Below are 57671 nucleotides of genomic sequence, written 5' to 3' on the forward strand. Positions count from 1 at the left end.
AGGGTGTGGGTCGGTTGTTGGTGGTGTTGCATCACCTGGTGGTGGACGGGGTGTCCTGGCGGGTTCTGGTGCCGGATCTGGCGGCGGCCTGGCAGCAGGTGCGGGCGGGCCGGCCGGTGGTGCTGGAGGGGGTGGGGACCTCGGTGCGCCGCTGGACCCATGCCCTGGCCGAGCAGGCCCGGAGCGCGGTGACGCAGGCCCAACTGCCGTTGTGGCGGGGGGTCCTGGAGGGGGGTGATCCGGTGCTCGGTGCCCGCGCGCTGGACCCGGTGGTGGATGTGGCGTCCACGGTGGGCAGTGTGCGGGTCGAGGTGGCGCCGGAGGTCACGCGGGCGTTGCTGACCACGGTCCCGGCCGCCTTCCACGGCGGGGTGGACGACGGGCTGCTGGCCGGGCTGGGCCTGGCGGTCGCGCACTGGCGGCGGGCCCGTGGAGGCACCGAGTCGTCGGTGCTGGTGCGTCTGGAGGGGCATGGGCGGGAGCAGGAGGTGGTGCCGGGGGCGGATCTGTCGCGCACGGTGGGCTGGTTCACCTCGATGTTCCCGGTGCGCCTGGATGTGTCCGGGGTGGACGTGGCCGAGGCGCTGGCGGGTGGTGCGGCGGCCGGGCGGGCGGTGAAGCAGGTCAAGGAGCAGCTGCGGGCCATCCCGGACAAGGGCCTGGGCTACGGCCTGCTGCGCTATCTCAACCCCGACACCGCCGGGGAACTGTCCGGTTTCCCGGTGCCGCAGATCGGCTTCAACTACCTGGGCCACCTCTCGGCCGCGGACATGCCCGAACACCTGCGCGGCCTGGGCTTCACCCCGGCCGACGGTGCGCGGGAGCTGGTCGCCGCTCCGGACGCGGACATGCCGGTGCTGTCGGCGCTGGAGATCAATGCCTTGGTCACCGACACCGAAGCGGGCCCCCAGCTGTCCGCGGTGCTGTCCTTCCCGGCCGGGGTGCTGACCGCCGGCGAGGTGCGGGCCCTGGCGGACGCCTGGATCACGGCCCTGGAGGGCATCGCCGCGCACACCGGGCAGCCGGGCGCGGGCGGGCTCACGCCCTCCGACCTGCCCCTGGTCACCGTCACACAGGCCGACCTGGACACCTGGGAGCAGCAGTATCCGGGTCTGGCGGACGTCTGGCCGTTGACCACCGTGCAGTCCGGGCTGCTCTTCCACGCGATGCTCGCCGACGCCGAGTTCGACGTGTACCACATGCAGATGGTGTTCCACCTGGCCGGACAGGTGGACCCGGAGCGGCTGCGCACCGCCGGGCAGGCCCTGCTGGACCGGCACGCCAACCTGCGGGTGGCGTTCGTCCCGGACACCACCGGCACCCTGAACCAACTGGTACCTGCCCAAGTGGAGTTGCCCTGGCAGCTCCTGGACCTGCGAAACCATGCGGACCAGGACCGGCATGAGGCACTGGAGGCGTTCCTGCTCCAGGACCGGGCCGCGCACTTCGACCCGGCCGCCCCGCCCCTGCTGCGCATGGCGCTGGTCCTGCTGGAGGAGGACCGCTGCGAGCTGGTCCTGACCGCGCACCACGTCCTGTTCGACGGCTGGTCGCTGCCCCACCTCATGCAGGACCTGCTCCGCCTCTACGCCACCCACGGCGACACGTCGGCCCTGCCCCGCGTGCGCTCCTACCGCGACTACCTCACCTGGCTGGCCGGGCGCGACCGGGAACAGACCGCCGCCGCCTGGACCGCCGAGCTCGAAGGCGTCGAGGAGCCCACGCTGCTCCTGCAGGCCGATGAGCACGCCGTTGCCACCGGCCTGGGCAACATCGACGTCCCGGTCCCCGATGCCCGAGCTCTCTCCCGGCGCGCCGCTGAACTCGGCGTCACGCTCAACACCCTGGTCCAGGGTGCCTGGGCGCTGCTCCTGTCCGGGCTGACCGGGCAGCAGGACGTCGTCTTCGGAGCCACCGTCTCCGGCCGTCCCGCCGACCTGACCGGCGTCGACGACATGGTCGGCATGTTCATCAACACCCTGCCCGTCCGTGTCCGCACCACCCCGACACAGACCCTCAGCGACCTGATCACCACGCTCCAACAACACCAGACCGCACTCCTGGACCACCACCACTACGCGTTGGCCGAGATCCAGCAGGACGCAGGCATGACCGCGTTCTTCGACACCCTTGTGCTGTTCGAGTCGTATCCGGTGGACCGGGCAGGCCTCTCGCAGGCCACCTCCACAGCGGAGATCCAGGTCACCGGCATCCGGCCGTACGCCGGTTCGCACTACCCGCTGACCCTGACCGCATCGGCAGAGCCACACCTGCGCCTGTCCCTCCAGTACCAGCAGGGCATCATCGACCGGGCCGCCGCGGAGGACATCGCCACCCGTTGCACACGCATCCTGCGGCAGCTCACCGAAGACCCCGACCAGCACATCGCCGCCATCGAGCTCCTCACACCGCAGGAGCGTGCGGAGCTGACCGTCGCGGTCAACGACACGGCCGAGCTCGTACCGGACGAGACGGTCACGGAACTGTTCGAGCGGTGGGTCGCCGAGACGCCGGACGCGGTGGCCGTCGCGGCAGGCGAAGAGACGTACACCTACGCGGAGTTGGACGTGCGGGCGAACCGCCTCGCGCACCATCTGGTCGAGCGCGGCGTGGGCCTGGAATCGAGGGTCGCCGTGACGCTGCCCCGCTCCGCGGACCTGCTCGTGGCGCTCCTCGCCGTGCTGAAGGCCGGAGGCACGTACATACCGATCGACCCGGACCACCCGGCGAGCCGTATCGAGTACGTCCTCGACGACGCCGAGCCGCTCCTGACCCTCGACCCGGACGCGCTCGCCGTGGACCTCGACCGCTACCCGGGCACCCGCCCGCGGGCGGCCCGAGTGGCGGCGGCGAACGCCGCGTACGCGATCTACACCTCGGGTTCCACCGGTCGGCCCAAGGGCGTGGTGGTCTCCCACGAGGCCCTCGGCAACCTGCTGGCGTCGATGGGCGGGAAGTTCCCGCTGCGGCCCGATGACCGGCTGCTCGCGGTGACCACGATCGCCTTCGACATCGCGGCTCTCGAGATGTTCCTGCCGCTGGTGTCCGGCGCCCGCGTGGTGATCGCGCCCAAGGAGATCGGCGCAGACCCGTCCGCCGTGGTGGAGTTGATGGAGCGTCATGGGATCACCGCCATGCAGGCGACCCCGACGCTCTGGCAGATGCTCGTCGCGCACAAGCCGGACGGGCTGAGCGCCCTGCGCATCCTGGTCGGTGGTGAGGCGCTCCCGGCCGCGCTCGCGGCCACCCTGAGCGAGCATGCCCGCGACGTCACCAACGTGTACGGGCCGACCGAGACCACCATCTGGTCCACCACGTCACCGGTGACCGCTGACAGCGGCAGCCCCTCCATCGGCCGACCGCTCGGCAACACGCAGGTGTTCGTGCTGGATGGGATGTTGCGTCCGGTGGCGCCGGGTGTGGTGGGTGAGTTGTATCTGGCGGGTGTGGGGCTGGCTCGCGGCTATATGGGGCGGCCGGGGTTGTCGGGGGAGAGGTTTGTGGCCTGTCCGTTCGGTGTGGGTGTGCGTATGTACCGGACGGGTGATCTGGTGAAGTGGCGGGTCGATGGCGTTCTGGAGTATGTGGGGCGGGTCGATTTCCAGGTGAAGGTGCGGGGTTTCCGCATTGAGCTGGGGGAGATCGAGTCGGTGCTGGCTGCGTATCCGGGTGTGGGGCAGGCGGTGGTGGTGGCGCGGGAGGACCGGCCCGGTGATCGGCGCCTGGTCGCGTACGTCGTCCCGGACACCGGCGACTCCGACGGCGGCGCCTCGGGGGCGCAGGTCGAGGAGTGGCGACAGGTCTACGAGCAGGCCTACGAGGAGTCGCGGGACGCCGCGTGGGGTGAGGACTTCGCCCTGTGGAAGTCGTCGTACACCGGTGAACCGATCCCGCTGCCCGAGATGCGCGAGTGGCGCGATGCCGCGGTGGCCCAGGTGCTGCGCGGCGCCCCTCGCAGGGTCCTCGAACTCGGCGTCGGCTCCGGCCTGTTGATGTCCCGGATCGCTGCCGAGGTCGACGAGTACTGGGGCACCGATCTGTCCGCCGCCGTCATCGAGCGGCTGCGTGCCCAGGCGGAGCGCGCGGGCGTCGCCGAGCGGACACGGCTGAGCTGCCGACCCGCCGACGACGTCACCGAGCTGCCGCAGGAGTACTTCGACGCGGTGGTCCTCAACTCGGTGGTGCAGTACTTCCCCGACACCGGCTACCTCGACCGGGTGCTGCGGCAGGCCATGGCGCTGCTCGCGCCCGGCGGCCGCCTGATCGTCGGCGACGTACGGCACTTCGGCTCGCTGCGCGCCCTGCAGGCCGCGGTGCAGAAGGCCGCGCACCCCGACGCGGAGCCGGCCCGGCTGCGCGATGCCGTCGAGCAGGCCGAGAGCCGGGAGCGCGAACTCGTCGTCGACCCCGAGTGGTTCACGGGCTGGGCGGGCGAGCACGGCGTGAGCGGTGTCGACATCCGCCTGAAGACCGGAGCCGCACACAACGAAATGACGCGGCACCGCTACGAAGTGGTGCTGCACAAGGCGCCCGGCGACACGCTCGACCTGGCCGACGCGGAGACCGTGGAGTGGGGCCGGGACGTCGACGACCTGGAGGGCCTGGCCGAGCTGTGCCAGGAGGCCGACGGGCCGCTGCGGGTCGAGGGAATCCCGAACGCACGGCTGGAACAGGACGTCGCGGCCGCCGTCACGCTTGCGCTGCTCGCCCCGTCCGGCGGCGCCGGGCCCGCGCTCGACCCGCACACCCTCGCCGACTGGGCGGAGCAGCGCGGCATCGGCCTGGTGACGACGCTGTCCGCGGGCGCGGTCGAGTGCTTCGACGCGGTGCTGCTGCCCGAAGGGCCGGTACGGGGGCGGGCGCTCTCCGGGGTGTTCGTGCCGTCGCACCGCTCCGGCCGGCCGCTGGCCAACGACCCGACGGGGACCCGCGACACCGGGGCCCTGGTGGCGGCGGTGCGCGGTCACGCACAGGAGCGGCTGCCGGAGTACATGGTGCCGAGCACGGTGCTCGCGGTGGCGGAGCTGCCGGTCACCCCCAACGGCAAGCTGGACCGGCGCGCCCTGCCCGCACCCGACTACGGTCCCCGGGCGGCGACCGGCCGGGGGCCGCGCGACCGGCGCGAAGAGGTCCTCTGTGCGCTGTTCGCCGAGGTGCTCGGGCTGTCCGAGGTCGGCATCGACGACGACTTCTTCGACCTGGGCGGGCACTCGCTGCTGGCCACCCGGCTGGTGGGGCGCATCCGCGCGGAACTCGGAATCGACGTGCCCATCCGCGTCCTCTTCGAGACCCCCACCGTGGCCGATCTGTCCGGTCTGACCGAAAAGATGGCCGCCACCAGTCGGCCCCGTCTGCGCAAGATGACCGAGGAGTAGAGCGAAATGATCCCGTTGTCGTTCGCACAGCGCCGGATGTGGTTCATCCACCGGCTCGAGGGCCCGTCCGCGACCTACAACATGCTGACCGTGCTGCGGCTCACCGGCGAGCTCGACGTCCCGGCCCTGACCGCGGCGGTCCGCGACGTCGTCGACCGGCACCGGACTCTGCGCACGGTCATGGCCGAGGACAAGGAGGGTGTGCCGCACCAGAGGATCGTGCCGATGGCCGAGGTCTCCCTCGACATCCCGGTCGTCGACGTGGCGCCCGAGGACGTGGAAAGCACCGTGCATCAGGCGATCACGTACAAGTTCGACCTGGGTGCGGAGATCCCGGTCCGTGGCCGACTGCTGCGCGTCGACCGGGACGAGCACGTCCTCGTCCTGGTCGCCCACCACATCGCCTGCGACGGCGAGTCCACCGCGCCGCTCTCCCGCGACCTGGTCGCCGCGTACACCGCGCGCCACGCGGGCCGGGCGCCGCAGTGGGAGCCGCTGCCCGTGCAGTACAGCGACTACACGCTGTGGCAGCGGGAGTTGCTCGGCGACGAGTCCGACCCGAACAGCCTGCTGTCCGGGCAGGTGCGGTACTGGGAGAACGAACTGGCGGGCGTGCCACAGCCGTTGAGGCTTCCGCTCGACCGGCCGCGGCCGGCGACAGCGAGTCACCGGGGCGACGTCGTCGAGTTCAGGCTCCCCGCGGAGCTCGTCGCCCGCCTCGAAAAGCTCGCGAGCGACCGCGGCGCGACCGTGTCGATGGTGCTGCAGGCCGGGCTCGCGGTGCTCTTCCACCAACTCGGCGGCGGTGACGACATCACGCTCGGCTCGCCGATCGCGGGCCGCACCGAGGAAGCGCTCACCGAGCTGGTCGGCTTCTTCGTCAACACCTGGGTGCTGCGCGTGGACCTGTCGGGCAACCCGCGCTTCGGCGAGCTGCTCGACCGGGTGCGCGCCAAGGCCCTCGGCGCCTACGAGAACCAGGACGTACCGTTCGAACGGCTCGTGGAGCTGCTCAATCCCGACCGCTCCACCGCCTACCAGCCGCTGTTCCAGGTGATGTTCGCCTGGCAGAACACCTCGCAGCCCGACTTCCGTCTCCCCGGGCTCGAGGTGAGCCTGCAGTCCGCCTTCACCGGGGCGGCGAAGTTCGACCTGTTCGTCAACATGGCGGGGTTCCCCGACCCGGCGGACGGCGCCTGGGGCAGCATCGAGTACGCGACGGACCTGTTCGACCGGGAGACCGTCGAGGTCTTCGCGGACCGTTTCACCCAGGTCCTGGAGCAGCTCGCCGCCGACCCGACGGTCCGTGTGGGCGCCGTCGGCGCGCTGCGCCCCGGCGAGCGGGAGCGTGTCGTCAGCGAGTGGAACACCACCGCGCACCCGGTGCCGGAGGGAACCCTCGGCGCGGCCTTCGAGGCCCAGGTGGAGCGCACCCCCGAGCAGACCGCCCTGGTCTTCGAGGGCGAGGAGCTCAGTTATGCCGCGTTCAACGAACGTGCCAACCGGCTCGCCCACTGGCTGATCGAGCGCGGCGCCGGCCCGGAGAAGATCGTCGCGATCCGGCTGCCCCGCTCCTTCGACCTGCTCGTCGCCCTCTACGCGGTCGTCAAGTCCGGTGCCGCGTACCTGCCGATCGAGATCGACGCGCCCGCGGAACGGGTCGAGCAGATCCGGCGCGACGCCGAACCGGTCGTCCTCCTCGACGAACTGCCCGACGCGGCCGGCCACCCGGCAGGGAACCCCCTGGTGCGCGTGCGGCCGGACCACGCCGCGTATGTGATCTACACGTCCGGTTCGACCGGCGGCCCCAAGGGCGTGGTCGTATCGCACCGTTCGATCATGAACCGTATTGCCTGGGGCCATGCCGAGTACGGGCTCCGCGACAGCGACCGCATGCTCCTGAACACGTCCGTCAGCTTCGACGTGTCCGTGCCGGAGCTGTTCTGGCCGCTCCAGGTCGGTTCGACCCTGGTGATCCCGCGTTCCGGCGCACAGCGGGACCCGGAGTACCTCGCTCGCCTCATCCAGGAGCAGCACGTCACCGAGGTCAACATGGTCCCGTCCCTGCTGGGGGCGTTCCTCGCGACGGCGTCCGTGGGCGGATGCACCGGCCTGCGGCGGGTGGAGGCCGCGGGCGAGGCGCTGCCCGTGGAGCTCGCGGACCGGTTCGCCACCGTGCTCCCCTCCACCGAGCTGCACAACCTGTACGGCCCCACCGAGGCGGCGGTCGAAGTCACCGCGTGGCAGCACCGGCCCGAGCGGGGAGCCACCGCCGTGCCGATCGGCGCGCCGATCTGGAACACGCAGGTGTTCGTGCTGGACGGGATGTTGCGTCCGGTGGCGCCGGGTGTGGTGGGTGAGTTGTATCTGGCGGGTGTGGGGCTGGCTCGCGGCTATATGGGGCGGCCGGGGTTGTCGGGGGAGAGGTTTGTGGCCTGTCCGTTCGGTGTGGGTGTGCGTATGTACCGGACGGGTGACTTGGTGAAGTGGCGGGTCGATGGCGTCCTGGAGTACGTGGGGCGGGTCGATTTCCAGGTGAAGGTGCGGGGTTTCCGCATCGAACTGGGGGAGATCGAGTCGGTGCTGGCCGCGTATCCGGGTGTGGGGCAGGCGGTGGTGGTGGCGCGGGAGGACCGGCCCGGTGATCGGCGCCTGGTCGCGTACGTCGTCCCGGATGCCGCCCATGGAGAGGCGGGCCCCGCCCTGGGGGACAGGGACGCGTTGGAGCCGGCCCTGAAGGCATACGTGGGCGAGCAGTTGCCGGAGTACATGGTGCCCGCCGCCGTCGTGCCCCTCGAAGCCATCCCCACCAATGCCAGCGGCAAGCTCGACCGGCGCGCTCTGCCCGCACCCGACTACGCCGACGCGTCCACCCGTCGCGCACCGCGCAACCGGCGCGAAGAGATCCTCTGCGCGCTGTTCGCCGAGGTGCTCGGGCTGTCCGAGGTCGGGATCGACGACGACTTCTTCGACCTGGGCGGGCACTCGCTGCTCACCGCGGGGCTCATCGGGCGCATCCGCGCGGAACTCGGCGTGGAACTGCCGATGCGTACGATCTTCCGGGCGCCGACCGTCGCTGAGCTGGCCCTGCGAGTCGACCCCGGTGCCGTGCCCGACGGCATCGAGGATCCGCTCGCGGTGGTCCTGCCGCTGCAGACCGAGGGAGACGAGGCGCCGCTCTGGTGCATCCACCCGGGCGGTGGTCTCTCCTGGGCGTATCTCGGCTTCGTCCAGCACTTCCCGGACCGGCCGGTCTACGCGATCCAGGCGCGTGGCTACACCGACGGGGACGAACTCTCCGCGTCCGTGGAGGAGATGGTCACCGACTACGTGGGGCAACTGCTCGCGGTCCAGGCCGAGGGGCCCTACTACCTGCTCGGTTGGTCCTACGGCGGCACCGTGGCACACGCCATGGCCGCCGAGTTGGAGCGGCTGGGGCACGAGGTGGAGCTCCTGGCTCTCCTGGACTGCGTGCCCAGCAGCCACTTCGCCGGCCAGGACGACGTGGTCGAGGAGGACACGCGGGCCGCACTCGAGGAATACGTCGGCCGCTTCGCGGACCCGGCCGAACACGCGCATCTGCTGGATTCCGCGAGCGCCGTGGTGGCGAACAACATGGCGATCATGAAGGAATTCGCATCGCCTGTCTACGGCGGCGATGTCCTGTTCTTCCATGCCGCGCTCGATGACAGGGAGTCGTATGCCGCCCTGTGGAAGCAGCATGTTCGCGGCGTTGTCGATGAATACTCGGTGCAGAGCGTTCACCTCAGTATGAGCTTGCCCGATCCGGTGGCCGAGATATGCGCTGTGATCAGCGATGAGATCGACAGCCTCTAAGTGCCTGATGTCAATTTTCCGGGGAGATTCCGATGGGGAACGGTGACGTGAGTACGTACGATCTCGTAGGCATAGGTTTCGGTCCTTCGAACCTGTCCTTGGCCATTGCGCTCGAAGAGCACGGGGGCCGGGCGCTGAACGCGGCCTTCTTTGAGCAGAAACCCGCGCTGGCCTGGCACAGGGGCATGCTGCTGCCGGACGCGAAAATGCAGATCTCCTTCCTCAAGGACCTGGTCTCGTTCCGCAATCCGCAGTCGCGCTTCAGCTTCGTCTCGTATCTTCATGAAATGGGGCGGCTACCGCAGTTCGTGAACAACCAGGACTTCTTTCCCACGCGGGAGGAGTTCCATGGATACCTGGAGTGGGCGGAGTCCAACCTGGCCGATCCGGTCGCCTACAACTCCGAGGTCGTGTCGGTCCGGCTGCCTCGGGAAGCCGGCGGGAAGGGACCCGCCGGGCAGGTGCAGGTCGAGGTGCGGGACACCGCGGGCGGCGGGTCCCGCCTCGTCAACGCCCGCAACATCGCGGTCTCGACGGGCCTGGTTCCCCGGATGCCGGTCGGCGTGCAGCGCGACGAACGGGTCTGGCACAGTTCGGAGTTCCTCGACCGGTTCCGCGCGTGGGACCCCAAGGACATGGGGCGGGTCGCCGTCGTCGGCGCGGGCCAGAGCGCCGCCGAGATCGTCAGGTTCCTCCACGACGCCCTTCCCGACGCGTCCGTCACGGCGGTGCTCTCGTCCTATGGGTACGCCATCGCGGACAACACCCCGTTCGCGAACCAGGTGTTCGACCCGATTGCCGTCGACGACTACTACCGCGGCTCCGAGGAGTCCAAGGAATCGATCTGGCAGCACCACAAGAACACCAACTATTCCGTCGTCGACGACGAAGTGATCAAGGACCTCTATCGGCGCGCCTACGACGACGAAGTGCGCAACAGGAAGCGGATCGACTTCATCAACCTCGCCCGGGTCGACGGGGTCAAACGCGTCGAGGACGAGACTCGTGTCGCGATACGCATGCTCGCGACCGATGAAATCATTGACCTGGACGTCGATGTCCTGATATGCGCCACCGGGTACAACCCGATGGAGCCGTCCCGGGTCCTGGGCGAGCTCGACAAATATTGCCTTCGGGATGAGCGGGGGCGTTATCGTGTGGAGCGCGACTACCGCTTGGTGACGAGCCCGGAGCTGCCCTGTGGCATCTATATCCAGGGCGGCACCGAACACACCCACGGATTGTCGTCGTCCCTGCTTTCCAATCTGGCCGTACGCAGCGGGGAGATCGTTGAGTCCCTTGCGGTGAGGTGTAATTAGTCGAGTTCCCGAAAAGGGAAAGCCCGAATCGCCCGGAAAGAATCCGGGCGCACTCTTGAGACGAGGGGAAGCCAACCATGAGCACCAACCCGTTCGACGACGCCGACGGCCGCTTCTATGTCCTGGTCAACGACGAGGAGCAGCACTCCCTGTGGCCCGCGTTCGCCGAAGTGCCCGCCGGCTGGCGCACGGTCTTCGGCGAGACCGACCGTGAGTCCGCGATGGAGTACATCGAGGGCAACTGGACGGACATCCGGCCGAAGAGCCTGCGCGATGCCATGAACGCCGAGCGGGCGGCCGCCGGCCAGGGGGCCTGACGATCCCATGCCGTCCATCCCGCTGATATGCATACCGTTCGCCGGCGCCGGGGCGTCGTTCTTCCACCCTTGGAGCGCGCTGGCCGGGGAGAGCCTGAAGATCGTGGCACTGCAGCCGCCCGGCCGGGAGTGGAAGCTGCTGGACGAGCCGTACCGCGACGCGGCGGAGGCTGCCGCCGGACTGCTGCCCGAAGCCCTCGAACAGATCGAGCGGTTCCGCGAGGCCGGCGAGATCGGTGACAGCGGTGAGGTGGCGCTCTTCGGCCACAGCCTCGGCGCGGTCCTCGCCTACGAACTGGGTCAACTCCTCGCGGCCCGTGACGACGTCGAGCTCGTCCGGATCTTCGTGAGCGGTTCTCCGGGGCCCTGGACCGGACGCAGTGACCGGGCCACCGGTCTGGACGACGAGGAATTCCTGCTGCGCGTCCAGGAGTTCGCGGGATACAGCCACGAGGCGCTGGCCAACGCGGAGATGCGGGAGCTGATCCTGCCGATCCTGCGGGCCGACGTCGAGCTGCACGAGAGCTATGTGCCGAGCACCGATGACCCGTTGCCCGTGCCGATCACCTCCCTGCGCGGCCGCACCGACGAGCTCGTCACCACCGAGCAGGCGGGGGAGTGGAGCAAGGCCACCAGCGGCGAGTTCTCGCTGATCGAGGTGGACGGCGGGCACATGTATCTCACCGAGGACACCGGGGGGCTGCTGCGGCTGTTGGAGGACCAGCTCAGCGGCCGGCCCGCCCGCCGCTGAACCGCCGCACCGCCCGCGGCCGAGCCGCGCCGAACTGTCACACGCTGTCGACGAGGGGGAGCCATGCGCCTTGCCGGAAGAACCGCTGTCATCACGGGTGCCGCACGAGGTATCGGACGGTCCTGCGCCCTCGTGTTCGCCGAGCAGGGAGCCGACCTCGTCCTCCTCGACATCGGGGACGACGTGCCCGGTGTGCCCTACCCGCTGGGCTCCGTCAGCCAGCTCGCGCACACGGCCGAACTGTGTGGTGCGCAGGGGGCCTCCGTGCTCACCCGGCAGGTCGACGTACGTGACCTCGGCGCACTGCAGGGCGCCGTCGACGAAGCGCATGAGCGGTTCGGCCGCATCGACGTTCTGGTGAACAACGCGGGGATCGCCGCTCCTTCCGGCAAGACCGCGCACGAGATCACCGAGGACGAATGGCAGCTCATGATCGACATCGATCTCTCCGGGGCATGGCGGGCCACCAAGGCGGTCGGCCGGATCATGACCGATCAGCGCACCGGGAGCATCATCAACATCGCCTCGACCGCCGGGCAGGTCGGTTATCGCCACTTCGCCGGTTACGTCGCGGCCAAGCACGGGGTCATCGGGCTCACCAAGGCGACCGCGCTCGACTACGCGCCGATGAAGGTCCGGGTCAACGCGCTCTGCCCGGGATCGGTCCGCGACGACGCACTGATGGAGGGGCGCATGCTGTCGGAGATAGCCAGGTCCCTGGACGTGCCGGTCGCCGAGCACGAGGAGACCTTCCTGCAGTCGCAGCCCATGAACGCGTTGATCGAGCCGGAGGACGTCGCATCGGCCGCCCTCTGGCTGGCTTCCGACGAATCCCGACACGTCACGGGATCCGTCGTCACCGTCGATGGCGGATTCACCGCACGCTGAGCGCGGGGTCCGCCTGACCGCAGGGAGAGATCGTGCTCACGCTCAGGACACATGACCAAGGGGAACAGGGGCGCGAGGGCGAGGCCCGGCACTGTCACGCGCTGCGTGTGCGCCTGGCCGCCGCCGACACCGTCGACGCCGGTTCGTTCGCGCCGGCCGCCGGTCGGCCGCGGCTCTGGCGGCAAAGGGTGCCGGCCGCATCCACCGAGCCGGAGGCGGTGCGCCGCCTGGAACTCGAAATGGCACGGCCGGTGACCGCCGCCCGCGGTGTGCGCGCGGTCCTGGTCGACTACGCCGACGGCGCGGCCGACCTCGTACTCGTCGCGCACCGCGGAGCGTACGGCCGCCGGGCTCTGCACGAGCTGGCGCAGGCCCTGCTCCGAGGCACGGGGCCGGGAAGCCTCCCCGAGCGGGGCGGCCGCACCGGCGAGAGCCGGAGCGCCGTGTTCGCACCCGCGCCCGCCTGGGGCCTCGGCGAGCCGGAGCGCGGCCCCCGCGCGCCGGGGAACTCGGGCCCCGCGGAGCAGTGGGCCCAGAACTGGATCGCACTGCCCGCGGGCGTGAACGGCGATTCGGCCGGTTGGCTCGCGGCTCTCGCGGTGGTGCTCGGGCGGTATGCCCCGGAGGAAGAACCGGTCGTCGCCGCGCTCGGGGCCGGCGACGACGAGGACGTCGCGCTGCTGCCCGTGGACCTCATGGGCTCGAAGACCCTCGGCGATGTCACCGACGCACTGCGGGACCTTCTCCGGACCGCGCCCACGTCCGCGACACCACCTGTCACGGCCGGCCTCGTCCTCGCCCTGGACGAAGCGGGGAGCCGGGCGGTCGAGGAACCACAGGGCGGCGGCCCGGGCGGAACCGAGGGCGAGTACGTCCCGTTCCTCGCGCCCCCCTTCCCGCTGACGCTCACCCTGGTCCGCGAGGCCGACGGCGGTTTCGCCCTGCGCTGTCACTACCGTCCGCGCGCCGTGTGCGCGACCGTCGCGTCCCAGTTCGTACGGCACCTGGTCGAGGTGCACCGTCAGGTCACGGCCACGCCCTGGCTGCCGGTCGCGGATGCCGAGCTCTACGACAAGCCCGAGCGCGACCGGATCGTCCAGCTCGGCCGCCCGGGGCAGTCCGCAGGGCAGCCCGCCGGGCAGCACGTCCGGCACGCGCCGCACCGCATCGACGAGGTCTTCCAGGAGCGTGTCGCTCAGCGGCCCGAGGCCCTCGCCCTGTCGGACGGGGACACCCGGTTCACGTACCGGGAGCTCGACCTGTGGTCCAACCGGCTCGCGCACGGCCTGCGAGAAGTCGGTGTGCGCGACGGCGACTTGGTCGGAGTCTGCCTGGAACGCTCGGCGGAGCTGGTGGCCCTGCTGCTCGCCGTCCTCAAGGCCGGCGCGGTCTACGTACCGCTGGATCCCGCCTACCCGGCCGAGCGGCTCGCGTACACCGTCGAGAACTCCGGCCTCGGCGTCCTGATCACTGCGCTCGCCGAGATACCGGGCCGGCAGGAGCTGCGCGTGGTCACGCCCGCTCGCCTCGCCGAACTCGGCGCGGACCGTGCGGACGTGCCGCCGAGCAAGGCCACCGCCATGGACCCGGCCTACGTGATCTACACCTCCGGCTCCACCGGCCGACCCAAAGGCGTGCTCGTGCCGCACGCCAACGTTCTGCGTCTTCTGGACGCCACCCGTGCCGACTTCGGGCTCGGTCCCGAGGACGTGTGGACGTTCTTCCACTCGGTCGCCTTCGACTTCTCCGTCTGGGAGATCTGGGGGTGCCTGCTGACCGGGGGGCACCTCGTGGTCGTGCCGTACTGGGCGTCCCGTTCCCCCGAGCAGTTCCGTGAGCTGCTCCGCGCCAGGGGCGTCACCGTCCTGAACCAGACCCCTTCGGGCTTCGCGCAACTGGTGGAGGCGGAGCGGACACAGGCGCCGGACCTCGCCGTACGCCTGGTCGTCTTCGGCGGCGAGCCGCTCGACGGCCGGCGTCTGCTGCCGTGGCTGGACCGGTACCCGGAATCCCGCTGCCGTCTGGTGAACATGTTCGGCATCACCGAGACCACGGTGCACGTCACCGCGGAGACCTTCACCAGAGCCATGGCCCTGGCCGGGTCCCGTTCCGTGGGGACCGCCCTGCCCGGCTGGTATCTGTACGTCCTCGACGGTGCCCGGCGGCCTCAGCCGCCCGGGGTCGCGGGGGAGATCTACGTCGGCGGGGCCGGGGTGGCACTGGGATACCTGCGGCGCCCGGAGCTGACCGCCGAACGCTTCGTGCCCGACCCGTTCACCGGCGGACGCATGTACCGCACCGGCGACCGCGGTCGGCTGCGGCCGGACGGCAGGCTCGAGCACCTCGGCCGCATCGACAACCAGGTCAAGCTGCGGGGGTTCCGTATCGAGCTGGGCGAGATCCGGTCCGTGCTCGCCGAATGCCCGGGAGTCGACACGGCTGTGGTGGTGCTGCACCAGGACGACCCCGAGGACTCGGCCACGGCCCGCCTCGACGCGTACGTCGTCCTCTCCGAGGGTTCTGTCACCGGGCTGCGGGAACGACTGGCCCGCAGGCTTCCCGAGTACATGCTGCCGGCCACGATCACGGCGCTCCCCGAGCTCCCCGTGACCGCGAACGGCAAGGTGGACCTCGCCGGCCTGCCCGCGCCCGTCCGGATCCCCGGCCCGCGGCGGGCGGAGAGCTCCGGGCAGGGACCGGACAGCTCCCAGGAGGGACCGGGACAGGACAGCTCCGAGGAGGGACCGGAGAGCGACATCCGCACGGAACTCATCGACGTATGGAGCGAGGTCTTCGGACTCCCGGTGAGCGCGTCCGACAACTTCTTCGAGCTGGGAGGGAACTCGCTGCTCGCGGTGCGGATGGCCGCGGTGATGCGGGAGCGGGGACTGCCCTCGCTGCACCCGCGCACCCTGTACCTCCACTCGACGGTGCAGGCGCTCGCCGCCGAGCTGCGGCCGTCGGGCTGAAAGGGGCCCTACGCAGATGGCCCGCGAACGCGTCGCGTTCGCGGGCCATCTGCGTCCTGCCGTCGGTCAGTTCCTCACAAGCGGACCGGCAGCGCGGAGAGCAGCTGAAGTCCGAGACTGACGTCGGTGTACGTCAGCTCGTCGCGGCTCACGGTGATCTCCAAGCTGTCGCGCCGGAGCAGCAGGTGATCGAGAGCCACCTCCCCTTCGAGGCGGGCGAGCGCCGCACCGATGCAGTAGTGCGGGCCCGCGCCGAAACTGAGGTGGCTCTCCCCGCGCTTCATCACCCGTTCCACATCGCACCGTTCGGGCTCGCGGAAGACCCGCGGATCGTAGTTGGCGGACTGGAAGGAGCCGGTCAGGGCCTCGCCCTTGCAGATCGGCACCCCGGCGAACTCCAAGTCCTCGGTCGCGTACCGCGGGGTGGCGGTCGGGACGGGGTTCGCGACCCGCATCAACTCGTCCATGGCGTGCGGCAGAGCATCCGGCCTGGCGCGCAACAGGGCCAGCTGCTCCGGGCTGTCGAAGAGCGTGAGGACCGCGTTCGGGATGAAGTGGGCGGTGGAGTGGTGCCCGGCGTTCACCAGCAGGAGCACCAGCGCGATCATCTCGGCTTCGCTGAGCCGGTCGCCGTCCTCGTCGCTCGTCTGCACCAAGGTGGAGATCATGTCGTCGGCGGGCTCGGCGCGGCGCCGCTCGATGAGCTTCTTGGTGTACTCGACCATGCCCCGGGCGCTCGTCGCGTGGTCGCCGCCCGCGTAGTCGTTCATCCACTTCCGCATCTGCGGCTGATCGGCCTCGTCGATGCCGATGAGTTCGCAGATGACGGTGCCGGTCAGCGGCGAGGAGTACTCCTCGATCAGGTCGCCCGATCCCTTCCGGGCCAGGGCGTCCAGGAGCTGCGCGGAAATCTCTTCCATGCGTGGCCGCAGGGCCTTGATGCGCCGCACGCTGAACGCGGGCGTCACCAGCCGACGCAGCCGGCTGTGGTCCTTGCCGTCCTGGAACATCATGTTGGCCGCGCCGTAGTCCCGGAACTCGTCCGGCAGGTCGAAGGCCTCGACCATCTGGTCCACCACGCTGAGCCCTTGATGGCCCGGCACGTTGCTGTAGTCCACCACGAGGCGCGGGTCGCTCAACGCCGCCTTGACGTCCTCGCATCGCGTGATCAGCCAGACCGGCGGCCCTCCGGGGTGCCCGATGCGGACGAGCGGGGCCTGTTCCCGCAGGCGCGCGTAGGCACCGACGGGGTCGTCCGCGAACTCGGGGTTCATCAGGCTGACGATCGGCTCAGCCATAGTCGTCTCCTTAACGTCCTTGTCAACGTCCTTGCCGAGCGGTTGGCGTGCTCAGCCGGATTCCTTGGTACGCAGCTCCAGAACGCAGCACTTCGAGGCCCCGCCGGCCTTGAGGAGCTCCGACATGTCGGCGCCGATGGGCTCGTATCCGCGCTCCCGCAGCTGCGCCATCAGCCCGACGGCCTCCTGCGGCAGAATCACGTTCCGGCCGTCGGAGACCGCGTTCAGACCGAAGACGGCCGCGTCGGCCTCCGCGGCGAGAATCGCGTCGGGGTAGCGCTCTTCGAGCACCTCGAGGCTTTCGGGCGAGAACGCCCGGGGGTTGTACATGATGTCGTCGTCACCGAGGACTGCGAGTGCCGTGTCGAGGTGGTAGAAGTGCGGGTCGACCAGGGTCAGGCCCACCACCGTCCGGCCGAAGAACTCGGCGGCCTCGGCGTGCGCCCGCACGTCGGTACGGAAGCCGCTGCCCGCGAGGATGACGTCGCCCACGAGCAGGAAGTCGCCTTCCCCCTCACCGGTGTACTCGGCCTGGCGTGCCTCCGGGTAGCCGTGCTCCTGGAGCCACTTGAGGTAGTACGTGGCCTCGTCGGCCCGCTGGCCGTACCGGAAACGGGCCACCAGCGCCCTGCCGTCCACGACCGTTGCCCCGTTGGCGGCGAACACCATGTCGGGAAGGCCGGGTTCGGGGTCGATGAGCTCGACCTCGTGGCCGAGGCCGACCAGGGTGTCGTGCAGCCTCTGCCACTGGGAAACCGCGAGACCGGCCGACGTGGGTTTGTCGGGATTCATCCAAGGGTTGATCGAGTAGTTCACGTCGTAATAGGTGGGCTTGCACATCAGGTAATTTCGGCGGTGTGCCGTGCGTGCGCTTCCTGATGCTTGACTTTTCGCCTCGGCCTGCACTCTGAAACTCCTTCGGTCATCGCTTTTCTCTGAAATCAATGGCGGGTGGCGTTGGCGCGATGACGTGTTTGTTCGGTGTGGACGCCGATGAACAGAATGGGTGGGGAGAAGCGCCGACCACAAGAAGGTCCGTGCCGCCCGTCCCGCCGGCGGGACGGGCGGCGTCCACCGTGGGAGCGCGCCGTCCCTGCGACCGGTCTTGCCCTACGTGTATGTATGCGTATACTCATACGCAGACGTTGACCGATGCGGCGGAGGTGAGACGCGAGTGCCGAGCAAGACGATCTACGTGTCCGAAGGTGATGCAGAGCTCTTCAAGCGAGCCCAGGCCTTGGCCGGAGACAACTTGTCGGCGGCGATCGCGACTGCCTTGCGTCGGTACGTGGAGCTGGAAGAGGCTCGTGAGGACGGCTACGAAGAGATCATCGTGAGCATCGGCCGTGCCACGCGCCGCAAGGTCCGCTTCATCGGTGCGCTCGTCGGTGAATGGGGGCAGCAGTCCGCCGCCGGCCGTGTCGAGGTGCTCCGGGTGTACCAGACCCGCGCCGGTCGCTACGCCGTGTACGCGGACCGCTCGTCGGAGGACACCTGGAAGGCGGGTCCGACGGGAGCGTCTTCCGGCGACGGTTCGTCCGGTGGCTGGCGGAACTATCTCGGCTATCTGGGCCTGGGTGAGCAGCATTGGAGCTTCGTTCAGGGTGAAGCGACCCTCGAAGTCTTCGATTCTCTTGAGGAGCTACGCGGCAAACTCCCCGCGGATTTCTACGAAAGCATCGCCAATGCCGACGGAGAGCCCGCCGTAGAAGATCTTGATATCTAGTCACGAGATGAGGAGTAATGATCGACGCGCAATTCGAACCGGCGATCTCGGCGGCCGGGCTGAAAAAGTCTTATGGCGAGAAGGTGGTGCTCGATGGAATAGATCTGAACGTTGCCGAGGGCACCATCTTCTCGCTGCTCGGACCCAATGGTGCCGGTAAGACCACCGCTGTTCAGATCCTGTCCACGCTCATCCCCGCCGACGCCGGAACCGCCCGGATCTCGGGCCACGACCTGGCTCGGGACGCCGAAGGCGTACGCCGCTCGATCGGCGTCACCGGCCAGTTCTCCGCCGTGGACAACCTGCTGACCGCCGAGGAGAACCTGATCCTCATGGCGGACCTGCAGCATCTGGGCCGAGACGAGGGCCGCAGGCGTGCCGCCGAACTCCTGGCGCGCTTCGACCTCACCGAGGCGTCCAAGAAGCCGGTCTCGACCTTCTCGGGCGGCATGAGGCGCAAGCTCGACCTGGCGATGACGCTGGTCAGCCGTCCCCGCGTCATCTTTCTCGACGAGCCGACCACCGGTCTCGACCCGCGCAGTCGCCGCACGATGTGGGACCTGATTCGTGATCTGGTCGCCGACGGCGTCACCATCTTCCTCACCACGCAGTACCTGGAAGAGGCGGATCAGCTCGCTGACCGGATCGCCGTTCTGGACCAGGGGAAGCTGGTCGCCGAGGGCACCGCGGAGGAGCTGAAGCGCCGCATCCCCGGCGGCCACATCCGGGTGCGGTTCAAGAGTGCCGAGGAACTGGAGGCGGCGGCCCACCTGTTCGGCTCCGTGGCGTCCAGCGACGAAGACCTCACGCTGCAGATCCCCAGCGACGGCAGCTTCCCGGCCCTGCGGGCCGTGATGGACACCTTGGAGTCCGCTTCCGTCGACGCGGAAGCCCTCACCGTGCACACCCCCGACCTTGACGACGTCTTCTTCGCCCTCACCGGCCGTCCCAAGGCAGAGGCCACCTCGGAGCTGGAAGGCGTGTCATGAGCAGTGCGTCCTATGCCCTGACCGATTCGATGACGATGCTGCGCCGCAATCTGCGGCACCTGTCGCGGTATCCCATCATGATCATCGCGTACGTGGGGCAGCCCGTCTTCATCCTGTTGGTGATGGTCGGCATCTTCGGCAACACGCTGGGGGACGGCCTCGCGGCATCCGCGGGTTCCGATCGGTACGTCGACTTCGTCGCCCCGGCGATGATCCTGATCACTGTGAACTACGGGTGCACCACAACGGCGATGAATGTCAGCAATGACATGACCGCCGGCATCATGGACCGCTTCCGCACCATGGCCATCGCCCGTTCCTCGATCCTGATCGGGCACGTTCTCGAAGCTGTCATGCGCACGATGATGAGCATCGCTCTCGTCCTCGGCGTGGCGTTGGCCCTCAAGTTCCGGCCCAATGCCAACTTCGCCGAGTGGGTCGCCACCGTCGGCATGATCGGGCTGATCACCCTTGCGTTCACCTGGCTGGTGATCGCGTTCGCCCTCGCCACGAAGAGCCTCGAAGGGGCCAACAGCCTCACGCTGCCCCTGCAGTTCCTGCCCTTCCTCAGCAGCGCGTTCGTGCCCGCCTCGTCCATGCCCGCCGGGGTCTCCTGGGTCGCCGACAACCAGCCCCTCACGCCCATGGTCAACACTCTGCGCGGGCTTCTGATGGGCACGGAGATCGGTAACGACGGCATCATCGCCGTCGCCTGGTGTGTCGGCATCGTCCTGGTCGGCTACTTCTGGTCGAAGCGCTCCTTCAGCCGCAACTCCACGGCCCCCGTCGCGGCCATCGCGACCAAGTAGCGCCCGCCGTCTCCCGAGTGGCGTGCCCCCCGCCGCCACTCGGGGCAAGGCGTCCCCCTTGTCTCTCCTCCCTTTCCTGCCCATCTCGACGGGAGCCCTTTCGCCGTGGCTACGTTCCTCTACAAACTCGGACGCTTCGCCTTCCGCAGGCGGGGCTTGACAACTCTCCTGTGGGTGCTGGTCCTGGGCGGAGTGGGCTTCGCCGCCACGTCGGCCCCGACTCCCCCCGCCGACACCTTCTCGATGCCGGGCACGGAATCGCAGAAGGCGTACGACCTGCTGGAGAAGAAGTTCCCGGGCGCGAGCGCCGACGGCGCCAGCGCGCGCGTGGTGATGCGCGCTCCGGACGGCCGGAAGATCACCGACCCGGCCGAGAAGAAGAAGGTCGACGCCCTCCTGGCCGATCTGCGGAAGGCCCCCCAAGTCGCGGCCGTCGCCGATCCGTTCAAGGTCAAGAGCGTCAGCAAGGACGGCACCACCGCCTACGCCATCGCGACGTACGAAGTCGCCGCCACCAAGGTGAGCGACAAGGCGCACGACGCGCTCACCGAAGCCACCGAGCAGGCGCGCGAGTCCGGCCTGACCGTCGAGGCCGGCGGTGACGCCGTCAAGGTGGAGGCCACGGCGAGTGGTTCCGCCGAGAGCATCGGCATCGTCGTCTCCGCCATCGTCCTGCTCATCACCTTCGGCTCGCTCGTCGCCGCGGGCATGCCCCTGCTCACCGCGATCATCGGCGTCGGTATCGGCGTCTCGGCCGTCATCGCCCTGGGCAGCACACTCGGACTGTCGACGACGACGTCGACCCTGGCCATGATGATCGGCCTGGCGGTGGGGATCGACTACGCCCTGTTTGTCGTCTCCCGCTACCGCGCCGAGATGGCCGAGGGCCGGGAGCGCCAGGAGGCCGCCGGACGCGCGGTCGGCACCGCGGGCTCCGCCGTCGTCTTCGCCGGACTCACCGTCATCGTGGCCCTCGCGGGCCTGGCCGTGGTGAACATTCCGATGCTCACCAAGATGGGCCTGGCCGCCGCCGGCACGGTGGCCATCGCCGTCCTCATCGCCGTCAGCCTCATTCCCGCACTGCTCGGCTTCGCCCCGGTCAAGGTGCTGCGCCGCAGGGACCGCAAGCAGCACTACGGCAAACCGCTCTCGGAACGCCAGCAGCGCAAGGCCGACAAGCTGGCCGCACGGCAGAAGCCGAATCTCGGCACCCGCTGGGCCGGACACGTGCTGCGTCACCCCATCGCCGTCCTGCTGGTCGGCGTGGTCGGTCTCGGTGCCGTCGCCGTCCCCGCCGCCAGCCTGGAACTCGGGCTGCCCGGTGAGGGCACCATGGCGAAGGACACCACGCAGCGCAAGGCGTACGACATGCTGACGGAGTCCTTCGGAGACGGCTTCAACGGGCCTTTGACCGTCACCATCGAGGACAAGGACGCCGCCAAGGCCGCGGAGGACGTGCGCGGTCGCATCACCAAGGAGCCCGGCGTCACCTCGGTGGGCCCTGCCACCGTCAACAAGGCGGGCGACACCGCCATCGTCAACGTCGTTCCCACCACGGGACCGAACGAGGAGAAGACCGAGAAGCTCGTCAAGTCGCTGCGGCACATGGCCGACGGCGTCCAGGCCAACGGTGGGCCGGAGATCCTGCTGACCGGCCAGACCGCCTTGTTCATCGACTTCTCCCAGACTCTGGACGACGCACTGCTGCCCTACCTCGGGCTGGTGGTCGGCCTCGCGTTCCTCCTGCTGATGCTCGTGTTCCGCTCGATCCTGGTCCCGCTCAAGGCGGCGCTCGGCTTCCTGCTCTCGGTGTCCGCCGCTCTCGGCGCTGTCGTCGCGGTCTTCCAGTGGGGCTGGCTGGCCGACGTCCTCGGCATCGACCAGCCGGGCCCGGTGATGAGCACGATGCCGATCTTCATGATCGGTGTGGTCTTCGGCCTCGCCATGGACTACGAGGTCTTTCTGGTGACGCGGATGCGGGAGGCGTACAGCCACGGAGCGGACACGCAGGAGGCGGTCGTGACCGGCTTCCGGCACGGTGGGCGCGTGGTCGCGGCCGCCGCGATCATCATGGCGAGCGTCTTCTCCGGCTTCATCATGGACCAGAACGACTTCGTGAAGATGATCGGCTTCGGTCTTGCCGTCGCCGTGCTCTTCGACGCGTTCATCGTGCGCATGATGATCGTCCCCGCCCTGTTCGCCCTGCTCGGCAAGGCGGCGTGGTGGTTGCCGCGATGGCTCGACCGGCTCCTCCCCGACATGGACGTCGAGGGCGCGAAGCTGTCCCGGTACCAGCAGTCCGCGTCCGTGACGGAGCCGCCGCACCAGCGCGAGCGTGATCCCTACTTCTCGAAGTAGGACATCGACCATTCCCCTACGGACGGGCCGACCTGGTTCCCCCGGCCAGGCGGCCCGGCCCCGGCGGGCCGGTCCGGCAGCTCTCCCGGCTGTCGGCCCGGCCCGTTCACCTTTGGAGCGGGCCGGTGTCGCCCCCCGCCCAGGCCCTACTCTGCGTACGTGTACACATTTGATGCCGGACGCAGGTGCGTGAGCCCGCGCCGTGCAGAGAACATGCAGGTCGGAGTGAGTGTGGAGCAGGTTGCATGCGGTTGACGGTCTTCTGGCAGCGGATGGCGGACCACTTCGGAGCGGGGTACGCCGACTCCTTCGCGCGCGACCACGTGATGGCGCAGCTGGGCGGGCGGACGGTCCACGAGGCGCTCGACGCGGGCTGGGAGGCCAAGGACGTCTGGCGCGCGGTGTGCGCGGCGATGGACGTACCGGCCGAAAAGCAATGACTGCGGACGGCTTGATGCCGCCGGAGGGCTCCACGCGCGCGTAGCAGGCAGGGCTCCACGCGCGCGTAGCAGGCAGGGCTCCACGCGCGCGTAGACCGTCCCAAGATGCGGGGGTGGCGGCCGAATGCCGGCGGCGTGGGCGAGACTGGCTCCGTGGCACCGACAGACGAGACCGCGCAGGTCACTCAGGACACCGCTCCACTCGGCACGACGCCGCCCGCACAGCCCCCCACCGGGGCCGAGGCGGGGCGTGGCGCCCGCATGCCGCGCTGGCTGCCGCGTGCCATGGTGCTCGCCCTGGCGCTCATCGCCTGTTTCCAGCTGGGCAGTTGGGCCTTCCACCAGCTGACCGGACTCTTGATCAACATCCTGATCGCGTTCTTCCTGGCGCTCGCGGTCGAGCCCGCGGTGAGCTGGATGGCGGCGCGCGGGCTGCGCAGGGGCTTCGCCACCTTCCTGGTCTTCATGAGCGTCGTGATCGTGGGCGCGGGCTTCGTGACACTGATGGGCTCGATGCTCGCCGGCCAGATCGTGGACATGGTCGAGGACTTCCCCGACACCCTCGACAAGGTCATCAGCTGGATCAACCAGACGTTCCACACGGACCTGTCCCGCGTCGAGGTGCAGGACAGCCTGGTCCACTCCGACTGGCTGCAGAAGTACGTGCAGAACAGCGCCAGCGGCGTCCTGGACGTCTCCGCGCAGGTCCTCGGCGGCCTCTTCCAGCTCCTGACCATCCTGCTGTTCTCGTTCTACTTCGCGGCCGACGGGCCGCGGCTGCGACGGGCCCTGTGCTCGGTGCTGCCGCCCGCCAAGCAGGCCGAGGTGCTGCGCGCCTGGGAGATCGCGGTCGACAAGACCGGCGGCTACCTCTACTCGCGCGGACTGATGGCGCTGATCTCCGGGATCGCGCACTACATCCTGCTCGAGGCCCTGGACGTCCCCTACGCACCCGTGCTCGCCGTGTGGGTGGGCCTCGTCTCCCAGTTCATCCCCACCATCGGCACGTATCTGGCGGGTGCCTTGCCGATGCTGATCGCCTTCACGGTCGATCCCTGGTACGCGCTCTGGGTGCTGATCTTCGTGGTCATCTACCAGCAGTTTGAGAACTACGTCCTGCAGCCCAAGCTCACCGCCAAGAGCGTCGACATCCACCCCGCGGTCGCCTTCGGTTCGGTCATCGCGGGCACGGCGCTCCTCGGCGCTGTCGGCGCACTGATCGCCATCCCCGCCGTCGCGACACTGCAGGCCTTCCTCGGGGCGTACGTGAAGAGGTACGACGTCACGGACGACCCCCGGGTGCACGGCCACCGGCGCCGCGGCGGAGCAACCCTCCTCGCGCGCGTGCGGGGCGCGCTGCGGGGGCCGAACGAGCCGGGGGCGGCGGCGCAGGCCGACGCCGACGCGGAGCCGAGGCGGGACGACCGCTCGTAGGAGACGGGCCCGGGTGCCCGGCCCGGGGCCCGGCTCGGGGGCGACCGACGGTGCCGCTGGCGCCCCTCCGCGTGACCCCGATCCACGGCGTGCCGCGCTTGACACCAAAATCGAACATCCATTCTTATGGGGTGGCTGGCGGCTCGAGTTATCCACAGGCTGGACGGGCGTCGGGGCGGATTGTCAGTGGCAGGCGTTAGCGTCTTTGACGTGAAGCGATCGACTCAAGCAAATCGGGTGGAACCCATGGCAGGAACCGACCGCGAGAAGGCGCTCGACGCCGCGCTCGCACAGATTGAACGGCAATTCGGCAAGGGCGCAGTGATGCGCATGGGCGAGCGGCCGAACGAGCCCATCGAGGTCATCCCCACCGGGTCGACCGCGCTCGACGTCGCGCTCGGCGTCGGCGGCATCCCGCGCGGCCGTGTGGTGGAGGTGTACGGCCCGGAGTCCTCCGGTAAGACGACCCTCACGCTGCACGCCGTGGCCAACGCCCAGCGCGCCGGCGGCGCGGTCGCCTTCGTGGACGCCGAGCACGCCCTCGACCCCGAGTACGCGAAGAAGCTCGGCGTCGACATCGACAACCTCATCCTGTCCCAGCCGGACAACGGCGAGCAGGCCCTCGAGATCGTCGACATGCTGGTCCGCTCCGGCGCCCTCGACCTGATCGTCATCGACTCCGTCGCCGCGCTCGTGCCGCGCGCGGAGATCGAGGGCGAGATGGGCGACTCGCACGTGGGTCTGCAGGCCCGCCTGATGAGCCAGGCGCTCCGGAAGATCACCAGTGCGCTCAACCAGTCCAAGACCACTGCGATCTTCATCAACCAGCTCCGCGAGAAGATCGGCGTCATGTTCGGCTCCCCGGAGACCACGACCGGTGGCCGGGCCCTGAAGTTCTACGCCTCGGTGCGCATGGACATCCGCCGCATCGAGACCCTCAAGGACGGCACGGACGCGGTCGGCAACCGCACCCGCGTCAAGGTCGTCAAGAACAAGGTCGCGCCGCCCTTCAAGCAGGCCGAGTTCGACATCCTCTACGGCCAGGGCATCAGCCGCGAGGGCGGCCTGATCGACATGGGCGTCGAGCACGGCTTCGTCCGCAAGGCCGGCGCCTGGTACACGTACGAGGGCGACCAGCTCGGCCAGGGCAAGGAGAACGCCCGCAACTTCCTGAAGGACAACCCCGACCTCGCCAACGAGATCGAGAAGAAGATCAAGGAGAAGCTGGGCGTCGGTGTGAAGCCCGAGGCTCCGGCCGAGCCGGGTGCGGAAGCGGCGGGCGCGACCCCGGCCGACGACGCCAAGACGGTGCCCGCGCCGGCGGCCAAGGCCACCAAGTCCAAGGCCGCGGCGGCCAAGAGCTAGTCCGTGACGCGACGAACGGACTGGGCGGAGTACACCGCCCCCGAGAGCCGCACCGGCCCTGCCGGGTGGGGCCATGGGGACGGTGCGGATCAGGACGGCACCGGCCGGGACGAGCACCGCGGCGGAAGCTTCGGGGACGGCGAAGGCAGCGGGTCCCGGGAGGGCGGATCCCGGGACGGCGGCCGCGGCCGTGGGCGCCGGCGGCGGCGCGGCGGCTTCGACGGCCACCAGGACAGCGACTCCCCCTCCTCGTCGAGGGCCGAGACGGGGGAGTCGCCGACGGGGGATCCGGCTGAGCGGGCGCGGGCGATCTGTCTGCGCCTGCTCACCGGTACCCCGCGCACGCGCAAACAGCTCGCGGACGCGCTGCGCAAGCGGGAGATCCCCGATGACGTGGCGGAGGAAGTGCTCTCCCGCTTCGAAGAGGTCGGCCTGATCAACGACAGCGCCTTCGCGGACGCCTGGGTGGAGTCGCGGCACCACGGCCGCGGTCTGGCCCGGCGCGCCCTCGCGCGGGAGCTGCGTACCAAGGGTGTGGAATCCACCCTGATCGACGAGGCCGTCGGGCAGCTCGACTCGGAGCAGGAGGAGGCGACCGCGCGCGAGCTCGTCGCCCGCAAGCTCCGCTCCACGCGCGGCCTCGACCGCGACAAGCGCCTGCGCCGTCTCGCGGGCATGCTCGCCCGCAAGGGCTACGGGGAAGGCATGGCGCTCCGAGTGGTCCGCCAGGCCCTCGAGGAAGAGGGCGAGGAGACCGACGACTTGGGGTACGAGGGTTTCTGAGCAGGCCGCTCCCACGGGGGTGGGGCGGCAGCCGGAGCGACTCACGTACCCCAACCAGCGCTCCGCGGGGTGGGGTTAACCCCCCTGCGGAGACGCCGGGCCGCCGCAGTGCACAGACATCTGTGCACAGGCGACTGTGTACGCATGGCACAGGAACCCGGCACCTCTGACACGAAGCGGCCCGAGAACCCGGCCCCGCGAGAGCTGACCGACCTCCGCGTTCTCAAAGCCCTCGCGCAGCCGCGGCGGCAGCAGATGCTGCAGCACCTCACTGTGCATGGTCCCGCCACCTCGGCGACGCTCGCCAGGGCCCTTGGGCTCAACACCGGGGCCACCAGCTACCACCTGCGTGAGCTCGCCCGCTACGGCTTCGTCGAGGAGACGCACGGCTCGGGGCACGGGCGCGAGCGGTGGTGGCGGGCTGTTCCCGGGGACCGGCGCTTTGTGCCGCGCAGCAGGCAGAGCCCCGAGATGCGGCTCGTCATGGACGAGCTCAACCACCTCTCGTACGCCGCCGATCTGGAGCTCTTCGAGCAGCTGCAGCGGCAGAGCGGCCCCGAACTCGGCGAATGGGCCGACGCGTTCCCCTTCTCGCGCGGCACGATCCGGCTGACCCTCCCCGAACTCCGTGAGTTCTTCGAGGAGTACATCGCGCTGCTCAACCGCTACAAGCGGCCCGACGTCGATACTCCCGCCGACGCCCGCACCGTCCTCACTCGGTTCCTGGCCTTCCCCGCGCCCGCATCATCCCGGGCCTCCGACAACAGAAGAGAGACCGAGCCCTCATGATGCTGCGCTACGCACTGCAGACGGTCAGGGACCGCAAGGGCGGATTTCTGGGCGCGTTCCTCGCGCTGATGTGCGCCGCGGCCCTCGTCACGGCCTGCGGCACGCTCCTGGAGACCGGCCTGCGCGGCACGATCAAGACCGAGCGCTACGCCGCCGCCCCCGTGATCGTCTCCGCCGACCAGAACGTCCACCGGACCACGGTCGAGCACAAGAAGGGCAAGACGAAGGTCAAGCACAAGGCGAAACCGATCGCCGAACGGGCCTGGCTGCCGGCCGAGGACATCGAGAACAGGCTCGAGAAAGTCCCCGGTGTCCGTGTGGTGGTTCCCGAACTCACCTTCCTCGCCGAGCCGTTGACGCCCGCTGTCGCGCGGGACGACGCCAAGCCCTCGTACGGCCATGCCTGGACGTCCGCCGCACTCACCCCCTTCCGCCTCGTCGACGGCAGGGCCCCGCGCGCGGCCGACGACCTCGTCATCGACCGTGACCTCGCCGACCGCGCGGGGCTGAAGCCCGGCGACCGCCTCACCGTCCAGTCGACGCAGAGCCCGCGCGGCTACCGCATCTCCGGTGTCGCCGCCCCCGAGAACGGCTCCCTCGCCCACCAGACCTCGCTGTTCTTCTCCACCGAGGAGGCCGAGCGGCTCGCGGCGCATCCCGGAAAGGTCACCGCCTTCGGCGTCGTACCGGACGGGGGCACCGCCGTCACCGCCCTCGAGAAGGCGGTGGAGCACGCCGTCGACGGCACCCGGGCGCAGGTCAGTGCCGGAGAGGACCGCGGCCCCGTGGAGTTCCTCGACGCCGCGGGCGCGCGCGTCAAGCTCGTCAGCATGGGCGGAGCCATGGGCGGCACGTCCCTCCTCGTCGCCGTCCTCGTGGTCGTCGGCACCTTCGCGCTCTCCGTCCAGCAGCGCCACCGCGAACTCGCCCTGCTCCGCGCCGTCGCCGCGACCCCGAAGCAGATCCGCAGGCTTCTCGGCCGCGAGGCGCTGATCGTCGGCGCCGCGGCGGGCGTCGCCGGATCGCTCGCCGGCCTCCCGCTCGGGGGCCTGCTGCACGACCGGTTCGTGGCGACGGGAGCCGTGCCCGCCACCCTCGAACGTGCCGTCAGTGTCTTTCCGCCCCTGGCCGCCGTCGCCGCGACCCTGCTCGGCGCCTGGGCCGCCGCCCGCATCGCGGGGCGCCGCGTCGTCCGGATCCGCCCGGCACAGGCCCTCGCAGAGGCGCGGGTCGAACGGCCCCGCCCCGCCTGGAGCCGCATCGTCGCGGGCCTCGTGCTGCTCGCCGCGGCCGTCGTCCTGATCGCGGTCCTGAGCATGCTGCGCACCGAGGCGGCGTCGACTCCCGTCACGTTCCTGGCCGTTGTGGTCTTCGCCGGTGCTGTCGCGCTCCTCGGGCCGCTCGTCGTCCGCGCGGCCGCCGCACTGTTGCGCGGCCCTCTCCGGCTGACGGGGCCCGGTGGCAGGCTCGCCCACGCCAACCTGCGAGGCAACGCGGCCCGGATGGCCGCCGCCGTCACCCCGCTCGCCCTCCTCACCGGCATGACCTGCACCGTCCTCTTCGTCCAGCCCACCCTCGGCGACGCCGCCCGCGCCCAGGCCCGTGACGGCATCCGCGCGGACTGGGTGCTCGCCGCACAGGGGCCCGGCGTCCCGGCGGAGGCCGCGCGGAAGCTGCGTACGACCGAAGGCGTCGAGGCCGCCACCGAGGTCGTCCGCACCACCGTGCGCGTCGGGCTCGACAAGTACCCGGCGCAGGGCGTCACTCCGGAGGGCCTCACCCGGACCTGGGACCCGGATGTCACCGCCGGATCGCTCAAGGGCTTCGACGAGGACGACGTCGCCGTCAGCGAACTCGCCGCGGACCAGCTCGGCCTGAAGCCGGGCAGCACGCTGAAGTTCACCCTGGGGGACGGCACGAAGGCCGAACTCACCGTCCGCGCCGTGTACGCACGTGGACTCGGGTTCGGTGATCTGACCATGGCCCACGCGCTGGTCGCCCGCCACGTCGACAACCCGCTCGCCGCCACGGTCCTCGTCAAGAGCGACCGTACGCAGGAACAACTCGCGGCAGGCATCGAGAAGTTCCCGGGTGTACGCGTGCTCACCCCGGCCGCCGTCGATGGTCTCCAGGCCGAGCGGCAGCAGGCCAACGCCGAGGTGAACCTCCTCGCGATGGGCCTCGTCCTGGCGTTCACCGCCATCGCCGTCGTCAACACGCTCGCGATGTCCGTGTCCGAGCGCATCCGTGAGTTCGCGATGCTGCGCCTCGCGGGGGCCACGCGCCGCCAGGTCCTGCGGATGCTGCGCACCGAGGCGCTGTCGGTCCTGCTCATCGGCACCGCGCTCGGCAGCGGCGTGGCGCTGGCCGTCCTGACCGCGTTCAGCGTGGGGATGACGGGCAGCGCGGCACCGTCGGTCGTCCCCTTGGTGTACGTCTCCGTGGTCGCCGTCGCCGGACTGCTCGCCCTGGTGGCGACGGCGCTACCGGGCCGCGCTGCCCTGAGGCCGCTTCCCGTCACGGTGGCAACGGCCAAGGAGTAAGGGGCAGTACGCAATGGTGGGTGCCCCTTACCGAGTCGTGCCGCAGGCCGGTGAGGGGCACCACGCGCGCGTGCTCACCCCTCGGCGGCCACCACCGGAAGCCCCGCTGCCCGCCACGCCTGGAACCCGCCGACGAGATCGGTCGCGTGGCGCAGCCCCAACTGCCGCAGGGAGAGGGCCGCGAGACTGGACGCGTACCCCTCGTTGCAGACCACGACGACACGCAGGTCGTGGCCCGTGGCCTCCGCGGCGCGGTGGCTGCCTTGGGGGTCGAGGCGCCACTCCAGTTCGTTGCGCTCGACGACCAGGGCGCCGGGGATCAGCCCGTCGCGCTCCCGCAGCGCCGCGTACCGGATGTCGACCAATAGACCTCCGGTACGCGTGGCGTCGTACGCTTCCTGGGGAGTGAGCCGGTGAAGGTCGAGCCGTACGCGTTCGAGCAACTCATCGATGCCGACGGGCCGTTCACTCACTGCCAGTCCTCCGGGCGCTCCACGGACTCCAGGCGCAGCACCTCGCCGGTGCGGCTGTAGCGGCGGATCCGCGGCAGGGGCGGGTAGTAGGCGTGTACGGAGACGGCGTGCTCGGTGGTGGACTCGTTCAGCACCTCGTGCACGTGGTTGCGACCGAAGGCGCGGCCCTCGCCGACCGCCAACTCCCGTTCGCGGTCGACGTCTTCGGAGAGCTCCAGGGTCTTCCAGCCGTCGGTGGGCAGGCGTACCGCGAGCGAGTTCTCCTTGAGGGTGCCCTGCGCGGTGAGAAAGGCGCCGATCGACTCCGCGTGGTCGTGCCAGCCGGTGCCGGTGCCGGGCGGCCAGCCGATCAGCCAGGCCTCGCTGCCCCCGGGACCCTCCAGGCGCACCCAGGTGCGGCCCTCGGGGTCGAGCGGCAGGGAGGCGATGAGCCCGGGGTCGGCCGCGCTGCGGCGGACGAAGTCGAGGAGTTCGGCGGCGGTGGGCGCCGCAGTGCGCGCGGACGCGGGGGAGGAGGGGGCGGAAGCAGACACGGTGACCGTCCTGAGGGTTCGCGGAAGGGCGCGCGAGACGTCCGGGAACCGGTGCTCCGCGCGCGGGGTGAGAAGAGCGAATTCAGCAGGACGGGTGACACACGCAGCCCGCGTAGCGGACGAGGTCCATATGGACCCTCCGCCACAGGCGCACATCGGTGTCGGTCACGATCCGGAGTAGACCATGGAGGGGGAGGTCGGTCAACTCCGGCTCGATGTGCGGTTGGACGGTCCGGCCCCGCGGATGACCGCTCTCCGCCCTGCTTCGCCTCCGCTCTCCGCCCTGCTTCGCCTCCGGTCCCCGCCCTACTTCGCTTCCGCCGGGCTCTCCTGCGCGCCCGCCAGGTCCCGCTCCGCGCCGTCCTCGCGCTCCGTCCGCGCCGGGCCGCCCAGGGCCGCCTCGGCGGCCGCGTACAGCTCGGCGGGGCGCACTCCGGACAGCGCGGTCACCAGGTGGCCGTCGGGGCGTACGAGCAGGACGGAGTGGGCGGCTGCCCCGGGGTAGCTCTCCGCGACGAGCAGTTCGGCGGGGTGCGGCAGCGCGGTGACGGCGGCGGCGAGCCGCGGCATGATCCCGGCCGTCACCCAGTGCCGCCGCTCCCACACCACGGTGCCGGGCGCGACGAGGACGACGAGCAGCTGCCCGAGCCCGAGCCGGTCCCGCAGCTGGACGAAGGACCCGTCGGGCGCTGTCACCTGCACATCGGCGACCGGCGCACCGGGCTGCGTGCCGACCGCCACCTCGGACTCGGACGGAGCAGCCGCCAGCGGCGAGTCGGCGTACGACGAGGGAGCGCCGAGCGGCCCGCGCCCCACATGACCGTCCGTGAGGAGCGTGTCGTGGCCGCGCGCGGCCCCCGGCACGTACGAGCGCAGGCCTTTGCCGCCGCGCAGTACGGGCAGCGACTGGTCCGCGGCGCGCAGGCGCGCGGCCACGCTTGCGCGCCGCTCGGCCTGGTAGCTGTCGAGCAGCGATTCGCGCGCGCCGTGGTGCCAGGCGAGCGCCAGCTTCCACGCGAGGTTGTCGGCGTCCCGCAGCCCCTCGTCGAGCCCCTGTGTGCCGAGCGCGCCGAGCAGATGCGCGGAGTCCCCGGCGAGGAAGGCGCGGCCGACCCGCCACCGCCTGGCGAGACGGTGGTGGACGGTGTGCACGCCCGTGTCGAGCAGTTCGTACGGCGGCGTGGCACCCTCGCACCAGCCCGCGAGGGTCTCCCGGATGCGGACGACGAGCGCGTCGGGCGTGACCAGCTCGCCGCGCGGCGGAAGCAGCCAGTCGAGCCGCCACACCCCGCCGGCGAGCGGACGGCCCGTCACTTCGGCGCCTCCGCCGCGCCACGGAGGCATCCGATGCAACAACGCTTCGCCCTGCCACGGAAGTTCCGTGCGCAGCGCGGCCACGGCGTGTCGCTCGACGGCCGTGCGCCCGGGGAAGCGGACGTCGAGCAGTTTGCGCACGGTCGAGCGCGGCCCGTCGCAGCCGACCAGATAACTGCCTCGCCACCACGTGTCCTTGGGGCCGCGCGTGTGCGCCGTCAGGCCGGAGGCGTCCTGTTCCAGGGAGTCGAGTTTGCTCTCGACCGCGACCTTCACGAGGCGCTCGTCGGCGATGGCGTCGCGCAGCGCGCCGGTCAGCACGTGCTGGGGCAGATGGAGCGGGGCGGGGGCCCCGTCACCGAAGGTGAGCTCCCGCATCAGCTGCTTGCGGCGCAAGGAGCGCCAGCTGTTCCAGCGTGCGCCCGACTCCGAGTCCCCGAACGAGTGACCCGCGAGCCGCTCGACGAATGCCGCGGTGTCCTCACGGAGTACCACGGTCCGCGCGGGCCGCTGTTCGTCCTTGCCGGGTCCTTCGTCGAGGACCACGGTGGGCACCGAGTGGCGGGCGAGCGCGAGGGCGAGCGCGAGGCCGACGGGGCCCGCGCCGACGACGATCACCGGGTCCACGGCGCACACCCTCCGCCCTGGCGGGCTCCGGGGGTCCGGACTGCCCGGAAGCGCTGGACGTACGTACAGGAACTGGCAGTTGGAGCCCGGTGCACGATCACAGAACGTATGCAACCCATTGCCGGTGCTTGCGTCAAGTGACGATGGCAGTGGCGTTCACCGGAAAAGGCGTGTGGGGGACAGCGCCGCGGCCGTCCCCCACATCAGCTCAGGATGTCAATCAGTTGGACTTTCCAACCTGACCGTCGGAGTCTCCCTTGTCCCCCTTGGGGCCGTCGGAGTCGCCCGCGGGGCGGTCGGTGTCGCCGTCGGACGGGTCGGGGGCCTCGGCCGGAGTGCCGGGGGCGCCCCCGGTGGCCTCCGGGCCGGGCTCCGCGGCGACCGTCGGGCCGAGCGGTGTGCCCGCGTCGAGCACGCCAGGGGCCTCGGCGGGCTCGGCGGCCGCGGCCACCACGATGCCGGTCTTGGCGCGGCGGCCGCGCTTCTCGATCCAGGTGGCGAGCGAGGAGAGCGCGAGGCAGAGCCCGATGTAGATGACACCGAAGACGGTGACCGTCTGGACGAACGGGTACGTGCCGTTCACCGGGGTGTTGTTGGCGATCAGCCGTGCCGAGTACAGGAGCTCGGGGTAGAGGATCATGAAGCCGAGCGAGGTGTCCTTGAGGGTCACCACGAGCTGGCTGATGATCGTCGGCAGCATCGACCGGATGGCCTGCGGGAAGAGGATGCTGGTCATGACCTGGGTCTTGCTCAGACCCAGGGCGTAGGCCGCTTCCCGCTGCCCCTTGGGCACGGCATTGATGCCCGCGCGCAGCACCTCGGCCTGGACGCAGCCGTTGTAGATGGTCAGACCCAGGACCAGCGCCCACAGCGGGGTCATGTCACCGAGGATGCCGACCCACAGGGCGAAGATCGTGATCAGCAGCGGGATCGACCGGAAGAGGTCGATGAAGGCGACCGAGACCCAGCGGATGGGCCGGTGGTCGGAGAGCCTGCCGACGCACAGGACGACCGCGAAGATCAGCGAGAAGACACCGGCGAGGGCGAAGGCCTTCAGCGTCGCGATGAGCGCGTCGAAGATGTTCTGGCGGATGCCCGAGTAGTTGAAGATGTCCCACAGGGCGCCGTCGAACTCGCCCTTCTCGTTGAGCCGCAGCACGACCCAGACGAGCAGGCCGAGCAGCGCCGCGGAGCCGATGACCGAGTAGATGACATTGCGGACCTTGGCCTTGGGGCCGGGTGCGTCGAAGAGAACGCTGGCGCTCATCGGGCGACCTCCATGCGGTGCTCGAGCAGCCGGAAGAGGCCGTTGATGGCGTACGTGATGATCAGGTAGGCGACCGTGATCCACACGAAGATCATCACGATGTCGTAGCCCTCGTTGCTGAGCGTCTTGGTGATGTTGAACAGCTCGACGTTGTCGAAGCCGCCCGCGATCGCCGAGTTCTTGGTCAGCGCGATGAAGATCGAGCCCATCGGGGCGATGACCGCGCGGGTGGCCTGCGGGAGCACCACGATCCGCATGACCTGCGTGAAGCTCATGCCGATGGCGCGCGCCGCCTCGGCCTGGCCCATCGGCACGGTGTTGATGCCCGAGCGGAGGGCCTCGGCTATGAAGGACGACGTGTAGAAGCCCAGCGCCGTGACGGCGAGCACGAAGGAGTCCATGTCCGGGAACAGGATCTTCGGCAGGATGAAGAAGGCCACCAGGAACAGCAGGGTGAGCGGGGTGTTCCGGAGGATGTTCACCCACAGGGTGCCGAAGATGCGGAGCGGCGGCACCGGGGAGACCCGGAAGGCGGCGATGATCACGCCGAGCACCATGGCGATGATCCCGCTGACCACGGTCAGCTCCACGGTGCCGATGAACCCCTCGCGGAACAGCGACAGGTTGTCGGTCAGTACGTTCATGAATTCTCCGCGAGAGGGCGGTCGGGCGGCGATGTGCTCACAAGACGCCCCGCCCCGCACGGACGTTCAGGCCGTACGAAGCGGGGCGCGGGGTGTCACTTGGGGTCGGTGAAGGCCGGCGGCTCCTGGTAGTCCGAGCCGGACTTGCCGATGGTGGCGTCGAACGCCTTCTTGTAGTCGCCGTTCTCCTGGTGCGCCTTGATGGCGTCCGCGACGGCCTTCTGCAGTGCGGAGTCACCCTTCTTGAGGCCGACGCCGTAGGGCTCGTCCGAGAAGGGCTTGCCGACGACCTTGAGCTTCTTCGGGTTCTGCGCCGCGTAACCCATCAGGATGGCGTCGTCGGTGGTGACGGCGTCGACCTGGTTGTTGAGCATCTGGGCCACGCACTCCGAGTACTTGGAGAGCTCGGTCACCTTGGCGCCGTACTTCGGCTTCTTGATGTTCTGCAGCGGCGTCGAGCCGACGATGGAACAGACCTTCTTGCCGCGGACGGTCTCCGGGCCCTTGATGTCCTTCTCGTCCATGCGGACCAGGAGGGAGGCACCGGCGTGGTAGTACGGGCCGGCGAAGTCGATCTGCTTCTTGCGCTCGTCGTTGATCGTGTACGTGCCGATCATCAGGTCGACGTCGCCCTTGGAGACCGCGGTCTCGCGCGCGCCGGAGTCGACCGTCTTCCACTCGATCTGCTTCGCCGAGAAGCCGAGGTCCGCCGCGATCATCTTGGCGATCTCGATGTCGAAGCCGGAGTACTCCTTGGTCGACTGGTCCTGGAAGCCCAGGTACGGCTGGTCGGCCTTGGCGCCGATGACCAGCTTGCCGCGCTTCTTGGCGTCCTTGAAGACCGAGGAGTCGACCGAGACGTCCTTCTTGACCGTGTAGCTGAGGGCCTTGGTGTCCTTGTCGTCAGGACCCTCCGGCTTGTCACCGGCCGAGCCCTCCTTGCCGCCACAGGCGGTGGCGACCAGGGACAGCGCGGCGACGGCCGCTGCGGCGGCAACGGACTTGCGGAGCTTCATGGTGAACATCCTTTGTTTCGACTGGTGTTGAGACGGCGTGGGAGCCTCAGTGTTTAAGGATCTTCGACAGGAAGTCCTTGGCCCGGTCGCTGCGCGGGTTGTTGAAGAACTGGTCCGGCACGGCCTCTTCGACGATGCGGCCGTCGGCCATGAACACGACGCGGTTGGCCGCGGAGCGGGCGAAGCCCATCTCGTGCGTGACCACGACCATCGTCATGCCGTCCCGGGCGAGCTGCTGCATCACCTCGAGGACCTCGTTGATCATCTCCGGGTCGAGCGCCGACGTGGGCTCGTCGAAGAGCATCACCTTCGGGTCCATCGCCAACGCCCGTGCGATCGCGACGCGTTGCTGCTGACCGCCCGAGAGCTGTGCGGGGTACTTGTCGGCCTGCGAGGCGACGCCCACGCGGTCCAGCAGACCGCGTGCCTTCTGCTCGGCCTCGTCCTTGCCGATCTTGCGCACCTTGGTCTGGCCCAGCGTCACGTTCTCGAGCACGGTCTTGTGCGCGAAAAGGTTGAAGGACTGGAAGACCATGCCCACGTCCGCGCGGAGACGGGCGAGTTCCTTGCCCTCCTGGGGCAGCGGCTTGCCGTCGATCGAGATGTCTCCCGAATCGATCGTCTCCAGGCGGTTGATGGCGCGGCACAGGGTCGACTTACCGGACCCGGAGGGGCCGATCACGACGACGACCTCGCCACGGGCGATGGTCAGGTCGATGTCCTGGAGGACGTGCAGAGCGCCGAAGTGCTTGTTGACGTTCTTCAGCACGACCAGGTCGTCCGCCCCGGGCGGTATGGCGTCCTTGGTCACCGATACTTCGGTCACGGCTTGTTGCTCCATCCTCCTCGGTTGGGAGGACAGTAATAACCCAGTGCGACCAGCGTCATTACATCTGAGGGGAAATTGAGCATAACGATCCGGCCGCAACCGGACACTCCGTGTGAAGAGGGTCCAGGGAGCGCGTACCGGGTGGGTAACGGAACGTGCTTGCGCCCCGAACCCTCTTGACGCGGTCCTTATCCATCGGAGTGGATGCCTTGGTGCGCACGCGCGACTACCGGCCACAACGGAACGACGGATGAACTGGAGGGGGCCCGTATGAGACTGCTTCTCGTCGAGGACGACGATCATGTGGCCGCCGCCCTGTCCGCGGTCCTGGCCCGGCACGGCTTCGACGTCGTGCACGCACGCAGCGGCGAAGAGGCGCTGCAGGCCCTGCTGCCCGCGGAAACGCCCCCCTTCGGAGTGGTGCTCCTCGACCTGGGTCTGCCCGACCAGGACGGCTACGAGGTCTGCGGCAAGATCCGCAAGCGCGGCTCGATCCCGGTGATCATGGTGACGGCCCGCTCGGACGTGCGCTCCCGCATCCACGGCCTCAACCTCGGCGCCGATGACTACGTAGTGAAGCCGTACGACACCGGAGAACTCATCGCCCGTATCCACGCGGTCATCCGGCGCCCCACCCCCGGCGGGGCCGTCGCGCCCGGCGACAGCGAGCTGCGGCTCGGCCCCGTGCACATCGAACTGCCCACCCGGCAGGTCAGCGTGGACGGTTCGGTTGTCCAACTGACCCGCAAGGAGTTCGATTTGCTCGCGCTCCTCGCCCAGCGCCCCGGAGTGGTGTTCCGCAGGGAACAGATCATCAGCGAGGTGTGGCGCACCAGTTGGGAAGGCACCGGCCGCACCCTTGAAGTGCACGTGGCGTCCCTGCGCTCGAAGCTGCACATGCCGGCCCTGATCGAGACCGTGCGGGGCGTCGGCTACCGACTCGTCGCCCCGGCCGCATAGCCACAGCGAGGACAGGTGCGCTCTCGCCTCCTCCCGCTGCTGATCGTCCTCATGGCGGGCGTGCTGCTCGCGCTCGGCTTCCCGCTCGCCGTCAGCGTCGCGGCGGCACAGCAGCAGAAGGTGGTCGTCGACCGGATCGACGACACGGCACGCTTCGCGTCGCTCGCGCAGTTCGTCACGGAACGTCCCGCCGGAGCACGGGGGATGGGGGACACGGACGAACGCCGCGACACGCTCCAGAAGGAACTCGACGACTACTACGACGTCTACGGCATCAGGGCGGGCGTCTTCTACCGCGACGACGGTCCCATGGCCCACGCCCCGGCCAATTGGCTCCTGCCCAAGGCCGGGGACATGCGGGGCGCCTTCGAAGAGGCCCTCCGCTCCCGGGGCAGCCACGATCCCGAACAGGTATGGCCGTGGCAGCGGGGGCGGCTGGCCGTCGCCTCGCCGGTGATCAGGGACGGTGACGTCATCGCCGTCGTCGTCACCGACTCACCGACCGGGCGCATGCGTTCGAAGACGCTGCAGGGCTGGCTGCTCATCGTCGCGGGCGAATCGGCGGCCATGCTCCTGGCGGTCGGCGCGGCCCTGCGGCTCACCGGCTGGGTGCTGCGCCCCGTACGTGTCCTGGACGCGACCACGCACGACATAGCGACCGGACGCCTCAAGTCCCGTGTCGCGGCCGCCGGCGGACCGCCGGAACTGAGGCGCCTCGCCCGGTCGTTCAACGAGATGGCCGACCACGTCCAGGACGTCCTCGAACAGCAGCGCGCCTTCGTCGCGGACGCCTCGCACCAGCTGCGCAATCCCCTCTCCGCCCTGCTGCTGCGCATCGAGCTCCTCGCCCTCGAACTGCCCGAGGGCAACGAGGAGATCGCCTCGGTCCGCACCGAGGGCAAGCGCCTGGCCCAGGTCCTCGACGACCTGCTCGACCTGGCGCTCGCCGAGCACACGGCCGCGGACCTGAGCCTCACCGACATCGGCGAGCTGGCCGCGGAACGCGTCGCCGCCTGGCGCCCGCTCGCCGACGAGCGGGGCGTGCGGCTGACGGCCGAGTGCCCGGCGACCACCGGCTGGGCCGACCCGGTCGCCCTCTCCAGCGCGCTGGACGCGGTGATCGACAACGCCCTGAAGTTCACACCCGGGGGAGAGCGGGTCCAGGTGCGGGTCTCCTCCGTCGACGCGACGACGACCGTCGTGGTCACCGACGGCGGCCCCGGGCTCACCGAGGACGAGCTGGCCCGCGTCGGCGACCGCTTCTGGCGCAGCAACCGCCACCAGAACGTGAAGGGGTCGGGCCTCGGCCTGTCCATCTCGCGGGCCCTGCTCGCGGCGGGCGGCGCCTCCATCGCGTACGCCCCTCACGAACCGCACGGACTGAAGGTGACGGTCAGTGTGCCCCGCAGCGAGCCCGGCGCCGCGTCCTGACGGGAACGGCGGCAGGGATCAGGGCCCGAAGTGGTACGGATCAGGGCTTGAAGTGATACGGATCAGGGCCCGAAGTGGCACGGATCAGGGCTTGACCGAGCGGTAGTAACTGCGGGCGCCCGCGTGCAGCTGGAGCGGGTCGGTGTAGAGGGCGGTGCGCAGATCCACCAGCTGCGCCGCGTGCACCTGATCTCCTATGTGGTCGCGGCTGTCGATGACGGCGCGCGTCAACCCCGTGGTCAGCTCGGGGTCGGCCCGGTCGGTGGTCACCAGGAGATTGGCCACCGCGAGAGTCCGGACCGCGGAGCCTCGCTGGGCCGCGGGATAGGCGTCGGCGGGCATCGTCGCGGCCCGGTAGTAGCGCGAGGCGCCGCCCTGCTTGTGCAGCGGCTCGACGAGGTCGCCGAGATCCACGAGCTCGACGTCCATCCGCTCGGAGAGCTCGCGCACGGAGGTGGTCGGCAGCCCGCCCGACCAGAAGAAGGCGTCGATGTCACGCTTCTCCAGCAGGCTCGGCATGGTGTCGATCCCGGCGGACACCGGCTCGATGCTCGTGGCCGGGTCGAGGCCGGCGGCGTCGAGGACCCGGTCCGCTATCAGCCGCACGCCCGAGCGCTCCTGCCCCACCGCGACGCGCTTGCCCCGCAGGTCCTCGACGGAGTCGACGCCGGAGCCCCGGGGCACCACGAGCTGTACGTAGTCGTCGTACAGCCGCGCGCAGCCCTGCAGGTTCTCCCAGCCGGGCGCGCCGTCCAGGCGGTACTTCTCGACGGCGTCGGCGGCCGCGATGGTGAAGTCGGACTTGCCTGTGGCCACCCGCGCGACGTTCTGCTGCGACCCCTGGCTGTTCTGGAGCTCCACGTCCACCTGGGGCATGTCCTGCGAGATCGCCGTCCGCAGGAGCTTGCCGTACCGCTCGTACACACCGTTCTTCACGCCCGTGCTGAACCTCATCGAGCCGCTCGGACTGCTTTCGCCCACGGGAAGCAGCCACCACAGCAACAGCCCGAACACCACGAGCGCCGCGGCGGAGCCCTGCAGGGCATGGCGCCTGCTGATGCGGGGGAGAGCCTGGAGCATGCGCGCGATCCTGCCAGGCCACTCACCGTGCTGACCAGGGGTGAGGTCGCACTGTGCGGTTCCGGTGGCCGGGGTTCCGGTGCCCCGGTCCGAATCCGCGGGCACGCGCGCGTGGCGACCCCGTACCCTGGTGGGCGAGATGAGCGCGAAGACTTACGAGGTGCGCACCTACGGGTGCCAGATGAACGTCCATGACTCCGAGCGGCTCTCCGGGCTGCTGGAGGACGCCGGTTACGTGCGTGCGCCCGAAGGGGCGGACGGCGATGCCGACGTCGTCGTCTTCAATACGTGCGCCGTGCGCGAGAACGCCGACAACCGTCTGTACGGCAATCTCGGCCGCCTGGCGCCGATGAAGACCAAGCGTCCAGGGATGCAGATCGCCGTCGGCGGCTGCCTGGCCCAGAAGGACCGCGACACCATCGTCAAGAAGGCGCCCTGGGTGGACGTCGTCTTCGGCACGCACAACATCGGCAAGCTGCCGGTCCTCCTGGAGCGCGCCCGCGTCCAGGAAGAGGCGCAGGTCGAGATCGCCGAGTCGCTCGAGGCCTTCCCGTCGACGCTGCCGACCCGCCGCGAGAGCGCGTACGCCGCGTGGGTCTCGATCTCCGTCGGCTGCAACAACACCTGCACCTTCTGCATCGTGCCCGCGCTGCGCGGCAAGGAGAAGGACCGCAGGACCGGCGACATCCTCGCGGAGATCGAGGCGCTCGTCGGCGAGGGCGTCTCCGAGATCACCCTCCTCGGACAGAACGTCAACGCGTACGGCTCGGACATCGGCGACCGCGAGGCCTTCAGCAAGCTCCTGCGCGCCTGTGGGCAGATCGAGGGCCTGGAGCGCGTGCGCTTCACCTCCCCGCACCCGCGCGACTTCACCGACGACGTGATCGCCGCCATGGCCGAGACGCCGAACGTGATGCCGCAGCTCCACATGCCGCTGCAGTCCGGCTCCGACCCCGTCCTCAAGGCGATGCGCCGCTCGTACCGCCAGGAGCGCTTCCTGGGGATCATCGAGAAGGTCCGCGCCGCCATGCCGGACGCGGCGATCTCCACCGACATCATCGTGGGCTTCCCCGGCGAGACCGAGGAGGACTTCGAGCAGACGATGCACGTGGTCCGCGAGGCCCGCTTCGCCAACGCCTTCACCTTCCAGTACTCCAAGCGCCCCGGGACCCCGGCCGCGACCATGGAGGGGCAGATCCCCAAGGAGGTCGTCCAGTCGCGCTACGAGCGCCTGGTCGCCCTCCAGGAGGAGATCTCCTGGGAGGAGAACAAGAAGCAGGTCGGCCGCACCCTGGAGCTGATGGTCGCCGAGGGCGAGGGTCGCAAGGACGGTGCCACGCACCGCCTCTCCGGCCGTGCCCCCGACAATCGCCTGGTCCACTTCACCAAGCCGGACACCGAGGTGCGCCCCGGTGACGTCGTGACGGTCGAGATCACCTACGCCGCCCCGCACCACCTGCTCGCCGAGGGCGCCGTCCTGAACGTGCGTCCCACGCGCGCGGGCGACGCCTGGGAGAAGCGGAACGCCGAGGCGGCCGCCAAGCCCGCGGGCGTGATGCTGGGACTGCCGAAGATCGGCGCTCCCGAGCCGCTCCCGGTGGCGACGGGCAGCGGCTGCGGCTGCGACTGAGCGGGGCGGTAGGCACGGCCTTGGCAGGGCGGCACCCCACCGCTGTGGAGGGGTGCTCTGTGCTGCCCGCCGGTTGAACCGCCATGGAGGGGTGCTCCTCGCTGCCCGCCGGTTGAGCGGGGCGGTAGGCACGGCCTCGCCCGACGGCGCGCGTTACGCTGCGGATCATGCTTGTCGCCGCAGCCGTCTGCCCCTGCCCGCCGCTGCTCGTCCCCGAGGTCGCCGCGGGTGCCGCCCCTGAGCTGGACGCCGCCCGCGTGGCGTGCACGGACGCCATCGGGGTCCTCGCCGCCTCCCGGCCCGACCGGCTCGTGGTGGTCGGCCCGGCCGGGCAGAGCGGGCGCGGGCCGCACCTCCAGGGCGCACGTGGGTCCTTCCGGGGCTTCGGGGTGGACCTCGACGTGCGGCTGGGATCCGTTGACGGCTCCGGAGCGCCCGAGGGCGCGACCGTGGACGGCGCCTCGGACGAGACCGCGGAGCGTGAGCTTCCGGCATCGCTCGCCGTCGCCGGCTGGCTGCTCGGGTGCACGGAATGGTCGGCCGCCCCGCTGGAAGGTCTCGGCGTGGGGGAACCACTTGCCGCCGAGCGGTGTATCCAAGTCGGAGGGGAAATCGCGGCGCGGGTGGACCGTGTGGCACTGCTGGTGATGGGCGACGCCAGCGCGTGCCGCACGCTGAAGGCGCCGGGATACCTCGACGAGCGCGCCGCCGGCTTCGACGCGGAGGTCGGGCGCGCGCTGGGCGCGGCCGACGTGGCCGCGCTCAAGGGGCTGGACGCGGAGCTGGCGTACGAACTGAAGGCAGCGGGCCGCGCCCCGTGGCAAGTGCTCGCAGGGGCGGCGGACGGCGCCGCACTGAGCGGCGAGCTGCTCTACGAGGACGCGCCGTACGGCGTGGGGTACTTGGTGGCGGCCTGGTCTTAGCGGGCCTGGTGGCGGCTTGGTCCTGGTGGGCTTGGTGGCGGTCTGGGCTTGGCGGGCTTGGTGGCGGCCTGGTCCTGGGGGGCTTGAGCACGCCCCGGTCCTGGCGGGCTTGATCGCGGCCTGGTTCTGGCGAGCGCTCGGGTCTTGCTTCCGCGGGGCGCCCGCCGGATCTCCGGCACCCGACGGAGTCCCGGCACGCCCTGCGGCACCCTGGCGCGGGCACGCGGCGACGGCCGCGAAGCATTGCGCTTCACGGCCGTCCGCCGATGCGGTTCAGGAAGCCGGGGGCGGTGACGGAGGCGACGGCGGGGTGGCGCCGCCACCCGTGTCCTTGCCCTCGTCCTGCCCGGCGAGGCGGTCGACGGCGTCCTTCGCCTTGCCCGTACCCGCCTGGATCTTGTCGCTGTACTTGCCCTTGGTCTTCTCGTCGACGACCTTCGCGGCCTTGTCCAAGCCCTGGTCGATCTTGTCCCCGTGCTGCTGCGCGAGGTCAGAGACCTTGTCCTTGGCAGGGGCCAGCTTGGCTTTCAGTTGGTCCAGGAAGCCCATGGGTTCACCTTCCCTCGCAGGGGAGCTACTTGCGGGCGCTCTCACCGGCCCCGTTGTCGGCCGCCTCCTCCGCGGACTGCTGCTTCGGGATCTCCACGCCCTCAGCCGCGGCCGCCTCGGTGGTCTCCTCCGGCTTGTCCTCGGCAGCGGCCTCGGCGTCCTTGTCGTCCTCGGCGGCGGGCTTCGAGTCGTTGGAGGCCTCGGTGGATTCCTCGGCCTTCTCCGGCTCGGCCGTCAGTGTGGCGGCAGCCGCTTCGGTTGTTGACGCCTCTTCGCTGTCCTTGGCCTTCCGGCGGAACCGTGCAAAAACGCCCATATCTACTCCATACGTTACTCGTGTGGGCGAAATCCCGCCCCGCCCGGTGCGTCCCATTGCGTCGCCCGGGTCATCGGTCCTCGAAACCGGCGGCCGGAACCTCGCAACAGGCAACGACCTCGGAGCCGTGCCGTCACGTAGCTCGTTCGGGAAGAGTGCGCGGGGTTTGCGAGACTGGGGCGGTGAGTAGTGCAGCTCCCGCCCCGCGGGTCATCGCCGTTGTCGGTCCCACCGCGGCAGGAAAGTCCGATCTGGGCGTTTTCCTCGCCCGGCGTCTCGGCGGCGAAGTCGTCAACGCCGACTCCATGCAGCTCTACCGAGGGATGGACATCGGCACCGCCAAGCTGACGCCCGAGGAGCGCAGCGGAGTGCCCCACCACCTCCTCGACATCTGGGACGTCACGGAGGCGGCCAGCGTCGCCGAGTACCAGAAGCTGGCCCGCGCGGAGATCGACCGCCTCCTCGCCGAGGGGCGCTGGCCGATCCTGGTCGGCGGTTCGGGCCTCTACGTCAGGGGCGCCGTGGACCACCTGGAGTTCCCCGGTACCGACCCCGACGTGCGGGCCCGCCTGGAGGAGGAGCTCACGCTCCGCGGCTCCGGAGCGCTGCACGCCCGCCTCGCCGCCGCCGACCCGGCCGCGGCCCAGGCGATCCTGCCCAGCAACGGTCGCCGGATCGTCCGCGCCCTGGAGGTCATCGAGATCACGGGCAAGCCCTTCACCGCCAACCTCCCCGGCCACGAATCCGTGTACGACACCATCCAGATCGGCGTCGACGTGGCACGGCCCGAACTCGACGAACGCATCGCCACGCGCGTGGACCGCATGTGGGAGGCCGGCCTGGTCGACGAGGTGCGCACGCTGGAGGCGCAGGGCCTGCGTGAGGGGCGTACGGCATCGCGTGCGCTCGGCTACCAGCAGGTGCTCGCGGCGCTCGCGGGGGAGTGCACGGAGGACGAGGCGCGCGCCGAGACCGTGCGCGCCACCAAACGCTTCGCGCGCCGACAGGATTCGTGGTTCCGGCGAGATCCGCGGGTGCACTGGCTCAGTGGGGCCGTGGCCGATCGCGAGGAACTCCCTGCACACGCACTGGCGTTGGTCGAACGACCGGTCACAGCCTGATCACGTGATGGCATCGGGACGCTCCGGCGGTCATCCCGGCACCTGACGGCGTGCCATCATCGACCATCGATCGACCAGTGGAGTCCGAAGTGGGAGGGCGCGTGGCGATGGAGGCCGGCCCTCGTGACACCGCACATGACGGTGGAGAACAGCTGAGCCCCGACGGGCCCGACGAGGCCACGGGTGGGGTGACGGACGACGGTCCCGGCGCGGACGAAATGGCGCCGGAGGCCGAGGTCGAGGTCGAGCTGCGCCCGCAGCGCCGCCTGCGCATCTGGCAGCTCGCGCCCATCGTGGTCCTGGCCGCGGTCGGATCGCTGATGTTCGCGTTCCCGCTGGCCTTCGAGTTCGGCGGGGGTGCCGGTGACGGCGGCGGTGCCGTGGTGGCCATGCTCGGACTGCTGATCAGCTGCTGTGCGGCGGGCTGGGGCATGATGGCCGCCCGCCGTGTGGGACACACCTGGCCCGGGCTGCCCGAGCGGGGCTCCGGCAACCGTCCGGACTGGCGGGTCGTCTCCGCGTACACCCTGTTGCTCCTGGGGGCCGTGGCCCTCGCGGTGTGGCGGGTGGCCCGGCTCCGCTGAGGCCTCCGCGGGGCCGGAGGCACCGGGCCGACGGAGTGTCGTACCCACCCCGTACGATCGAGGAATGAGCACGCGGATCGCCTTCCTCAAGGGGCACGGGACCGAGAACGACTTCGTGATCATCCCCGACCCCGACAACGCCATCGAGCTGTCCCCGGCCGCCGTGGCCGCCCTGTGCGACCGCCGCGCGGGCATCGGTGGCGACGGCCTCCTGCATGTCGTACGCTCCGCCGCCCACCCCGAGGTGCGTCATCTCGCGGACCGGGCCGAGTGGTTCATGGACTACCGCAACGGCGACGGCTCGGTCGCCGAGATGTGCGGCAATGGAGTGCGCGTCTTCGCGCGCTACCTCCAGCGCGCGGGGCACGTCGGCGAGGGTGACGTGGCGGTGGCCACCCGCGGCGGCGTGAAGACCGTGCACATCGCCAAGGCGGAGTCCGGCGGCGACATCACCGTCGGGATGGGCAAGGCGCTGCTCCCCGAAGGGGACGTCACCGTCTCGGTGGACGACCACCAGTGGCCCGCGCGCAATGTGAACATGGGCAACCCGCACGCGGTCGCCTTCGTGGACGACCTCTCCGAAGCGGGCAACCTCTACGACCCGCCGCCCTTCAGCCCCGCCTCCGCCTACCCGGACGGGGTGAACGTCGAGTTCGTCGTCGACCGCGGCCCGCGCCACGTCGCCATGCGCGTGCACGAGCGCGGCTCGGGCGAGACCCGCTCCTGCGGCACGGGCGCGTGCGCCGTGGCCGTGGCGGCGGCACGCAGGGACGGCGCGGACCCGAGCGCGACGGGCGCCCCGGTCTCGTACACCGTCGACCTGCCCGGCGGACGCCTCGTGATCACCGAGCGGCCCGACGGCGAGATCGAGATGACGGGCCCCGCGGTGATCGTCGCCGAAGGCGAGATCGCGCCGGAATGGCTCGAAACGGCAATCCCGTGAACTGTCGCTCGAATGGGTGATCCGTTTCACGCTCGGCGAGAGGCGGTCAGCACCGCGTGATGGGCTCGGTAGCATCAAGCACCGGCCCGGACGGAGCACGCCACCGTCCGTTCACCGCCGGTCGACGCAGCCGGAGGTGCTCATGAGTGCGGAGGCCACGAACCCTGCCACGCCCGGCCCCGTGACGCCCGGGGCCCAGCGCAGGCGCGGCCGCGCCCGGATCGACCTGCGCAGGCTCGGCAGGGCGGCCCTGCTCGGCTCCGGCACCCGGGACCGTCTTCCCGACGCGATCGGCCATGTGGCGGAGGCCCATCGGGCCCACTACCCGGACGCGGACCTGGAGCCGCTGCGTCGCGCGTACGTCCTCGCGGAGTCCTCGCACCGCGGTCAGATGCGCAAGAGCGGTGAGCCGTACATCACGCACCCGCTCGCCGTGACCCTGATCCTCGCCCAACTCGGCGCGGAGATCACGACCTTGACCGCCTCCCTGCTCCACGACACCGTCGAGGACACGGACGTGACGCTCGACCAGGTGCGGGCCGAGTTCGGCGACGACGTCTGCTACCTGGTCGACGGCGTCACCAAACTGGAAAAGGTGGACTACGGAGCGGCGGCCGAGCCGGAGACCTTCCGCAAGATGCTGGTCGCCACCGGCAACGACGTACGCGTCATGTCGATCAAGCTCGCCGACCGCCTGCACAACATGCGCACCCTCGGTGTCATGCGCCCCGAGAAACAGGCCCGCATCGCCAAGGTGACCCGGGACGTACTGATTCCGCTCGCCGAGCGCCTCGGCGTGCAGGCACTCAAGACCGAGCTGGAGGATCTGGTCTTCGCTATCCTCCATCCCGAGGAGTGTGCCCAGGTCAAGGCGCTGATCGCGGCCGATGCCGGGTGCGAGGGGGATCCTCTCGGCGACATCGCGGGCGAGGTGCGCGGCGTGCTGCGCGATGCCGGTATCGCGGCCGAAGTCCTCATCAGGCCACGCCACTTCGTCTCCGTCCACCGGGTGCACCGCAAGCGGGGCGAGCTGCGCGCCTCGGACTACGGCCGCCTCCTGGTGCTCGTCAACGAGGACGCCGACTGCTACGGAGTCCTCGGCGAGCTGCACACCTGCTTCACCCCGGTTGTCTCGGAGTTCAAGGACTTCATCGCCGTACCGAAGTTCAACCTCTACCAATCGCTGCACACGGCCGTGGCCCGTCCCGACGGCGAGGTCGCCGAAGTCCTCATCCGTACGCACCAGATGCACCGGGTGGCAGAGGCGGGCGTCGTCGCGCTCCGCAATCCCTACGCTCCTCCTTCGGAGGAGCCGGTCGACGGCGCCGACGACGAGCGGGCGGACCCGACCCGGCCCGGTTGGCTCTCGCGGCTCCTGGACTGGCAGCAGGCCGCGCCCGACCCGGACACGTTCTGGTCGACGCTGCGGGAGGACCTCGCCCAGGACCGCGAGATCGCCGTGTTCCGGCCCGACGGCGGCACGCTTGGCCTGCCGGCGGGCGCCACCTGTGTCGACGCGGCCTACGCCCAGTACGGCGAGGACGCGCACGCCTGCATCGGCGCGCGCGTCAACGGCCGCCTGGCGACGCTCAGTACGGTCCTGCGGGACGGCGACACGGTGCAGCTGCTCATGGGCCAGGACGTCACGTCGGGGCCCTCACGCGAGTGGCTGGACCACGCGCGCACGCCCGGCGCGCGGATCGCCATCCGCCGCTGGCTCACCACGCACCCGGTACCGACGGCGCCCGCGCCGACACCGATGGGGCAGCGACCGCCCCAGCAGGCCCCGCTGGCCGCTCCTCGGCCGGAGACCGACGACGCACTGCGCCCCGCCGCCGCGAACGCCGTCGTGGACCGCGAGGGTGCCACCGTGCGCCTCGCCGGGTGTTGTACGCCGGTGCCGCCCGACGACGTCACCGCCTTCGCCGTCCGCGGGGGCGTCGTGACCGTCCACCGTGTCGGCTGCCCCGCCGTGGAGCGCATGAAGGAAGTGGGGCGCCCGGAGATCGGCGTGCGCTGGGGGGACACCGCGGAGTGCCGGGTCACTCTGATCGCCGAATCGTTCGGCCGTGCACATCTGCTCGCCGACCTCACCGAAGCGATCGCGCTCGAAGGCGTGGCGATCATCTCCGCGACCGTGGAGCCGCCCACCCAGCAGCGCGTGCGCCACACGTACACGCTCCAACTCCCGGACGCGGCGCACCTCCCGGGGCTGATGCGCGCAATGCGCGCGGTGCCGGGGGTGTACGACGTCAGCCGCGCCCAGCACTCGGCGGCAGCCGCCCACTGAAGGGCCGCCGCCTCAGGTCCTGGGCCCGGCAGCGACTCGTTCGGGTGGCCCGGCGCGCGCCATCGCCTCACGGAAGGCGCGCGCTGATAGCGGTAGTTCATGCTGCTCACCCCAGGGGCCACGGCCTCCCGGCCGAAGGCCGTCCGCACCCCCCGCATCGCCGCCGCCCTGATCGCGGCGACCGCCTCAGCCGCCCTCGTAGCGGCGAGCGCACCGTCACCGGCCACGCCGCTCGGCATCGGCGACCCGCTCTTCCCGCACCTGGGCAACCCCGGTTACGACGTTGCGTCGTACGACATCGCCTTCACCTATCGCGGCGACAACCGCAAACCGCTCGACGCCATCACCAAGATCGACGCCCGCGCGACCGCTCCCCTGGAGCACGTGAATCTCGACTTCGCGCACGGCACGGTCGGTTCCGTGGAGGTCAACGGCAAGCGCGCGCGTTTCGACACCACCGGCGAGGACCTCGTCGTCACGCCGTCCGCGTCGATCGGGCGCGGCGAGCGGATGCGGATCACCGTCCGGCACACCAGCGACCCCGTGCCTGCCGAGGGCACCGAGGGCGGCTGGGTGCGCACCGGCGACGGGCTCGCCATGGCGAACCAGGCCGACGCCGCTCACCTGGTCTTTCCGTGCAACGATCACCCTGCGGACAAGGCACTGTTCACGTTCCGGGTCACCGCCCCCAAGGGGCTCACCGCCGTCGCCAACGGCCTTCCGACCGCCAAGACCCGGAGCGGCACCGCCACCACCTGGGCCTATCGCACGCACCACCCCATGGCCACGGAGCTGGCCCAGGTGTCGATCGGCCGGTCCAGCGTGCTGCACCGCAAGGGCCCGCACGGCCTTCTCGTACGCGATGTGGTGCCCACCAAGGACCGCGAGGTCCTGGAGCGCTGGCTGAAGAAGACGCCCGGTCAGATCGGCTGGATGGAGAAGAAGGTCGGCCGCTACCCCTTCGAGGCCTACGGGGTCCTGGTCGCAGAGGCGCAGACCGGCTTCGAGCTGGAGACACAGACACTCTCTCTCTTCGAGAGAGAGCTCTTCACACGCCCCGAGTACCCGGAGTGGTACGTCGACTCGATCATGGTGCACGAGCTGGCGCACCAGTGGTTCGGCGACAGCGTGAGCCCGCGCTCCTGGTCGGACCTCTGGCTCAACGAAGGCCACGCCACCTGGTACGAGGCGCTCTACGCCGACGAGCAGGCGAAGCAGCCCCTGAAGGACCGCATGCGGGACGCCTACCGCCAGTCGGACAGCTGGCGTGCGACCGGCGGGCCGCCGGCCAGGCCGAAGCAGCCCGCGCCCGGCCAGAAGATCAGCATCTTCCGGCCCGTCGTCTACGACGGCAGCGCCCTGGTCCTCTACGCCCTGCGCCAGGAGATCGGCCACAGGGCCTTCGACCGCCTGCAGCGGGAGTGGGTCCGCACCCACCGCGACGGCAACGCGGCGACCGCCGACTTCGTGCGCCTCGCCTCCCGGACCGCGGGGCGTGACCTGAGCGGATTCTTCGACGCCTGGCTGTACGGGGAGAAGACGCCGCCGATGCCGGGGCATCCGGACTGGGATTCCGGGAAATAACCCGGATGACGAGACGGGCCGTGTCGTGCAACCATCGTCAGGTCGACGGCGCGGCCCGTCGGGGACATCCCCTCGGGGATTTCTCGGGGCCGGCCCGGCCCGGTTCCGGGAATCTCCGGACCGCATCGGGCGTTGTCGACAGTGACGGATCCCGCATCCGTCCCCATTCCCATCGACGAATCGACGTAAGGATCCAATGACCTCCTCTTCTTCCCCTTCCCAGGACGCACAGAGCTTCGCGCAGAACTACCCCGAAGGTCTTCGGGCCGATGCCCTGATGGAAGAGGACGTCGCCTGGAGCCACGAGATCGACGGAGACCGGGACGGCGACCAGTTCGACCGCTCCGAGCGAGCGGCCCTGCGCCGTGTCGCGGGACTCTCCACCGAGCTCGAGGACGTCACCGAAGTCGAGTACCGACAGCTCCGCCTGGAGCGCGTGGTCCTCGTCGGCGTATGGACTTCGGGAACGGTTCAGGATGCGGAGAACTCCCTCGCCGAGCTGGCCGCACTTGCCGAGACGGCGGGCGCGCTCGTGCTCGACGGCGTCGTCCAGCGCCGCGACAAGCCGGACCCCGCGACGTACATCGGCTCCGGCAAGGCCCTGGAGCTGCGTGACATCGTGCTCGAGACCGGCGCCGACACCGTCGTCTGCGACGGTGAGCTGAGCCCCGGCCAGCTGATCCACCTCGAAGACGTCGTCAAGGTCAAGGTGGTCGACAGGACCGCCCTGATCCTCGACATCTTCGCCCAGCACGCCAAGTCCCGAGAGGGCAAGGCGCAGGTGGCCCTCGCGCAGATGCAGTACATGCTGCCGAGGCTCCGTGGCTGGGGTCAGTCGCTCTCCCGTCAGATGGGTGGCGGCGGCGGTGGCGGCATGGCCACCCGTGGTCCCGGTGAGACCAAGATCGAGACGGACCGGCGACGGATCCGCGAGAAGATGGCGAAGATGCGCCGGGAGATCGCGGAGATGAAGACGGGCCGCGACATCAAGCGGCAGGAGCGCCGCCGCAACAAGGTGCCTTCGGTCGCCATCGCCGGCTACACGAACGCGGGCAAGTCCTCCCTGCTCAACCGCCTCACGGGCGCGGGCGTCCTGGTGGAGAACGCACTGTTCGCCACCCTCGACCCCACCGTCCGCCGGGCCGAGACGCCGAGCGGCCGGGTCTACACCCTGGCCGACACCGTCGGGTTCGTACGGCATCTGCCGCACCACCTCGTCGAGGCGTTCCGCTCCACCATGGAGGAGGTCGGCGACTCCGACCTGATCCTGCACGTGGTGGACGGTTCGCACCCGGTGCCGGAGGAGCAGCTTGCCGCCGTGCGCGAGGTGATCCGTGACGTGGGCGCCACCGATGTGCCCGAGATCGTGGTGATCAACAAGGCGGACGCCGCGGACCCGCTGGTCCTGCAGCGCCTCCTGCGCAACGAGAAGCACGCGATCGCGGTCTCCGCCCGCACCGGTGCCGGCGTCGACGAGCTGCTCGCGCTCATCGACTCCGAACTGCCGCGGCCCGAGGTCGAGATCGAGGCCCTCGTTCCGTACACGCACGGCCAGCTCGTCTCTCGCGCGCACGCCGAGGGCGAGGTGCTCTCCGAGGAGCACACCGCCGAGGGCACCCTGCTCAAGGCGCAGGTGCACGAGGAACTGGCCGCGGAGCTCGCTCCGTACACGCTGGTCAAGCGCTGAACAACGCACACATGGTGAAGGCCCGCCCCCTCTCGTAGGGGGCGGGCCTGCATCGCGTCAGGTGCGCCGTGCGGCTACTTCGAGCCGTACTTCTTGCTCATCATGTCGTAGACCTGCTCGGCGCCCCGGCCCAGCTGCGGTCCCGCCAGCCAGGTGTTGTCGGCCGGGCCGATCGAGGTGTTCGACACGAGCTTCGTCTTGTTGCCCGCGACCCGGAACCAGCCGCCGCCGGACGAACCGCCGGTCATCGTGCAGCCGATGCGGTACATCGTCGGCAGGGACGGCGCCATCGAGAGGCGACCCGGCTTGTCGACGCACTTGTGCATGATCAGGCCGTTGTACGGCGGGGCGGCCGGGTAGCCCCAGGCGCCCATCGAGCTCACGCTCTGCGCGGCCGGCGTCGAGAAGTCGACGTCGAGCGCGTTGCCGACCGTCTCCTCGAGGGACTTGCCGCCCTGCTCCGGCTGGACGTGCATGACGGCGTAGTCGTACGTCGCACCCGCGCCGCCCGTCGGACCGCCCTCGTTGATCCACTCGTTGGAGGTCGAGACCCAGTCCGCCCAGTACTGGCCGTAGGGGGCGATCTCCTGCGGAGCGGCGTTGCGCAGGTCGGCCTCGGACTTGCCCAGGTCGTTGTACGAGGGCACGAACGCGATGTTGCGGTACCAGCCGCCGTTCTGACCGGCGTGCACGCAGTGGCCCGCGGTCCACACGAGGTTGGACTTGCCCGGGTTGCGCGGGTCCTTCACGACGGTGCCGGAGCAGACCATCGAACCCTCGGGGGAGTCGAAGAAGATCTTGCCGACGGGGGCCGCGTTCTCGTGGTACGGCGTCTTCTCGCGCTTGGCCTGGACCGGCGTCGGCTCGGGGTCGGTCGCGCCCTGGTCGGCGTTCGCGTCCTTCGCGGCGATCGTCTTGTTCGGGTCCTTCGCCTTCTGCATGCGCTCGGGCTTCCAGAGCCCTTCGATGACCGGGTTGGCGAAGTCCTTGGCCTCGCGCAGCCAGTCGTCCTTGTCCCAGTTCTTCCAGGCGCCGCCCTTCCAGTCGTCCAGGTCGATGCCCTTCTCCTTGAGCTTGTCGGCGAGCCCGCCGGGCAGCTTGGAGTCGGAACCGGAATCGGAGCCGTCGGCTCCCTGGGACGTGGTGGCGTCCGGCTTGTCGCTCGCCTTGTCCTCGCTCGGGCCACAGGCCGTGGCGGTGAGCGCCAGGGTCGCTGCGAGCCCGGTGGCGGCGAGTACGGCGCGCCGCCCACGACTGCGCGCGAACGGCGCACGAGTGGAACGCATGGTGCTGTTACCCCCGATAGAACGTGTATTTGCCATGTACGTGTCATGTGTCACCGCGGGAGCCCCATGGGAGATCCGCTTCGACACAACACCCCACTATGCCTGTGAGGTTGGGGACGAACGGCGGCGGGGTCGTGAAGGTTTCCGGTGCCCCGCCGACGTACGTTTTGCCGTCGATCTGCTCGCTGCAGATCGGACCACTACTGGTCGGCGAACTTCTTGCTGACCGCGTTGTAGATGCCCTTGGCCTCCTTGCCGAGGCGCGGACCGGCCAGCCAGCCTGCCGTCACCGGGCCGATGGAGGTGTTCGACACCAGGGCGGGCTTGCCGTCCTGGCCTTCCGCGACCCAGCCGCCGCCGGACGAACCGCCGGTCATGGTGCAGCCGACGCGGTACATCGTCGGGTCGGGCTTGGTCAGCGAGAGACGGCCCGGCTTGTCGGCGCACTGGAACAGCTTCTGACCGTCGAAGGGCGGCGCGGCCGGGTAGCCGGTCGCCGTCATGGTGTCGATCTTGGGCACCGCGGGAGCGTTGAAGTCCACGGGGAGCGCGGAACCGACCGTCTCCTCCAGCGACTTGCCCTCACTGCCCTTCTCCGGCTTCACGTGAATGACCGCGAAGTCGTACGGCGCACCCGCGCCGCCCGTCGGGCCACCCTGCTCGATCCACTGGTCGGAGGTCTGCGCCCAGTCGCCCCACCAGACGCCGTACGGAGCGACCTCTTCCTTGGGGGCGTTCTGCAGCTCCTCGGCGGACTTGCCGCTGTTGTTGTACGAGGGGACGAAGACCATGTTGCGGTACCAGCCGCCCTTGGCGCCGGCGTGCACGCAGTGACCCGCGGTCCACACCATGTTGGACTTGCCCGGGTGGGCCGGGTCCTTGACGACGGTCGCGGAGCAGACCATCGAACCCTCGGGGGAGTCGAAGAAGAGCTTGCCCGACTCGGCGGCCTGGTCGTGGTACGGCGCCTTCACGGCGGCCGCCTCCACGGGCTTGGGGGTCGGGTCGGTGACACCCTGGTCACCGGAGATGTCGTTGTCGTCGACGCCCCGGTCGGGGTTCTTGTCGGCGTCCCGCATCCGGTCCGGGTCCCAGAGGTCCTCGATGATCGGGTTGACGAAGTCGCCGGCCTCGCGCAGCCAGTCGTCCTTGTTCCAGTTCTTCCAGGCGCCGTTCTTCCACTCGTCCAGATCGATCCCGTTCTCCTTGAGCTTGTCCTTCCAGGCGTCCGGGATCTGGATCTTGTCGTCGCCGCTGTCGCCATTGCTGCCGCCGGGCTGCGACGAGGACGAGTCGCCACCGGCGTTGTCCTCGCTGGGGCCACAGGCCGTGGCGGTCAGTACGAGCGCCGCGCCGAGCGCCACAGCGGCCGCCACGGGGGAGGTTCTGGTGCGCGCGCTCCTCCCATTGCGAACAGCGAAGAGCGGACGTATGGGTCGCATGGTGAGAATCCCCCTGGGCCTCGAAATCGTTCCAAAGTGCTGAACATCAGGGTGTGGAGCACCCGTTGCCGCTGGTGCGGCGCCCCCTTGCGCCCGTTTGCTCGGATTTGCACGGGGGAGCGGTGTGCCCGTTGCTGATGAACGGCACCCCACACTATGCCGGTGCCGTTGGGGACGGCCGACGGAAGGGCAACGGTTCCGTCACGGCAAGGATCTTCCGATTACCCGTGATCCCGCGGCGGCCTCGTCGTTGGTACGTACGGGGGACACGCGGCCTGCGTTCATCCCTCCATGCCAACTCGCCCGCGCGAACGGCCACATGGGGCTCTCCGGAGCCGTATCGGACGGACGCGCTCGTCCCAGCGGGAGGACCGAAAGTCGTGGCCGTGACCGAGCCTGCGCCCTCGGCGGTGTCCGCACCACATTCCGTTACACAGTCCGTACCGCAGCCTTCGCCTCAGTCCGAACCGCAGTCGTCGCCTCAGTCCGAGTCACAGTCCGAGCCGCAGTCGTCGCCTCGGTCCGATGCGCAGTCTTCGCCGCAGTCCGCCGCGCGTACGGCTGGGGGCGTGGCCGGTCGGAGCGGGGCACGGCCCGTGGCGCCCACCGTGGCCCAGGAAGGCATCCTGCGGCGCCAGTCGGCGCGCGAGTCAGCGGCACGCACCTATGCGAGAGCGCTGCCGATCGTGCCGGTCCGGGCGCGCGGCCTGACCATCGAGGGCGCCGACGGACGCCGCTACCTCGACTGCCTCTCCGGCGCCGGAACCCTCGCCCTCGGCCACAACCACCCCGTGGTCCTCGAAGCGATCAGGAAGGTCCTCGACTCGGGGGCGCCCCTGCACGTCCTCGACCTGGCGACGCCCGTCAAGGACGCCTTCACCACCGAGCTGTTCCGCACGCTGCCGCCCGGCCTCGCGGACAGCGCGCGGATCCAGTTCTGCGGCCCCGCCGGGACGGACGCGGTGGAGGCGGCGCTGAAGCTGGTCCGCGCCGCCACCGGGCGCGAGGGCATGTTCGCCTTCACCGGCGCGTACCACGGGATGACCGCCGGGGCGCTCGAAGCATCCGGGGGCGCGACGGACGTACGCGTCGCGCGCCTGCCCTATCCGCAGGACTACCGCTGCCCGTTCGGCCTCGGTGGCGCGCGCGGTGCCGAACTCTCCGCCCGGTGGACCGAGAGCCTCCTCGACGACACCAAGTCGGGTGTACCGGCACCCGCGGGCATGATCCTCGAACCCGTCCAGGGCGAGGGCGGAGTCCTCCCGGCCCCCGACGCCTGGCTCCGCCGGATGCGAGAGATCACCGCCGCGCGCGGCATCCCGCTCATCGCGGACGAGGTGCAGACGGGGGTCGGACGCACCGGAGCCTTCTGGGCCGTCGAGCACAGTGGCGTCGTCCCGGACGTCATGGTGCTCTCCAAGGCGATCGGCGGCAGCCTTCCTCTGGCCGTCGTGGTCTACCGCGACAACCTCGACGTCTGGCCGCCCGGCGCCCACGCGGGCACCTTCCGAGGCAACCAACTCGCCATGGCCGCGGGCGCGGCAACCCTCGCGTACGTCCGCGAGAACGGCCTCGCCGAACGCGCCGCCACCCTCGGCACCCGCATGCTCACCGAACTCCGCTCCCTGGCGGCGGAGTACCCGTGCATCGGAGAGGTGCGGGGGCGGGGGCTGATGATCGGGGTGGAGTTGGTGGATCCGGGGGTGGGGCCGGGTCCCGAGGCGGATTCGGGGGCGGGCACGGATTCGGCTTCGGGTTCGGGGGCGGGCATGGACTCCGGTTCCGGTTTCGGTTCCGGCTCGGGTACGGGGACGGATGCAGGGCCGGGTTCCGCAGGCGGCCCGGTCCGGCGGAGCAGCACCGCGGAGCCCTCCGGCGAAGCCGGGCCGACGGCGGACGGATGTGCCGCCCGGATGACCCCGTCGCCGACCGCACCCCCTCGGAGTGACACCTCCGACGGCCTCCCCTTCACCGCCCCGCCCCGCCCACCGGCACCCGAACTCGCTGCCGCCGTGCAGCGCGAGTGCCTGCGTCGCGGCCTCATCGTCGAGTTGGGCGGCCGCCACTCCAGCGTCGTACGACTCCTCCCTCCCCTGACCATCACCGACGAACAGGCGGCCGCGGTCCTCGACCGCCTCGCCGACGCGCTGGCCACCGCGGCGCGCACCCACCACGGATAGCCAAGACGGACCCGGGCAGCGCCCGGCGGTGACGACCCGCCGGGCATGTCCTGGCCCCGTCGTCATACGGAGCCCGAACAACCTCACAAGGAAGCCCTCTTGAACGCCACCCCCGCATCCGAAGGCCGCCCCCACCCCCACGCCTCAGGCGCGTGCGGCATGCAAACGTCACTGGTGGCGGAGTCCGGTACGGTCCCCCGGCAGAAGGGGAGCGGCCAGGAGGCCGAGCGCTTGCGCGGCCCGTCCACCGACCTGCTGGAGCACCCCGACCCGCACATCGCCGCGCAGGCGGCCGCCGTCGAGAACCTGCTGCGCTGCTGGGTCAGGGAGAACAACCTCCCCGCACCGGACCACGGCGCCCTGCGCATCCCGCTCGACGCCAGCGGAACGGCCCTGCTCGTCCCCGTGCACTACTGGTCGGCCACCGGCTGGCACCGCTTCGGCCTGCCCTACCTGGCGGACGGCCCGGCGAGCGCGCCTCCCGTCGACGCGGTCACCGTCGCCGCCCTCCTCGGCCGCGAGACCGCCCGCCGCAGCGCGGATCCCTCGACGGATGGTGAGGATGGTGAGGACGGTACGGAGACTGAATCCGGAGCGGAGGCCTCAGGCCGCGCAGGCGAAGCGCGCGGTGCAGATGAAGCGCGCGGTGCAGGTGGAGCGCGCGGCGCGGGCGGTGAGGAGGGCATGGCAGAGGCGGGCGGCTCGGGCGAGGCAGGCGACTTGGCCACGGCGGGCGGCTCGGGCGAGGGCGGCGGCTCGGGCGAACGAGGTGTGACCAACCCGGTGGCATCGACTGCTCCAGCCGATGCCACGGAGCGGGACGACGAACGCGACGCACACCCCTCACGCGATGCACGAGGCTCACGCGACGCACACCACTCACGGGAGTCACCCGACTCCCAGGGCTCACCCGCCCCCTACGGCTCCCACGACCTGTCTGCCCCAGCCAGCCCGTCCGCCCCGGCCAACCAC

At 70.3% G+C, this 57671-nt stretch carries 44 protein-coding genes (1 of these 44 running past the window's edge); 29 read left to right on the forward strand and 15 right to left on the reverse strand.

Annotated features, from left to right (window positions below):
* The first annotated feature begins 23 nt into the window (after positions 1–23).
* From AB0B50_RS36290 to AB0B50_RS36320, 7 genes are all read left to right on the forward strand, one after another.
* Complete coding sequence (locus AB0B50_RS36290; RefSeq protein WP_362340092.1) at positions 24–5375, forward strand: amino acid adenylation domain-containing protein; 5352 nt, start codon at positions 24–26, stop codon at positions 5373–5375.
* Positions 5376–5381: 6 nt separating this feature from the next.
* Positions 5382–9212: an amino acid adenylation domain-containing protein gene (locus AB0B50_RS36295; RefSeq protein WP_362340093.1), complete on the forward strand. Its 3831-nt coding sequence runs from the start codon at positions 5382–5384 to the stop codon at positions 9210–9212.
* A gap of 47 nt (positions 9213–9259) precedes the next feature.
* Positions 9260–10531, forward strand: a complete 1272-nt coding sequence (locus tag AB0B50_RS36300) for a SidA/IucD/PvdA family monooxygenase (protein ID WP_362340094.1) — start codon at positions 9260–9262, stop codon at positions 10529–10531.
* A gap of 77 nt (positions 10532–10608) precedes the next feature.
* The gene (locus tag AB0B50_RS36305; protein WP_362340095.1) at positions 10609–10848 is read left to right on the forward strand and encodes an MbtH family protein; all 240 of its coding nucleotides are present in this window, start codon (positions 10609–10611) and stop codon (positions 10846–10848) included.
* Positions 10849–10855: 7 nt separating this feature from the next.
* Complete coding sequence (locus AB0B50_RS36310) at positions 10856–11599, forward strand: alpha/beta fold hydrolase (protein ID WP_362340096.1); 744 nt, start codon at positions 10856–10858, stop codon at positions 11597–11599.
* Between the two features lie 63 nt (positions 11600–11662).
* Positions 11663–12487: a mycofactocin-coupled SDR family oxidoreductase gene (locus tag AB0B50_RS36315; protein ID WP_362340097.1), complete on the forward strand. Its 825-nt coding sequence runs from the start codon at positions 11663–11665 to the stop codon at positions 12485–12487.
* Between the two features lie 32 nt (positions 12488–12519).
* On the forward strand, positions 12520–15456 hold the full coding sequence (locus AB0B50_RS36320; RefSeq protein ID WP_362340098.1) for an amino acid adenylation domain-containing protein: 2937 nt from the start codon (positions 12520–12522) through the stop codon (positions 15454–15456).
* A 74-nt stretch (positions 15457–15530) separates the two neighbouring features.
* On the opposite strand, the gene AB0B50_RS36325 is transcribed toward AB0B50_RS36320, so the two are convergent.
* Both AB0B50_RS36325 and ddaH read right to left on the reverse strand, forming a co-directional pair.
* Positions 15531–16754 carry a cytochrome P450 gene (locus AB0B50_RS36325; RefSeq protein WP_362340099.1) on the reverse strand — a complete coding sequence of 408 codons (1224 nt, stop codon included), beginning with the start codon at positions 16752–16754 and terminating at the stop codon, positions 15531–15533.
* A 51-nt stretch (positions 16755–16805) separates the two neighbouring features.
* Positions 16806–17660, reverse strand: a complete 855-nt coding sequence (gene ddaH, locus AB0B50_RS36330; RefSeq protein WP_362340100.1) for a dimethylargininase — start codon at positions 17658–17660, stop codon at positions 16806–16808.
* 268 nt (positions 17661–17928) lie between these two features.
* On the opposite strand from ddaH, the gene AB0B50_RS36335 reads away from it, so the two are divergent.
* The 10 genes from AB0B50_RS36335 (at position 17929) to AB0B50_RS36380 (ending at position 29990) form a co-directional block, all read left to right on the forward strand.
* Complete coding sequence (locus AB0B50_RS36335) at positions 17929–18480, forward strand: EXLDI protein (protein WP_362340101.1); 552 nt, start codon at positions 17929–17931, stop codon at positions 18478–18480.
* A gap of 17 nt (positions 18481–18497) precedes the next feature.
* Complete coding sequence (locus AB0B50_RS36340; protein ID WP_362340102.1) at positions 18498–19469, forward strand: ATP-binding cassette domain-containing protein; 972 nt, start codon at positions 18498–18500, stop codon at positions 19467–19469.
* Positions 19466–20278: an ABC transporter permease gene (locus AB0B50_RS36345; protein WP_362340103.1), complete on the forward strand. Its 813-nt coding sequence runs from the start codon at positions 19466–19468 to the stop codon at positions 20276–20278. Before AB0B50_RS36340 ends, AB0B50_RS36345 begins: the two co-directional genes overlap by 4 nt.
* 105 nt (positions 20279–20383) lie before the next feature.
* Positions 20384–22636, forward strand: coding sequence for an MMPL family transporter (locus tag AB0B50_RS36350; RefSeq protein WP_362340104.1), 2253 nt, complete (start codon positions 20384–20386; stop codon positions 22634–22636).
* Between the two features lie 245 nt (positions 22637–22881).
* Positions 22882–23076, forward strand: coding sequence for a DUF3046 domain-containing protein (locus AB0B50_RS36355; protein WP_362340105.1), 195 nt, complete (start codon positions 22882–22884; stop codon positions 23074–23076).
* A 153-nt stretch (positions 23077–23229) separates the two neighbouring features.
* On the forward strand, positions 23230–24510 hold the full coding sequence (locus AB0B50_RS36360) for an AI-2E family transporter (protein WP_362340106.1): 1281 nt from the start codon (positions 23230–23232) through the stop codon (positions 24508–24510).
* A gap of 246 nt (positions 24511–24756) precedes the next feature.
* Positions 24757–25875 (forward strand): recombinase RecA, encoded by a 1119-nt coding sequence (gene recA, locus AB0B50_RS36365; protein WP_362340107.1) that lies wholly within the window; start codon positions 24757–24759, stop codon positions 25873–25875.
* 3 nt (positions 25876–25878) lie between these two features.
* Positions 25879–26658, forward strand: a complete 780-nt coding sequence (gene recX, locus AB0B50_RS36370) for a recombination regulator RecX (protein WP_362340108.1) — start codon at positions 25879–25881, stop codon at positions 26656–26658.
* Positions 26659–26802: 144 nt separating this feature from the next.
* A complete protein-coding gene (locus AB0B50_RS36375; protein ID WP_362340109.1) occupies positions 26803–27447 on the forward strand; it encodes a helix-turn-helix domain-containing protein in 645 nt (214 codons plus the stop codon).
* A complete protein-coding gene (locus AB0B50_RS36380; RefSeq protein WP_362340110.1) occupies positions 27444–29990 on the forward strand; it encodes an FtsX-like permease family protein in 2547 nt (848 codons plus the stop codon). Before AB0B50_RS36375 ends, AB0B50_RS36380 begins: the two co-directional genes overlap by 4 nt.
* A gap of 74 nt (positions 29991–30064) precedes the next feature.
* Here the strand turns inward: AB0B50_RS36380 and AB0B50_RS36385 are convergent, their stop codons facing one another.
* From AB0B50_RS36385 to AB0B50_RS36420, 8 genes are all read right to left on the reverse strand, one after another.
* Positions 30065–30469: a rhodanese-like domain-containing protein gene (locus AB0B50_RS36385; RefSeq protein WP_362340224.1), complete on the reverse strand. Its 405-nt coding sequence runs from the start codon at positions 30467–30469 to the stop codon at positions 30065–30067.
* Positions 30460–30996, reverse strand: coding sequence for a cysteine dioxygenase (locus AB0B50_RS36390; RefSeq protein WP_362340111.1), 537 nt, complete (start codon positions 30994–30996; stop codon positions 30460–30462). The genes AB0B50_RS36385 and AB0B50_RS36390 overlap by 10 nt, the downstream gene beginning before the upstream one ends.
* A gap of 82 nt (positions 30997–31078) precedes the next feature.
* Positions 31079–31165 carry a putative leader peptide gene (locus AB0B50_RS36395; RefSeq protein WP_336621184.1) on the reverse strand — a complete coding sequence of 29 codons (87 nt, stop codon included), beginning with the start codon at positions 31163–31165 and terminating at the stop codon, positions 31079–31081.
* 137 nt (positions 31166–31302) lie between these two features.
* On the reverse strand, positions 31303–32937 hold the full coding sequence (locus AB0B50_RS36400; protein ID WP_362340112.1) for an FAD-dependent monooxygenase: 1635 nt from the start codon (positions 32935–32937) through the stop codon (positions 31303–31305).
* A gap of 220 nt (positions 32938–33157) precedes the next feature.
* Positions 33158–34204 (reverse strand): amino acid ABC transporter permease, encoded by a 1047-nt coding sequence (locus AB0B50_RS36405; RefSeq protein WP_362340113.1) that lies wholly within the window; start codon positions 34202–34204, stop codon positions 33158–33160.
* A complete protein-coding gene (locus AB0B50_RS36410; protein WP_362340114.1) occupies positions 34201–34848 on the reverse strand; it encodes an amino acid ABC transporter permease in 648 nt (215 codons plus the stop codon). The genes AB0B50_RS36405 and AB0B50_RS36410 overlap by 4 nt, the downstream gene beginning before the upstream one ends.
* Before the next feature lie 95 nt (positions 34849–34943).
* Positions 34944–35864, reverse strand: coding sequence for a glutamate ABC transporter substrate-binding protein (locus AB0B50_RS36415; protein WP_362340115.1), 921 nt, complete (start codon positions 35862–35864; stop codon positions 34944–34946).
* A 46-nt stretch (positions 35865–35910) separates the two neighbouring features.
* The gene (locus tag AB0B50_RS36420; RefSeq protein ID WP_362340116.1) at positions 35911–36690 is read right to left on the reverse strand and encodes an amino acid ABC transporter ATP-binding protein; all 780 of its coding nucleotides are present in this window, start codon (positions 36688–36690) and stop codon (positions 35911–35913) included.
* A 273-nt stretch (positions 36691–36963) separates the two neighbouring features.
* Between AB0B50_RS36420 and AB0B50_RS36425 the strand changes: the two genes are divergently transcribed.
* Together AB0B50_RS36425 and AB0B50_RS36430 are read left to right on the forward strand one after the other, a co-directional pair.
* Positions 36964–37653 (forward strand): response regulator transcription factor, encoded by a 690-nt coding sequence (locus AB0B50_RS36425; RefSeq protein ID WP_362340117.1) that lies wholly within the window; start codon positions 36964–36966, stop codon positions 37651–37653.
* Positions 37654–37668: 15 nt separating this feature from the next.
* Entirely contained in the window at positions 37669–39084 is a 1416-nt protein-coding gene (locus AB0B50_RS36430; RefSeq protein WP_362340118.1) for a HAMP domain-containing sensor histidine kinase, read from the forward strand.
* Positions 39085–39168: 84 nt separating this feature from the next.
* Here the strand turns inward: AB0B50_RS36430 and AB0B50_RS36435 are convergent, their stop codons facing one another.
* Positions 39169–40164, reverse strand: coding sequence for a TAXI family TRAP transporter solute-binding subunit (locus tag AB0B50_RS36435; RefSeq protein ID WP_362340119.1), 996 nt, complete (start codon positions 40162–40164; stop codon positions 39169–39171).
* Positions 40165–40303: 139 nt separating this feature from the next.
* Here AB0B50_RS36435 and miaB point away from each other — a divergent pair, with 139 nt between their 5' ends.
* Together miaB and AB0B50_RS36445 are read left to right on the forward strand one after the other, a co-directional pair.
* The gene (gene miaB / locus AB0B50_RS36440) at positions 40304–41794 is read left to right on the forward strand and encodes a tRNA (N6-isopentenyl adenosine(37)-C2)-methylthiotransferase MiaB (protein ID WP_362340120.1); all 1491 of its coding nucleotides are present in this window, start codon (positions 40304–40306) and stop codon (positions 41792–41794) included.
* Between the two features lie 167 nt (positions 41795–41961).
* Positions 41962–42717, forward strand: a complete 756-nt coding sequence (locus AB0B50_RS36445) for a class III extradiol dioxygenase subunit B-like domain-containing protein (RefSeq protein WP_362340121.1) — start codon at positions 41962–41964, stop codon at positions 42715–42717.
* A 273-nt stretch (positions 42718–42990) separates the two neighbouring features.
* Here AB0B50_RS36445 and AB0B50_RS36450 read toward each other — a convergent pair whose 3' ends face one another.
* Positions 42991–43266: an antitoxin gene (locus AB0B50_RS36450; RefSeq protein ID WP_362340122.1), complete on the reverse strand. Its 276-nt coding sequence runs from the start codon at positions 43264–43266 to the stop codon at positions 42991–42993.
* Between the two features lie 25 nt (positions 43267–43291).
* Positions 43292–43582 (reverse strand): hypothetical protein, encoded by a 291-nt coding sequence (locus AB0B50_RS36455; protein ID WP_362340123.1) that lies wholly within the window; start codon positions 43580–43582, stop codon positions 43292–43294.
* A gap of 182 nt (positions 43583–43764) precedes the next feature.
* On the opposite strand from AB0B50_RS36455, the gene miaA reads away from it, so the two are divergent.
* The 6 genes from miaA (at position 43765) to hflX (ending at position 51791) form a co-directional block, all read left to right on the forward strand.
* Entirely contained in the window at positions 43765–44703 is a 939-nt protein-coding gene (miaA, locus tag AB0B50_RS36460; RefSeq protein WP_362340124.1) for a tRNA (adenosine(37)-N6)-dimethylallyltransferase MiaA, read from the forward strand.
* Positions 44704–44810: 107 nt separating this feature from the next.
* Positions 44811–45287 (forward strand): hypothetical protein, encoded by a 477-nt coding sequence (locus AB0B50_RS36465; protein WP_362340225.1) that lies wholly within the window; start codon positions 44811–44813, stop codon positions 45285–45287.
* A gap of 64 nt (positions 45288–45351) precedes the next feature.
* Complete coding sequence (gene dapF, locus AB0B50_RS36470) at positions 45352–46230, forward strand: diaminopimelate epimerase (protein ID WP_362340125.1); 879 nt, start codon at positions 45352–45354, stop codon at positions 46228–46230.
* Positions 46231–46372: 142 nt separating this feature from the next.
* Positions 46373–48520: an HD domain-containing protein gene (locus AB0B50_RS36475; RefSeq protein WP_362340126.1), complete on the forward strand. Its 2148-nt coding sequence runs from the start codon at positions 46373–46375 to the stop codon at positions 48518–48520.
* Positions 48521–48619: 99 nt separating this feature from the next.
* Positions 48620–50104, forward strand: a complete 1485-nt coding sequence (locus tag AB0B50_RS36480) for a M1 family metallopeptidase (protein ID WP_362340127.1) — start codon at positions 48620–48622, stop codon at positions 50102–50104.
* A gap of 196 nt (positions 50105–50300) precedes the next feature.
* Entirely contained in the window at positions 50301–51791 is a 1491-nt protein-coding gene (gene hflX, locus AB0B50_RS36485) for a GTPase HflX (RefSeq protein ID WP_362340128.1), read from the forward strand.
* A 74-nt stretch (positions 51792–51865) separates the two neighbouring features.
* Here the strand turns inward: hflX and AB0B50_RS36490 are convergent, their stop codons facing one another.
* On the reverse strand, positions 51866–53077 hold the full coding sequence (locus tag AB0B50_RS36490; protein WP_362340129.1) for a hypothetical protein: 1212 nt from the start codon (positions 53075–53077) through the stop codon (positions 51866–51868).
* 200 nt (positions 53078–53277) lie between these two features.
* A complete protein-coding gene (locus AB0B50_RS36495; protein WP_362340130.1) occupies positions 53278–54519 on the reverse strand; it encodes a hypothetical protein in 1242 nt (413 codons plus the stop codon).
* A gap of 569 nt (positions 54520–55088) precedes the next feature.
* Between AB0B50_RS36495 and AB0B50_RS36500 the strand changes: the two genes are divergently transcribed.
* Both AB0B50_RS36500 and AB0B50_RS36505 read left to right on the forward strand, forming a co-directional pair.
* Positions 55089–56699: a diaminobutyrate--2-oxoglutarate transaminase family protein gene (locus tag AB0B50_RS36500; protein WP_362340131.1), complete on the forward strand. Its 1611-nt coding sequence runs from the start codon at positions 55089–55091 to the stop codon at positions 56697–56699.
* Between the two features lie 159 nt (positions 56700–56858).
* Positions 56859–57671 carry the 5' portion of an IucA/IucC family protein gene (locus AB0B50_RS36505; RefSeq protein WP_362340132.1) on the forward strand. Its footprint extends 1476 nt past the window's final position, so 813 of the gene's 2289 nt are visible here — the first part of the coding sequence; its start codon is at positions 56859–56861; its stop codon lies beyond the right edge, outside the window.

Source organism: Streptomyces sp. NPDC041068 (genome assembly GCF_040647455.1).
Classification (GTDB): Bacteria; Actinomycetota; Actinomycetes; order Streptomycetales; family Streptomycetaceae; genus Streptomyces.

Bases quoted from the DNA above. Each gene is read 5' to 3' on its own strand.
- AB0B50_RS36295 (WP_362340093.1), top strand. From the start codon at position 5,382: ATGATCCCGTTGTCGTTCGCACAGCGCCGGATGTGGTTCATCCACCGG.
- AB0B50_RS36305 (WP_362340095.1), top strand. From the start codon at position 10,609: ATGAGCACCAACCCGTTCGACGACGCCGACGGCCGCTTCTATGTCCTG.
- AB0B50_RS36310 (WP_362340096.1), top strand. From the start codon at position 10,856: ATGCCGTCCATCCCGCTGATATGCATACCGTTCGCCGGCGCCGGGGCG.
- AB0B50_RS36315 (WP_362340097.1), top strand. From the start codon at position 11,663: ATGCGCCTTGCCGGAAGAACCGCTGTCATCACGGGTGCCGCACGAGGT.
- AB0B50_RS36325 (WP_362340099.1), bottom strand. From the start codon at position 16,754: ATGGCTGAGCCGATCGTCAGCCTGATGAACCCCGAGTTCGCGGACGAC.
- AB0B50_RS36340 (WP_362340102.1), top strand. From the start codon at position 18,498: ATGATCGACGCGCAATTCGAACCGGCGATCTCGGCGGCCGGGCTGAAA.
- AB0B50_RS36345 (WP_362340103.1), top strand. From the start codon at position 19,466: ATGAGCAGTGCGTCCTATGCCCTGACCGATTCGATGACGATGCTGCGC.
- AB0B50_RS36355 (WP_362340105.1), top strand. From the start codon at position 22,882: ATGCGGTTGACGGTCTTCTGGCAGCGGATGGCGGACCACTTCGGAGCG.
- recA (WP_362340107.1), top strand. From the start codon at position 24,757: ATGGCAGGAACCGACCGCGAGAAGGCGCTCGACGCCGCGCTCGCACAG.
- AB0B50_RS36375 (WP_362340109.1), top strand. From the start codon at position 26,803: ATGGCACAGGAACCCGGCACCTCTGACACGAAGCGGCCCGAGAACCCG.
- AB0B50_RS36380 (WP_362340110.1), top strand. From the start codon at position 27,444: ATGATGCTGCGCTACGCACTGCAGACGGTCAGGGACCGCAAGGGCGGA.
- AB0B50_RS36405 (WP_362340113.1), bottom strand. From the start codon at position 34,204: ATGAGCGCCAGCGTTCTCTTCGACGCACCCGGCCCCAAGGCCAAGGTC.
- AB0B50_RS36410 (WP_362340114.1), bottom strand. From the start codon at position 34,848: ATGAACGTACTGACCGACAACCTGTCGCTGTTCCGCGAGGGGTTCATC.
- AB0B50_RS36415 (WP_362340115.1), bottom strand. From the start codon at position 35,864: ATGAAGCTCCGCAAGTCCGTTGCCGCCGCAGCGGCCGTCGCCGCGCTG.
- AB0B50_RS36425 (WP_362340117.1), top strand. From the start codon at position 36,964: ATGAGACTGCTTCTCGTCGAGGACGACGATCATGTGGCCGCCGCCCTG.
- AB0B50_RS36435 (WP_362340119.1), bottom strand. From the start codon at position 40,164: ATGCTCCAGGCTCTCCCCCGCATCAGCAGGCGCCATGCCCTGCAGGGC.
- miaB (WP_362340120.1), top strand. From the start codon at position 40,304: ATGAGCGCGAAGACTTACGAGGTGCGCACCTACGGGTGCCAGATGAAC.
- AB0B50_RS36445 (WP_362340121.1), top strand. From the start codon at position 41,962: ATGCTTGTCGCCGCAGCCGTCTGCCCCTGCCCGCCGCTGCTCGTCCCC.
- AB0B50_RS36450 (WP_362340122.1), bottom strand. From the start codon at position 43,266: ATGGGCTTCCTGGACCAACTGAAAGCCAAGCTGGCCCCTGCCAAGGAC.
- AB0B50_RS36455 (WP_362340123.1), bottom strand. From the start codon at position 43,582: ATGGGCGTTTTTGCACGGTTCCGCCGGAAGGCCAAGGACAGCGAAGAG.
- AB0B50_RS36465 (WP_362340225.1), top strand. From the start codon at position 44,811: ATGGAGGCCGGCCCTCGTGACACCGCACATGACGGTGGAGAACAGCTG.
- dapF (WP_362340125.1), top strand. From the start codon at position 45,352: ATGAGCACGCGGATCGCCTTCCTCAAGGGGCACGGGACCGAGAACGAC.
- AB0B50_RS36475 (WP_362340126.1), top strand. From the start codon at position 46,373: ATGAGTGCGGAGGCCACGAACCCTGCCACGCCCGGCCCCGTGACGCCC.
- AB0B50_RS36480 (WP_362340127.1), top strand. From the start codon at position 48,620: ATGCTGCTCACCCCAGGGGCCACGGCCTCCCGGCCGAAGGCCGTCCGC.
- hflX (WP_362340128.1), top strand. From the start codon at position 50,301: ATGACCTCCTCTTCTTCCCCTTCCCAGGACGCACAGAGCTTCGCGCAG.
- AB0B50_RS36490 (WP_362340129.1), bottom strand. From the start codon at position 53,077: ATGCGTTCCACTCGTGCGCCGTTCGCGCGCAGTCGTGGGCGGCGCGCC.
- AB0B50_RS36495 (WP_362340130.1), bottom strand. From the start codon at position 54,519: ATGCGACCCATACGTCCGCTCTTCGCTGTTCGCAATGGGAGGAGCGCG.